Here is a 55,794-nt window from a genome sequence, read left to right as displayed (position 1 = left end):
CGGCCGGTCGGGGCGGTGCGGCGTCCACGTCGCCGGCGTCGAGCGCGGCAGCTGGTCGAGCACGAAATCGGCGGGGGCGGTCAGGGTGTCGTCGAGGGTCAGTTTCGTCATCGGGGCAATATGGGTGCTGGCGGCGGCCGGGACCAGAGCAATGGCTGTGGCGGCGCGGCGTTCCGGACAGGACGGTGTCAGGAGCACGGTGTCAGGAGGGCGGGTCATATGCGATGAGAGCCGGGTAAACCGGCCTTAACCAATCAGGCGCACCGTGATCGGTGAAAGGCAGGTCCGCCATGCAGGTCCCGGAGCTTACCCAGACAACCCTCCTTCTCGTCGACAACAGCCGGCCGGTGAGGGCCGTGCTCAAGACCCTGCTCACCGGCCTCGGTGTCCGACACATCCACGAAGCCTGCCACGGCGATGACGCGCTGGTCTCGGCCCGCCTCGGGCGGCCCGACCTGGCCATTCTCGATCATGATCTCGGGGCCCGCCACGACTACGCCCTGGTGCGCCAGTTCCGCGATCCGGGCCTCAGCCCCGACCCGCACATCCCGCTCATCCTGCTGGCCCCGACCGGGCTGGCCTGGTGTGCCGACGCGGCCCGCGCCGCCGGCGCCGACGCGGTGCTGCCCAAACCGGTGACCGCGAGCACGCTGGGCCGGCGCATCGCCGAGCTGACCGGGCTGGCCGTGCCGGACGCCGACCCGGCCGCCCCGCCGACGCTCTGGGGCGGCAGGGCGTGGGCCCTCGGGGCCTGAGGCCGGTTGCCGTGCGCGGCCTGCCGAGGGGCGACATCCGCATGGCCCGCTTAACCTTCGTTTCAAGCCTTGGCGCTAGGGTGTCCGGAGAGCTGGGGGACGCCGATGGATGACCGCAAAGCACCGCTTGACGGGCTCAACCTGCTGCTGATCGAGGATGTCGAGGCGATCCGCCGCCTGGTGTGCAAGCTGCTGGACAGCCTGGGCTGCGCGCATGTCAGCGAGGCGGCCGATTACGAGGCCGGGCGCGAGGCGCTGGCGGCCTATACCTATGACGCCATCCTGCTCGATTATGATCTGGACGGCACCATCGCGCTGCCCCTGCTGCGCCAGATGCGGCGCGAGGCCGAACACGCCAATTGCCGCACCCCGGTGCTCATGCTGACCGCCAATGCCGATGTCGAGACCGTGCGACGCTGCGTCGAGGCCGGGGCGGACAGCTACCTGGTCAAGCCGGTCATGCCGGCGCGCCTGGGCGAACGCATCCGCAAGGTGCTGGACAAGCGCCCGGATCGCCAGGCGTCGGAAGGTGCGCCGCCGGCGACGGAAGTGAGCTGGACGCGGATCTGAGCGGGGGCAGACGCAGGTCTGACCGGCCGCGTCGACCGGCTGCGCCGCAAAGCGCGGAGATAGCCATTGATCTCTTGCCGGGATGTCGCCTCAGGGAAATTTCCAAGTCAAGGGCCCGCCGTGCCGCTTCGCGGTTTCACCCTTGACTTGGAAATTCCCCTGAGGCCCGCTGGCTGACAAGAGATCAATGTTGCTCTCTGCGCCTGGGCGCGAGCGAATGATTGCCGTTAGGCTTGGCGGTCTATTGCTCCGGCACCGCGTCCGCACTGTCCCACTGCTCCGGGAAGATCAGGCCGTCCGTGTCAAAGCCGCGGGCCTCGAGGTCGGCGAGGCGGGCGTCGATGACGGCCTGGCCGGGCTGGGGCTCGCGGGCGAGCATCCACAGATAGCGGCCCTGGGGTTCCGAGACGATGGCCCAGCTGTAGTCGTCGGCCAGGTCGATGACCCAGTAATCGCCCCAGAACGGGCCGAAGAAGCTCACTTCCAGCTTGGCGTTGTTGCTGCCCTCGACGACCCGGGCGCGGCCCTCGGCGACGTCGCGCTCGCCGTCGAGCCCGCCCTTGAAGCAGGTATTGGTGACCGCGATGATGCCGTCGGCATTGCGCTCATACTCGGCCATGACGCCGTGACAGCCGCTTTCGAAGCCGTGATCGGCGCGGAAGATCTCGAACCAGCGACCGGCATAGCGCTCGAGGTCGACCGAGGGCACGGGGGCCATGGCTGGCGCGTCGTCGGCCAGCCGCGATTGCGGCGCGCAGCCGATCAGGGCGAGCAGAGGGAGGAGGAGGGCGAGGCGCATGGCGGGACTCCGGTGGCGGCGTGGGTGTGCGGGTTGAGAGTAGGGAAATGCGGCGCCGGGGGAAGGGGTTCCGGTCGGCCTTGTCCGGTCGATCTGCAAGATCGGCGCGAGCGCGCGGCGAAGCGGGGCCCTGTCCGGGCTGTCGAACGGCCGCAGAGGAGGCGAAGCAATGGCTCAGGTGACAGGAACGGGCCTGGAGGCGGGTGCGCGACTCGCTCGACGGATGGGCTGGTGCGACTGCTGGGGCACCCGCCGGAGGACGGCTGTGCGGCTGTCTGGCAGGCCGGTTGGGTGAGGTGCTCCGGCCACGCCGGGGGATGACAACGGGTGGGGCAGGGGCGAAGTCGGGGCGGATCGCCGGACCCATGGTCATTTTTTAGTGTACCGGCGCACGGTGCAGCGGTCTGGCCGGGAGCGGGCAGGGGCGCTATGAGGGCGCTGAACCGGTGCGCCGGTATCCGGCCCTGACGGGCCGGTTGCTGTTTCTGCCCCTCCCATTGTCCGCACGTCCCGGTCCCGGCCCTGATCCGAGGGCGGGCACTTGCGGCCCCGCCCTCGATGATTGACCCCTGCCATGCTGACGATTTCCAACCTCGATTACCGGATCGGCGAACGCTCTCTGTTCGAGAACGCCTCGGTGCAGATCTCCGCCGGCTGGAAGGTCGGGCTGGTGGGACGCAACGGGACCGGCAAGTCGACCCTGCTCGGGCTGATCCGCGAGGCCTTCGAACAGCCGTCGGCGGACAGCGCCATCCACCTCAGCAAGGGCGCCCGCATGGGCTGGGTGGCCCAGGAAGTGGCGGCGACCGATGACACCATCCTGGACGTCGTGCTGGCGACCGATACCGAGCGGCATGCGCTGATGCAGGAGTCCGAGACGGCGACCGACCCGGACCGGATCTCCGAGATCTTCATGCGCCTGGCCGATATCGATGCCTGGTCGGCGGAAGCGCGGGCAGCGGAGATCCTCAGCGGCCTGGGCTTCTCCACCGAAGACCAGGGGCGTCCGACCCGGCAATTCTCAGGCGGCTGGCGCATGCGCGCCGCCATTGCCGGGGTGCTGTTCTCCGAGCCCGACCTGCTGCTGCTCGACGAGCCGACCAATTATCTCGATCTCGAGGGCGCGGCCTGGCTGGAGAGCTATCTCAAGAAATACCCCTATACGGTGGTCATCGTGTCGCACGACCGGGCCATGCTGAACCGCTGCGTGACCCACACCCTGGCGCTCGAGCACAAGCAGCTGACCGTGTCGCCGGGCGGTTACGACCAGTGGCTGAAGCTGCGCGCGGCGCGCACGGCGCTGCTGGAAAGCCAGCGGGCCAAGCAGGACGCGGAGAAAGCCCACCTGCAGGCCTTCATCGACCGCTTCAAGGCCAAGGCCTCCAAGGCCAGCCAGGCCCAGTCGCGGGTCAAGATGCTGGAGAAGATGCAGGACATCACCGTGCCGCTGGCCGAGCGCACGACGCCGTTCAATTTTCCGGCCTCCGGCGACAAGCTGTCGCCGCCGCTGCTGCAGATGAGCGGGGCTTCGGTGGGGTATGGCGAGGATGCGGTGATCCTGACGGACCTGGATCTGCGGCTCGACCCGGACGACCGGATCGCCATCATCGGTGCCAACGGCCAGGGCAAGACGACGCTGGTCAAGTCGATCGCCAACCGCCTGCCCCTGCTGGCCGGCGACCGGGTCGCTCCGGGATCGCTGCGCATCGGCTATTTCTCGCAGGACCAGATGGACGAGTTGCGGCCGGGCGAAACCGTGCTCGACCATGTCCGCGACGCGCTGCCGGAAAAGGTGACGGAATCCAAGCGGCGCGCCGTCGCCGCCGCCATGGGCTTCTCGCACGAGAAGGTCGAGACGGTGATCGACAAGCTGTCCGGCGGCGAGAAGGTGCGTCTGCTGATGGGCCTGATGTCGCTCGACAAGCCGCACATCCTGATCCTCGACGAGCCGACCTCGCACCTCGACATCGACAGCCGCGAAGCGCTGATCTACGCGCTCAACGAGTACAGCGGCGCCGTGGTGCTGATCACCCACGACGTTTACCTGGCCGAGGGCACTGCGGACGAGCTCTGGCTGGTCAAGGACGGGCGGGCCTCGCGCTATGGCGGCAGCCTGCAGGATTACCGCAAGCTGGTGCTGCAGGCCGATCGCGGGGCGGCCTGAAACCGGCTGACGCCGGGAATGCCGGGGTCCGGATTGTCCAATTCGTGATTTGCCGCCTCAAGGGGGGCGCGACTAGGCTTTTCCTCCGAGACGATTTCCGGGGGGAAGACATGCCATATCCGCGCGCCTGGCTCTGGTTGCTGGCCATCATTCCGTTCATCATTCCGGCCTTCTGGCGCAATTATTTTGCCGCCCTGGACAGCGTGCCGGTGGCGTTTCACCTGCACACCGTGTCGGCCAGCGCCTGGCTGGTCCTGCTGATTGCCCAGTCCTGGTCGGTGCACCATGGCCGCATCGGCCTGCACCGGATGGCCGGCAAGGCGAGCTTTGTCGTCATTCCGCTTTTCATCGCCGGCGGGCTGATGGTGTTGTCGACCATGGCGCGCGCGGTTTCGCCCTTCTACGACCTCTATGCCAGCTCGCTGGGGTTCTACGATGTCATAGCGGTGGCCGGGTTCGGGGTGCTGACCTGGTCGGCCCTGCGCCACCGCCGCCAGGTCCAGTTGCACAGCCGCTATATGCTGGCGACCGTCTTCCTGCTGCTCGGACCGGTCTATGTGCGCATTCTCAATGCCTATGTCCCGGCGCTGCAGATCCGCGGGCCGGAGGATTTCTGGCTGTTCTACTGGACGCTGATGGCGGTGCAGGGGGTGCTGGTGCTGGCAACCGCATGGCTGGCCGTGAGGTCCGGGCGCTGGGGACGACCCTGGTGGGGGCTGTGCGGACTGCTCGTGGTGCAGGGCGCGGCGTTCGGTTGGCTGGGCCGGCTGCCGGCGTGGCGCGAGATGTTTGCGGCCTATGGCACGGTGCCGACGGGGTTGTTGATCGGGCTCGGCATCGGGGCCGGGGTGGTGCTGGTCTGGCATGCCTGGGCGGCCGGCAAGCGCCGGCCGAAGGCGGCGGCGATGGTGGCGGAGTAGGGCGCGCGCCCTCGACCGTGATGGAGTGCGGGGCCGCACGTACGAACACGGCAAGGCGGCCGGGAGACTCCAACCGGGCGGTCGTCGACCCGGTGGGTCTCCCGGCCCCTGCGTGCAAGACCCTCAGTAGGCGCGGGTGATGCGGTACTGGTCGGCCATGTCGTGCCCCGGCCAGCCGAGGCGGATCCAGTTGCGGTGCAGGTCGATCTGCATGTCCATGTCGCGGCTGTCATCGCGCAGATAGACCGACCACTGGTCGCGATGGGTCTCGCGGAAGCGGTAGGTGCGCTGGCCCTGGCTGTTGATTTCGACCCAGTCGGTATTGCCATCCATGGTGAAGACGCCGCCGTCATGATGGACCTCGACGGCCATCCGGCCATTCACGCGGGCATCGGATTCGGTGATGCGGTAGTGATCGCTCATCGGCTGGCCGGGCCAGGCGAGGCGAACCCAACCAGTATGGAGATCGATCTGCATCTGCATGTTGCGGCTGTCATCACGCAGGTAGACCGACCAGTCGTCGCGGTGGGTCTCGATCCAGGTGAAGCGCGGCGCCGGGTTTCCCTGGCCGAATTCCTGCCAGGTGCGCGGCTGGTTGATGCGCTCGAAGCTGCCGCCATCGAAGCGGATGAAGGTGGCGTTCTCCCCCGTGACCTGGGCCAGGGCGCCGGTTGACCCCGCCACCACGCCGAGCGCAGCCAGTGCGATGACCAGTAATCTGATGAATGAAATCTGCATGTCCGTTTCCCCCCCCGAGGGTGTGCGTCGAGGCACCGGAATGGCGCCGACAGGATAGTGCCTGTCCATACGGGAGGTTGCGTCATGAATGTCAACTGAACGCGGACAATGAGGCTGGCCCGGGCGTGCTCAGCCGCAGCTGTGGACCCACGGGACGCCGACATGCTCGATCGGGGTGTCGGGGTCTTCGCCCTCGGCATCGACGCTGAAACCCTCGGCGGCCACGACCAGATAGCCGTTGAGCGCGTCAAACACCGCGTCCGAGCGGTAGGTCCGGGCTGCGCTGGCAATGCTGGCGCCGGGTGGCAGGCCGCCGGGCAGGATGAAGTCGAAACGGCGGGGTTCGGCGTGGGCGTCGGACGGCGCGTCCGGCACGAAACCGGTCCAGCTGTGGAACACCCGGCCCTCGCCGAAATCCGCGAAGTGGACCGACAGGCCCCGCCAGCCGATGGCGCGCTCCTCGCGGGCTCCGGTACAGCCGCTCTCCCAGCCGGAATCCCAGGCCGGTTGGCCGAGCTGGCCGACGAGCGCGGCGTGGGCATCGTCCGCGGCGCTGCCCAGCGCCACGCCGAGCAGTTCGCCCGGCACGACCGGGATGCGGGTCTGGGCCTGGGCGGGGGGAGCAAGGACGGTGGCGCAGACTAGGCTGGCCAGGGCGGACAGGACGAAGCGGGCAGGCAGGGGCATGGCGGGACTCGGGCGGGTTGGCGGGCCGGTTGCCGACGGTGGCAGGCGCGCTGCGGTTTGGCCAGTGGCGGGGGCGGTCGAGATTCTGGCGCAGAACGGACGCGACAGCGCCCGTACCAGCCCATTGATCTCTTGCCGGGATGTCGCCTCAGGGGGATTTTCAAGTCAAGGGCCCGCCGGGCCGCTTCGCGGTTTCACCCTTGACTTGAAAATCCCCCTGAGGCCCGCTGGCTGACAAGAGATCAAGGGTCCAAACCGCGCTCTAGCGCGATGACGGAACGGATCGGCACCCGCTTCGTGGGACGCCCGACTTGGATGGACCCGAGCCCCGCCCGTCCTGGTCCGGGATGGCGACGACCCGCAAGGCCGGCGGCGTCGCCGGCGCGCGGGTCGGGGGGACCGGGTGCGGCCGCGCGACGCCGCCCCTCCCCGCCCGCAGGCGTGGCATGGGACGCCGGCCTGGCCCGTTCGGGTCAGGCCTCGTCGAACACGTTGGCCTCGAGCACTTCGTCGAGACCGATTTCCAGATAATCGCCCAGCATGGGGGCGCCGAGCAGGTAGTCCGCGGTGGGGCCGGAGCGGCGCGAGCGCGCCTCGTTCACCGCCTTGCGGAATTCCTTGCCCTCGTAATCGCCGCGCCCGATCCAGTAGAGCGCCACCAACTCGGCCTGGGCTTCCTCGTCGAGCGCCGACAGCCAGTCCTCGATCTCGTTGCGGACCGGGTCGCTGTCGCCGGTCAGCAGGATTTCCACGGCATCGGTCTCGTCGCTGTCGGGATCGCGTTCGAAGTCGTCGATCTGTTCCTTGCTGTCATAGGCGCGCGCCCGCAGGATGAGTTTGCGCACGGTCTGCTGGGACAGGTTCATGTCTCGCCCTTTCCTGGTTCGGTACTGGGTCCTGGTTCGGTTCTGGGTCCTGGTTCGGTTCTGGGCCCTGGTTCGGTCGTGATCCGGACCGGCCGGGGCAGGCCGGGCCCGGTCCTGTGACGTCGAGTGGTTCAAGTCCTATGGCTACGCTGTACGAAATGCCGGGGCCGGGCGGGCTGCCGGGGCGGGGCGCAGGGCGCGCGGCGCGTCGGGGCAGGCGGGACCGACCGTCGCAAAATCCTAGCACAGGGCCGGGGCGCTCCGCGATCACAAAGCGTACGATGCGTGATTTTCCGGCGGCAGAGCAGGCAAGGCGAGGACATATCAGACGCTTGGCGCGCGGTCTTGGTGTGCCGGCCCGATGGCGCAATGGTGCCTGTCGACGCGGCGGCGCAATCAAGCTTTGGTTAAGGTCACATCGTCAGTATTGTCGACGAGCTGATTCACCGCCGTTATCGCGAGATTCCATGTCCGGCAGTTTCGACCGCATTCGCGTCCTGATCGTCGAGGACAATGCCCACATGTCGACCATCCTGCGGACCATCCTGCAGGGCTTCGGGGTGCGGACCATTGTCGAGGTGCGCGACGCGGCGGACGCCTTCGAGACAATGCGCGACGTCAATCCGGATTTCGCCCTGGTTGATTACATGCTGGGCGATCTGAACGGGCTGGAGTTCACCCGTCTGGTGCGCACGGCCTCGGACTCGGCCAACAAATACCTGCCGATCATCATGGTGACCGGCCATACCGACCGCTCCAAGGTGCTCGAGGCGATCAATGCCGGGGTCAATGAATACCTGGCCAAGCCTGTGCGCCCGGTTGACCTGTTCCACCGTATCTCGGCCCTGATCGAGCGGCCGCGCCGCTTCATCAAGGCACCGACCTATTTCGGTCCCGACCGTCGCCGCCGCCAGGACCCGCGTTTTACCGGCCCCTGGCGCCGCTCGACGGACGAGGAAGAGGCGGCGAGCTAGGGCGGCTCGTCCTGCCCGGCGTGCGCGCCGACTTCCCGGTATCTCCAGAACACGATGACCGCCTCGCTGGCGCCGGTGGCCTTGCGCTTGGCGATGATGCGGGCGAAGTCGGCATTGTCGACGAGCAGGACGTCGCCGAGCTGGACCAGTTCCTCGGCGCGGATCAGGGCGGTATCGCAGCTGCGCGGGGCGCCGCAGCCGGAGCGGCAGGCAATTGCGTCGGCCGTGTCGCTGAGGCGGGTGAGCCGGATCGCGGCCGGCGGATCGGTGACGAGGATGCGCCCGAAGGCGTCGAAGCGCAGCGTGTCGAGGCGGAACAGCACGCCGTGGCCGGAATTCATGCCGGATATCATGCCCGTCACTCCCTGACCGGCGTCCGCCACAAATCGCACTTAAAGTGTAACGCTTCTATTGATCTACTTCAAGTTGCTATCTGGCCGCTTTCAGCAGGGCGTCAATCTCCTCGCGCCGCGTGCACCAGGCGGTAACAAAACGCGCCGAGCCGTCGGGCCACTGGTAGAAGCCGGCGCCGGCCTGGCGCAGGCGGTCGCCGAGCGCCTCGGGCAGGCGGGCGAAGACCTCATTGCCGTCGACCGGGTGCTGGATCTCGACGCCGTCGAGGGCGGCCAGGCCGTCGGCGAGTTCGCGGGCGCAGGCATTGGCGTGGCCGGCCAGCTGGAGCCAGAGATCATCCTTGAGCCAGGCCTCGAACTGGGCGGCCAGGAAGCGCATCTTGGGGGCCATGTGACCGGCCCGTTTCTGGCGCGCCTGGAGCTCTTCGAAGCGGTCCATGACGGAGGGGAAGAGGATCACCGCCTCGGCCCCGAGGGCGCCGTTCTTGGTGGCGCCAAGGCAGAGCGCGTCGGCGCCGGCCTTCCAGCTCAGCTCTGCCGGGGTGCATCCGAGATGCACCAGGGCATTGGCGAAGCGGGCGCCGTCGAGGTGAAGGAAGGCGGGGCGGTCACCGAGCCGCGCCTTGCGCTCGGTGATTTCGGCGGGGGTATAGGTGGTGCCGCTCTCGGTCAGGTTGGACAGGGAGAGGACGCGGATCGGGGCGGAATGCACGAAGCCTTCCGGGATCTGGGCCACGGCGCGGTCGAGCTCGGCCAGGTCGATGCGCGCATGGGCGCCGCGCAGGGGGACCAGCTTGGCGCCGCCGGTGAAGAATTCCGGTGCCCCGCGCTCGTCGCGGTGGATGTGGGCCTCGTCATGGCACAGCACGACGCCGTGCGGCGGTGTCAGGACCGACAGGGCGAGGGCATTGGCCGCCGTGCCGGAGACCGTGAACAGGACTTTCAGCTCGGTCTCGAAGATCTCCTGCAGCCGGGCCTCGACACGGGCCGAGATGGCGTCATTGCCATAGCTGGGCGCGTAGCCGCCATTGGCCGCGGTGAGCGCCTTGAGGATGTCGGGATGGGCGGGGGCGGTGGTGTCGGAGAGGAAGTTCATGGGCCGCAGTGAAGTGAGGTCCGCGGCCGCCGTCAATCACCAAAACCCGGGTCGGGGTGGAGTGCCGGCAGCGTGTCACGCATCGAGTCGGCGGAAGAGGGTTGGCTGCCGGGCTTGGCAGCGAGGGTCGGCTGGCCGGCCAGGTCGCGCACAGGCAGGCCGCGGCCCTCGAACAGGGCGCGGAGCTGGTCCTCGGTCAAGCCGGCCAGGGCGGCCTCGGCCTTGGCGATGTTTTCCGGACTGGCGAATTGCAGCATGGGAAGACCTTCCGAGCCGTCGCTCGGCGGACAGGCGAGGGCGTCGCGATTGGCGTCGGAGGTGGACAGGCAGAAGGCGGCGCGCACTGTCCCGGGCGTCGCCGAGGCGGGAGCCGGCAGGGGCCGCACCGGGCCAGTCCAGTCGGGCAGGGCTTCCGGTTCCGGGCCGACAGGGGGCTCGTCCCCGGTGTCGGACAAGCCCGGGATGATGGCGGGAGGCGACGCCCTTGCCGGGGCGGCCGGAGGTGGGGGAGGTTGCGAGGCTGTTGCCGGCTCTGGCTCGGGCTCCGGCTCGGGCTCGGGCTCCGGCTCGGGTTCGGGAGGCAGGGTGACGAGCACGACGTCCACCGCGTCCGTCAGTGGCGCCAGCACCTCTGGCCGGGGCGAGCCAAGGAGGGCGGCGATGATGATCGCATTGCCAGCCAGAGCCAGGCCGACGGCCAGCGCGCGGCGGGCAACAGGACGTTCAGGCAGGCGTCGCAGCCTGATCCATCCCCGCAAAATCTCCCGTTGCATGCTCACCCAATACCGCTAGCCGACTTGGGCGGGCCAGACGAGCCCTGCTGGCGTGACAATCCGGTAAGGCGGGACCTGTCAGGGCGCGCGGCGACGCGGTCTCAGGAGCACCCAGGCAAGCACGAAGAAAACCCCGATGCCCAGGCCGGCAGCGAGCTGGGCCAGGCCGGCCGGGCGCGAGGACCGGGTCGGTTCGGCGGGCATGGCGAGCGCGGCAGCGTCTGCCAGCGCGGTTTCGTCTTCCGGTTCCAGACCTGCCGCGGGCGGCAGCGTCGCCTCGGCGACAAAGGCGCCGTCGGCGTAGAAGATGGTGGCCCCGCCTTCGGCGCGGGCCTCGGCCCACAGGAAGAGGCAGACAATGAGCGCGATGATGGCCAGTCCGAGGGCAAACCATGAGGGTCCGCCCGAGGACTGGTTGTCTGGTGATGCCGGCATGTGAAGTCCCTCCCGATGCCGCGCCGCGTCCCCGAACGCTGCGGCATCGCCCTCTCTCCGGCGACAAAGCTGGGCCGGGAAGGGGGAGGTGAGGGGGCCGAAACAGGGCGATTGCGTGGCCAAATGCGGCGAGACTGGGGCGGCGGACCGGGCGCGGCGTGTTGGCAGGGGTGCAGTTAGCCCGGCCGCGCGCTTCCCCGGTCGCGGCAAACCCCTTAAAGGTGTGGACGAAACCGGCCTGATGATGGAGAGACGAGTTTGAGCGACATCCTGTCCAACGCTGTCGGCCGGATTGCGGCCAGCCCGACCCTGGCCCTGGTCAAGCAGACCCAGGAACTCAAGGCGCAGGGCATCGACGTCATTTCGCTGGGAGCCGGCGAGCCGGATTTCGAGACGCCGGAGCATGTCAGCGAGGCCGGCATCGCGGCGATCCGCAATGGTGAGACGAAGTACACCACGGTGGACGGCACGCCGGCGCTCAAGCAGGCCATTGTCGACAAGTTCAAGCGCGACAACGGCCTCGATTACACGGCCGATCAGGTGCACGTGGCACCGGGCGGCAAGCCGGTCATCTTCAACGCCTTCATGGCCAGCCTGAACGCTGGCGACGAGGTCATCATCCCGGCGCCCTACTGGGTGACCTACCCGGAAGTGGTCAAGATGGTCGGCGGGACGCCGGTGACGGTGGAAACCCGACTGGAGGATGGCTACAAGCTGACCGCCGAGGCGCTCGAGGCGGCGATCACCGAGAACACGCGCTGGGTCATCATCAACTCGCCGTCCAACCCCACCGGCATGTGCTACAGCGCCGACGACCTGGCCGCCCTGGCCGAGGTGCTGATGCGGCATCCGCGGGTCTGGGTGATGACCGACGACATGTATGAGCACATTGTCTATGACGGCTTCCGCTTTGCCACCATTGCCGCCGTCGAGCCGCGCCTCAAGGAGCGGACGCTGACCATGAACGGCGTGTCCAAAGCCTATTCGATGACCGGCTGGCGCATCGGCTATGCGGCCGGGCCGGAGACGCTGATCCGGGCCATGCGCAAGGTGATCTCGCAGACCACGTCAAACGCCTGCTCGATCAGCCAGGCCGCAGCCGTGGCGGCGCTCAACGGCTCGCACGACTTTCTCGAGGGCCGCAATGCCGCCTTCAAGCGGCGCCGCGATGCCATGGTCGCCGCGCTCAATGATTGCGACGGACTGGTGGCGCCGACGCCGGAGGGCGCGTTCTACATATTCGTCGACTGCGCGGGCGCGCTTGGCAAGCACACCGCGGTCGGGCGGACGATCGAGACGGACAGCGACTTCTGCGCGGCGCTGCTTGAAGACCAGGCCGTGGCGGCCGTGCCGGGGGTGGCCTTCGGGCTGGAGCCGGGCTTTCGCGTGTCCTATGCGACGGATGACGAGACCCTCGCCGAGGCCGGGCGCCGTATCAAAAAGTTCTGCGCTTCTCTCAAACGCCCATAGTCTCGCTCTATACCACCTCCAGTAAATCCTCATTGGATTTAGGAACGCGGTCGCCCCATATACGTTGACGAACCACGGCATTGCGCCGTCCGCCAACCGAGATGGAGACGATTATGAGCATCAATATGGGTCTGACCGACAGCCAGCGCGAAACCATGGCCGACGCCGTGACCGCCGTGCTGGCCGATACCTACGCCCTGTACTTCAAGACCCACGTCTACCACTGGAACGTGACGGGCCCGCGCTTTCACGACCTGCACGCCCTGTTCGAGGAGCAGTACAACGAGATGTGGGCGGCCACCGACGAGATTGCCGAGCGAATCCGCGCCCTCGATGTCGTGGCGCCGCGCACCTATAGCGAAATGACCAGCGCCGCCTCGATCAAGTCCGGTGGCGAGGCCAAGGATGCCGACGGCATGGTGCGCGACCTGCTGGAAGGTCACCAGGCCGTGGTCAAGACGCTGCGCGAGACGCTCGAGAAAGCCGACGAGCACGGCGACGAGGCGACGGCCGACATCCTAGCGCCGCGCGTCACCGCGCACGAGAAATTTGCCTGGATGCTGCGCTCGACCTTGGGCTGAACCGGCTCATACCCGGACTGAAGCGACAACCCCGGTGCTGCCTGGCACCGGGGTTTTTGTTGAACAGCGGGGTCAGGGGGCATCGGCACTCCAGGTCCAGACCTGACCGCGCCGAACCTCCCGAAATCCGAGCTTCCGCAGGATGGGCTGGCTCTGCGGGCCGGCTTCCACGAAGGCCCACTTCTTTCCCGCCGCTCGCGCTTCGGCCAGGCGGCTGTGCACCAGGGCCCGATAGCCGCCTTCGCCGCGTCGGTCAGGATGGGTGCTGCCGCTTCGCAACAGGACGGCCGGCAGGCCCTCGTGGAGGTCCATCTGACCGGCGGATATCCAGCCGGAGGCATCGCCCCAGAGGTAGCTGCGAGTGCGATCGGTCGCCAGCAGTGCGGCGCGACGGGCCGGGCTCAAGACTGGTGCGCTGCCAAAGGCAGCTTTCAGGATGGCCAAGTAGGCGTCGAGCTGTGCGTCGTCGCGAACGCGTGTCGCGGCGCGGCCGGACAGCCCGTCCAGTCCGGTGAGCTCGCGGACCAGGAGGGTTTCCGGCCCCATCAGGGAGAAACCGGCTTCGGCCAGCATCGAGGCGAGGCCCGCCGGGCTTGTCCTGTCGTAGACATGCCAGATCACCGGCAAGCCGCGCGTCCGGGCTTCTTCGCGCACCGAGGCCACGAGGCCGGTTGGATCGGTCACACCGCCGTCCCAGCTGACGATGAAGAGCCAGTTGCCGGCCCATGCCCTGTAGCCTCGGCCTTCAACCGGTGAACTGAGACTGCTGCCGAGTCCGCCAAGCCGGACACAATCCTGAAAGATATGGAATAAATCTGCGTGTATCATGCTGGCAGATTGGCCCAGTTTCGGCCACCGCGACAAATGACATGTAAAAAAATGCCCCGGCTGAGGTGCAGCCGGGGCAGTCGTGTGTCTGCGGGCAGGGTAGCCCGAAAAGAGTGTGCGCCGGGCCCTAAAGGGGAGGAGAGGGACCCGGCGCCAAGTGCATGCCTCAAGGGGGAGGAGATGGCATGCACGCTCAGAAGGGGGAGTTCTGAGGCGCGGCGTTGCCGCCGCGTCGGGGAGGTATATGGCGCAGGCGGTCAGGCTTCACCAGAGACGAAGTGGCATGTTAGCTATGCATAAAAGGGGCGATGCCACATTTTCGCCATGCATGATTCGCTGGACTTCCAGGGCGTTCAGCTTTGCCAGCGACGGGCCTGTTCGATCAGGAAATCGCGGAAGGCAACGATCCGGCGTGACCCCCGCAACTCGCTGGGATACACGAAGAAAACCTCGAAATCCGGTCCGTCCAGATTGGGCAGGACGGGGACCAGGCGCGGGTTTTCGCGAGCCACGTAGTCGGGCAGGGCGGCGATACCCATGCCGGCCTCGACGGCCTTCATGACGCCATAAATGGTGTTGACCTCGACCACGGCGGGGCGTGGCGGCTGGTCCTTTTCGCGGCCGGCCTTGGCCGCCCAGTCGAGACCGGGGATGGGAGCCAGCTGGGGCGGGCCGTAATAGATGATGGAGTGGTCGTCGAGCTGTTGCGGCGTCGATGGTGTGCCGCGGCGCTCGACATAGTCGTGGCTGGCATACAGGTGCTGGCGCACGCTCATCAGCTTGCGCTGCACCAGATCATTCTGGGTCGACGGCCAGGGGCGGATGCCGACCTCCGCTTCCAGTCCGGCCAGGTCGAGCTCGTGATCGTCGAGCATGAGGCGGATGCGGATCTGCGGGTATTCCTCGTGGAACTCGGCCAGGCGCGGGGCCAGCCAGGTCGCGCCGAGCGCGGTCGGGGCCGTCACCTTGAGTTCGCCCGAGGGCTCGTCGCGGGCATCGTGCACGCGGGCCTCGGCGATGGCGACGCGACCCGCGATCTCCTTGGCGGCCTCGTACAGCAGATTGCCCGGCTCGGTCGGGATCAGGCCACGGGCATGGCGGTGGAACAGGGTGACGCCGAGATCATCCTCGAGCGCGGCGATCTGGCGGCTCACCGCTGATTGCGACAGGCCGAGCAGCTCCGCCGCCTTGGTCAGCGAGCCGGCCTGGGCGGCGGCGTGGAAGGTCTTCAGCTTGTCCCAGTCCATGGCGCGTGCCACCCCGTAAATGCCGGAAATCAGGCCGGCACCTTAACGAGGCGCTGGGCTGCTGCGAAGCCTATTCCTCGCTGTCGCCGGCTTCGCTGGCAGTCGCGGCCGAGCCGGCCGGGGGCAGGCGGATCGGATTGCCGTTTGGATCGGTCGGGATGTCGACGGTGAAGACCTCGCCATAGCGGCCCTGCTGGATGAGTTCGATGCGGCGTTCCTGGACCGCCGACAGGAGGTAGCGGGCATTGGTCGGCAAGGCGCCGCAGGACGACGGGCCCTCGCTGCTCGAATAGACGAGCGCCGCGCCACCGGTGCCGGTGCAGCGCCGGGATCCGTTGATCAGGTCGGCAACCTCCCAGGCCTCGATGTCGGCACGCACGGGGCGGCCGCCGCGCAGCTGGACGGCCGTTTCCTCGTTGGCGAAGGCGCGCAGGTGGCGACGCAGGTCCTCGTCGAACTCGGGAAAGAATTTTTCGGCCTCGGCATAGATGTGCGAGACGCGCAGCTCGCGCTGCGAGACTTCCACGCCGCGCAGGGCATTGACGAATTCGCGCGCATTGCGGTCGAGCTGGGCCCAGATGCGGGGGCCGTCGAAGGCAGTGCGGCTGAGTTCGGGACCACCCACGGACCCATTGAAGAAGCCGTAGATGACGCGCGGATCGTCCCATTGCTGGTAGACGATGCGCAGGCGGATATCATTGAGGCTGAGCGGCACCCCGGCGACGGTGAGGATCTTGGCGTCGAACACCGGTTCGTTGGTGCCATGGGCATCCATCCGGTTGATCCGGGTGACCGGGTAGTTGAGCATGACCTGCTCGAGCATCGCCACATTGTGCAGGTTGAGCCAGTAGGCGAGCTGTTCATTGCTGTTGAGGCGGGAAAGATCGACCTGGTCGGGCAGGGCTTCGAGTTCGGCGCGATAATCGCTCACCGCCTGCTCGTATTCCTCCGACATCAAATGATAGGCGACGCGGTTGGCTTCGTAGCGGTAGCGGGTCTCGTTGGCGGTCGAGATGCGGGTGCCGGTGGAGATCGAGCGGCGACGCTCCGGCTCGCGGTCCATGTTGGGCACGTTGAGCACGAAATCGCGCATCAGATCGCTCCACAGCGTGTAGTCGACGTGGAGACGGCTGTCGGCATCGTATTCGGTGAAGCTGGCGAGCGTCTGGGCACTGGCCGAAGGGGTGGCGGACAGGCCGATGCCGGCCGCGGCCAGTGCAGTCATTCCGATGAAAGCCAGTTTACGCATAGTTGTCCCGCCGTGTCAGAGTTCACAGGCGAGGTATCGCGCCCGTCGTGTCCAGACAAGTTACGGCAATGTAAAACTGGCAAAAGAGGGACCGGCCGGAGCCGGGTCCCGCCTATTCCTGCGCGGCCAGGAAGCGTTCCGCGTCGAGTGCCGCCATGCAGCCCATGCCGGCCGCGGTGACGGCCTGGCGGTAGATGTCGTCGGTGACATCGCCGGCGGCGAAGACGCCCGGGATCGAGGTTTTCGGCGTACCCGGCTCGACGACGAGGTAATTGCCATCCTTGGTTTCCAGCTGGTCCACGAAGAGCTCGGTGGCCGGGGCGTGGCCGATGGCGATGAACACGCCGTGGGCGGCGATCTCCTGGGTCTCGCCGGTCTTGGCATGGGCCAGGCGCACTCCAGTGACACCCATCGGGTCGGTGCCGCCGAGGATCTCGTCGACCACATGGTCCCAGATCACCTCGATCTTGGGATGGTTGAACAGGCGGTCCTGCATGACCTTCTCGGCGCGCAGGCTGTCGCGCCGGTGCACCAGGGTGACCTTGGAGGCGAAATTGGTCAGGAAGAGTGCTTCCTCGACCGCGGTATTGCCGCCGCCGACCACCACGACCTCCTTGTTGCGGTAGAAGAAGCCGTCGCAGGTGGCGCAGGCGGAGACGCCGAAGCCCTGGAATTTCTGCTCGGAGGGCAGGCCGAGCCACTTGGCCTGGGCGCCGGTGGCGATGATGACACTGTCGGCGGTATAGGTGGTGCCGCTGTCGCCGGTGAGCACGAAGGGGCGCTTGGACAGGTCGGCCTTGACGATGATGTCGGAGACCATCTCGGTGCCGACCTTCTCGGCCTGCTCGCGCATCTGCTCCATCAGCCAGGGGCCCTGGATGACGTCGGCAAAGCCCGGGTAATTCTCCACGTCCGTGGTAATGGTCAGCTGGCCGCCCGGCTGCAGGCCGGCAATCAGCATGGGCTCGAGCATGGCGCGCGCGGCATAGATGGCGGCGGTATAGCCGGCGGCACCGGAGCCGATGATGATCAGGCGTGCGTGACGGGTGTCGGACATGGATGGGCCTCGTCGTGTCTGTGGAGCGCAGCGCGCGGCTGCATCGGTCGGGTTCTATATAGGAGGGCGAAGCGCGCCTGCCTCCCGGCAAGTGCAGCCGGTTGGTTGGGCGCGCTCAGCCGGCCAGCGCCTGGACCAGTCCGGGGTCGCGGCCGCCGGGCCAGTTCATGGTGTCGAACGGGTCCTCGGCGCTGTCGGAGCAGCGCTTGAGGTGGGCGGCGTAGATGTGGGCCGAGCGGGTGCCGGAGCGGCAATGCATGACGATCTTGCCGGTCGTGTTGGCGAGCGCGGTTTCCAGCGCATCGGTGACGGCGGGGCTCGGGGCATGGACGCCCCCGAGGGGGAGTTCGATGTAGCGCATGCCGCGCTCGGTCACGGCCTGGCGCAGATCGAAGGGCAGGCCGGCGGTTTCCTCCGGTGTGCGCGAATTGATCACCAGCTCGACGCCGTCGGCGGCCCACTGGTCAAGATGGGCCGGTTCGGGCTGGGGCGCGAAGCCGACGCGGTCATGGCGGCAGACGATGAGATCGTCGGGGGTCGAGGTCATGTCGGGTCTCCTTGGGTCAGGGGCTGGCCGGCCTGGCGGCCGCACCGGCCTGCCAGCGGGCGATCAGCGTGCGGGCGATGCGGCGGGTTTCATCGAGCGGGGCGTAGGACCAGTCCTCGAGCCGGCCGAGATAGGGGCGCAGCGCGTCGCGGCCTTCCAGGGCGGCGTGCAGATGCGCGAACTTGCCCGGCTGGCCGGCCATGGGCAGGGCGTAGACCGGGGTGCCGGTCGCCGCAGCCTCGACGAGCATGTTGGTCGATTCCTCGGTGACGAAAATCCAGTCGGCGGCCGCGAGGAAGGCGAAGTATGGATTGTCCTGTGCCGCGTCGTGCAGCCAGACCCGCGGGTGATCGACAAGCCGTTCGGCGAGCCGGCTGCGCAGGCTCTGCGGCGTGCGGCGGGACACGGTGATCATCAGCGACACGTCCTGGTCGAGCAGGTGCAGGATGCGACGCTCGAGATAGGCGGCGGTATCGGTGTCGAGCTTGAAGCGCTTGGACGGGCCGCCGATCAGCACTGCGGCCCGAGGTCCGGGCAGGGCGTCGAGGCGGTCGGCGAAGCGGGCCTGTTCGGCGGCGAGGCGATCGGCGGTGACGCGATTGGGCGAGCCGAGCATGGTCACGGCGTTCGGCCGTCTCAGGCGGTCATGGTCCGGGGCGATGATGAGGTCGAAATCATCATGGTTTCTGCGCGGGTCCTGGACATAGGCGAAGAAGGCGTCCGGGAAGATGCGGCGATGGCTGGCGGCGAGCGGGATGGCGGCGCGGCCGCAGCCGATCCACAGGTCCGGCCGGCTGTCTCCTGGCAGGGCGACGAAGCCGTCCTTGCGCACGGTGACCCGCTCGATGTGCAGGGGCGTGGCGAGCTCGCGCTGCACGGCCTCGGCCAGGCCCAGCGCCTGGTTCTCGATGCCGCGACGGCCGTCGCTGACCATCCAGCAGATGGCGACGGCGGGGTCCGGTGCGGGGTCGGGCGCAGACGAGGCGGGGCTTGGTGTCATGGCGGGACATTGAAACTGTGGCGCTGCCGGGGTCAAGGCGGGGCCTGCTTGACAGGGGGTGCTACAAATGTAGTATGTGACAAATGTAGCATCAACGTTACGGAGATTTGCGCATGTCGCATTCCGCCCCCAGCCCGGCCGAGCTTTCGGTCCTCAAGCATCTCTGGTCTGCCGGTGCGCAGAGCGCGCGCGAGGTCCACGACGCGCTGGCCAGTGGTCAGGGCTGGTCCTATTCGACGACGCGGACCCTGTTGTCGCGGATGACCGACAAGGCGCTGGTCGAGCGGCGCGACGTGCACGGCCTGTCGGTGTTTTCCGCCAAGGTCGAGAAAGTGGCCCTGATGGGCCGGATGATCCGCGATTTCGCCAGCACCGTGCTTGATCTCGACGGGCCGATCCCGGCCACGGGTTTCGCCAAGAGCGAGCTGTTCAGCGAGGAAGAGGCGAGGGCGCTGACGGCGTTGCTCGAGGCGGAGGATAATGCCGGGGAGGAGCGGTCATGAGCGGCCTGATCGACGCCATTCTCATCGGCGCCGGGCTGAGCGTGGTCGCCGGTACGCTCGCGCTTGTGCTGGCCCGGGTCCTGGAAAGCCGGGTGCGCGGCGCGGAGACGGTCTTGTGGCGCGGCGCACGTGTCGTGGCCGTGCTGCCGGTGCTGGTTGCGCCCCTGGTCTATGCCATTCCCGAGGCCGCTCCGGCCTTGCCGGCACTGGATTTCGGGACCGACGCGGCGGCGGTGGAGGGCGTCGTGGCGCCGCTGGCAGACCTGCCCATCCTGTCCAGTGCACCTGCCCTTCCTGCCCTGCGTGACGTGGCGCTTGCGATCTATGGGATCGGTCTGCTGGCCTGTCTCGGCCTGGCCCTGCGGCGCCATTGGCAACGGGCCGCCGTGATCGCGGCGAGCCGGCCGGCGCGACCGGACGAGACGCTGTTGCTGGCGCGCCAGGCCGAGCTGATCGGCGGGCCGACACCGGAATTGCGCGTCCATGGCGGCACCACATCACCCTTCCTGACCGGCTGGCGCGGGGTCGTGCTGATGCCCGAACACCTGTTTGAAAACCGCCAGATGGCGGGCCATGCCCTGGCCCACGAGCTGTGCCATTGGCGGCGCGGTGACGAGCGCGACCGGCTGGTCGGGGCGGCGCTGCTGGTGGTGGCGTGGTTCCATTGGCCACTGCGCCAGATCGAGCGCCACCTGGAAGCGGCCCGCGAGCTGGCCTGTGACCGCGATTGCCTGGCCGCTCTCGGGCCGGATGCCCGCAAGGGCTATGCGGTCACGCTGATCGAAAGCTTTTCCCTGGGCCTCCCGCCCGCCACCGCCTTCGGGCCTTTGTCACGGAGACATCGCGAAATGCGTATTCAAGCCATTCTCGCCGGCGCGCCGGCAAACACGCTGTCGGCCCGGCTGGTTGCGGCAGGGGTTCTGGCAGCGGTGATCCCCGTCGGCCTTGCGCAAGCCATGGTCACCGACCGGCGGGACGCGGCAGCGGTCCAGGTGGAGCAAGTCCCGGCACGCAGTTTTTCGGATGCGACGGGCGAGGCAGTGCTGCAGGCCCAGCAACTGCAGGACGAGGCGCAATGGCAAGCCTCGATCGACCGGCTCGATGCTGCCCTGGCGGAGCAGGCCTTGTCGCCCTACGAGCAATCGATTGCCCTGCAAATGCGCGGCCGGGCCTATTACGAACTCGACGATATTGAGGCGGCCGTCGCCGACTGGCGTTCCGCAATTGCCACGGGCGGCAATACGGCCGAGGAGGAGCGCCGTTTGCGCATCAATATCGGTCAATTGCTGATCGTCAGCGGGGATGCGGAAGGCGGTGTTGCCGAACTGGAAGCGGCCTATGCCGGCGTTGAGCCGGATGCACGTATCGCACGCGCCCTGGCGCAGGCCTACGCCCAGGCCGGGCAGTTCGACCGGGGGCTGGCGCATGCCCGCGCGGCATACCAGGCCGATCCCCAGGACCGGTCGGCCTGGACGCTGCAGCTCTACTATCTGCAAGAGCTGGGCCTGGCGGCAGAAATGGCCGCCCACCGCGCCGCAGAACCCAGTGCGTCGCCAAGCGCGGACGGCGAGAAATCCAGTAACCGTTCCGCACCACGGCGTCCGGATCCGGCACCTGCAGCTCCGGCAGACCCTGGTCCGGCACCTGCCGCGCCTGCTGCCCTGTCACCGGCGCCGGACTTCAGCCATGCCGTGGCCCCGGCCGCCCGGATTTCCAGTCGCTATGGCGAGCGGCCGGCTCGCCCGGCAGGGGCTCCGCGGGATCATGGTGGCTATGACCTGGCGGCCCCCGAGGGCACTCCGGTGATGGCGCCGGCCGCTGGCGTGGTGACCCAGGCACAGGCCGGTTTTGGCGGCCGTGACAGCTGGGGCAATACGCTGGTGCTCGATCATGGTGGCGGCTGGCAGACCGTGTATGCCCACCTGCAAGGTTTCGACGTACAAGTTGGCGACACGGTCTCGGCCGGGCAGGCAGTGGCGCGCGTCGGATCGACGGGACAGGTCACCGGACCGCATGTCCATGTCGAGGTGCGCTTGAATGGGCACCGCCAGGATCCGGCGGATCATCTTCCCGGCTTGCGCTAGGTCCTCTGTCCCGGACCTGCAGCACACGAGAGGCCCCGGTCGCGACGGGGCCTTTTTCGTGGGGCTGGAGAGGACCCAATAGATAGCTCTTGACTCATTTCGACGTTTAGCGAAATGTAAAAGCATGAGTGATGCCTTCAAAGCCCTGTCCGATCCGACGCGTCGCCGCGTGCTGGAATTGCTGCGCTCCGGTCCGATGTCGGCCGGCGAGCTGGCCGCCGCATTCGACCTGTCCAAGCCGACGCTGTCGGCGCACTTCGCGGTCCTGCGGGAAGCCGGTCTGGTGACCTCGGAGAAACAGGGCAAGTCGGTCGTCTATCATTTGCAGATGTCGGTCCTGGAGGACGCCCTGCTGGGCTTCGCCCGCCTGTTCGGCTGGGGCCCGGACACATCCGCCCCGGACGCATCCGCGCCGGGTTCAACCAAGGAGACGGACAAATGATCACCACGGCCCTCAAGCGGTCCTACCGCAGTTTTGCCATCCAGTTCGGCGTCGGCGTGACGATCGTCCTGGTCCTGGCCTTTTCCGGCGAACTCGGCCTGATTGACCGCGATCTCGCCAGGCGCGGCAGCGGCCTGGGCTTTGCCGTCCTGATGATCCTGGCCGGCAACATGCTGCCGAAAGTCACCGGCGGCCTCTCCGCTGGCGCGATGACGCCCGGTGTGGCGCGTCTGGCCGGATGGAGTTTCGTGCTGGCCGGGCTGACCACCGTGCTGGTCTGGCTGGTGGCGCCCGACGGGGTGGTCAAGCTGGCCGCCGGCGGCGTCGGCCTGGCGGCCTTCGCCGTCAGCCTGGGCGCAGCGGGCTTCGCTCTTGTGGTGTCCGGCCCGCCAGTGGCTGCGGACAAAGGGGAGGAGCCGGACCGGGTATCACGGTCGATGCTGTTCGCCCTGCTTCTGTTGATGCATGCCCTGGTATGGGTGTGCGCCATATTCCTGATCGACGCGCTCTGGGGTGACACCGCAGGGCAGTGGTCGGCGCTCGCCTTCGTCCTCGCCAACGGCGTCCTGGCGATCCGCTTTGCCGGCTTGTTCAAGAGCGCGGCCGACCGCCCGGACGCGTGAGGGCCTGTCGCGGCACCCGACGCCCACGAAAGGCACTCCGCAGACACAAAAAAACCGGCTGGAAACGAGGTTTCCAGCCGGTTCTTATGACCCTGGGGCCGGTCCATCATGCCGGCGTTCGATCACGAACATGTCCATCGGGCGGGGCGCGTGTCAGGCGCTGCTCTTGTGCTTCGTGAGCGCTCGGCGGAGCGGCTCCGGGGTCGGGCGGTTCGCGCTTTGCAGCGGCGGATCGCCCACGATCAAGACCCTATTTCTTGGGCTGAGGCTTGGCGCCAGGTTTCTTGGCCTGTTCGTGTTTGCCCTTGATCGATTCCGCACCCTTCTGTTTTTCGGCAGTCGGGCGTTTCTTCTCGAGTGTCTGTTCTTTCATGCAGCGCCTCCATGGCAGCGCCTGAGACTGTGCCTCCCAGTTGAGGACACGAACAGGATCATACGCCCAAATCGCCTTGCTGCACAGCGGATTCGCCCGTCAGGCGAGGTTCATTTTGCAACCGGTTGAGCCGTCGCGCGCAGGTCCTTGGCGAAATGTGCGAATCCGTTCGCGACGGCGCGCCAAGAAAAACGGCCGGGCAGGGCCGGCCGTCGTTCTGGTTGCAGGGCAGTGCCGAGGATCAGTCGAACTTGACCGCCATGATCTCGTAGGATTTCAGGCCGCCCGGGGCATTGACCTCGATGACGTCGCCGACTTCCTTGTTGATCATCGAGCGGGCGATCGGGGACGTGACGGAAATCTTGCCCGATTTCACGTCCGCCTCGTCCTCGCCGACGATCTGGTAGGTCGACTCCTGCTCGCTGTCCTCGTCGAGCACGGTCACCGTGGCACCGAACTTGACCGTGTCACCGGACATCTTGGAGATGTCGATGATCTGGGCCCGGGCCAGCTTGTCCTCGAGCTCGGTCACCCGGCCCTCGATCCAGCCCTGGCGTTCCTTGGCGGCGTGGTATTCAGCGTTCTCTGAAAGGTCGCCATGCTCGCGCGCTTCCGAGATCGCCGCGATCACTGCCGGGCGTTCTTCGGTTTTGAGACGTTTCAGCTCTTCGTCGAGGGCCTTGTGCCCTTCAACGGTCATCGGGATCTTGTTCATGCGACCACTTATCTTAGGGAGTGGGACACAGGCTAGCTGTCTCCAAGTTGACCATCAAGAGTAGGTCTGCAGAGCGACAGGTTCAAGCGCTCCTTCATCGATGCGACGCAGGGACATGATCACGGCCTTGGCAGCCGACGCCGTGGTGTAGGTCGGGATCTTCATTTCCAGGGCCGAGCGGCGGATGGAGTAGCTGTCGTGATGCGACTGGCGACCCTCGGTGGTGTTGAAGATGAGCTGCACGTCGCCATTCTTCATCTGGTCGACAATGTGCGGCCGGCCCTCGAACACCTTGTTGACCCGGGTCACCGGGATGCCGGCATCCTCAAAGGTCTTGGCCGTGCCGCCGGTGGCCAGGATGGTGAAGCCGAGCATGCGCAGCACGCGCACGGGCTCGATCATGCCGGCCTTGTCGCCGTCGCGCAGCGAGATGAACACGCTGCCCTTGCGCGGCAGCTTGACGCCGGCGCCGAGCTCGGCCTTGGCAAAGGCGCCCTCGAACAGCGTGTCGATCCCCATGACCTCGCCGGTCGAGCGCATTTCCGGGCCGAGCACCGGGTCGACGCCCGGGAAACGCGCCCACGGCATGACCGCTTCCTTGACCGAGATGTGCTTGGGCGCCGGGTCGGCGAGGTTGAGTTCGGACAGCTTGGTGCCGGCCATCACCTTGGCGGCGAGGCGGGCCACCGGCTGGCCGATCGCCTTGGCCACGAAGGGCACGGTGCGCGAGGCGCGCGGATTGACTTCAAGAACGTAGATCTCGCCGTCCTTGACCGCGAACTGGACGTTCATCAGGCCCTTGACGCCGATCGCCTTGGCCATGGCCACGGTTTCCGCCTTGAGCTCGGCGATCATCTCGTCGGACAAATTGTACGGCGGCAGGGAACAGGCGCTGTCACCGGAGTGCACGCCGGCTTCCTCGATGTGCTGCATGACCCCGGCAACCCAGACATCCTCGCCGTCACAGATGGCGTCGACATCGATTTCGTCGGCATCGGTCAGGTAGCGGTCGAGCAGGAGCGGGGACTTGCCGGAGACGTTGACGGCCTCGCGCAGATAGCGCTCGAAACTGTCGATCTCGCGGATGATCTCCATGGCCCGGCCGCCCAGCACGTAGGAGGGACGCAGGACCAGCGGGAAGCCGAGTTTCTCCGCCTCGCGGCGCGCCTCGTCCTCGGTCGAGGCGATGGCGTTGGGCGGCTGCTTGAGGCCGAGACGGTCGAGCAGGTCCTTGAAGCGCCAGCGGTCCTCGGCGAGGTCGATGGCGTCCGGGGCGGTGCCGAGGATCGGCACGCCTTCCGCTTCCAGCTCGGCGGCCAGCTTGAGCGGCGTCTGGCCGCCATACTGGACGACGACGCCCAGCAGTTCGCCCTTTTCGCGCTCGGTCTCGATCAGCTCGAGCGTGTCCTCGATGGTCAACGGCTCGAAATAGAGGCGGTCGGCGGTGTCGTAATCGGTGGAGACGGTTTCCGGATTGCAGTTGACCATGATCGACTCGATGCCGAGATCGGCAAAGGCGAAGGCGGCGTGGCAGCAGCAATAGTCGAACTCGATGCCCTGGCCGATCCGGTTCGGGCCGCCGCCGAGGATGATGGCTTTCTTCGCATCCGAAGGATCGCTCTCGCACTCTGGCTCCTCACCGAAGCCCGGGGCTTCGTAGGAGGAGTACATGTAGGGCGTGGCAGCAAAGAATTCGGCGGCGCAGGTGTCGACGCGCTTGAATACCGGGCGCACGCCAAGGGCGCGGCGGGCCTTGCGGACATCGGCCTCTTCCTGGCGCGTCAGGGCGGCGAGGCGGGCATCGGAGAAGCCCATGGCCTTGAGGGCGCGGAAGTCGTCGGCAGTGTCGGGCAGGCCGAGCGTTGTGACGTCTTCCTCTGTCTGGATCAACTGCTCGATCTGGCGCAGGAACCACGGCTCGTACAGCGAGGCGCGCTCGACTTCTTCCAGGCTGAGGCCTTCGCGGAAGGCCTGCGCGATGACGCGCAGGCGGTCCGGCGTGGCCAGCGCGAGGGCGGCGCGCACGGCGCTTTTGCGCTCTTCATCGCTGGTCGCCTCCTCGACGCCGGCAATCTCGACCTCGTCAAAACCGGACAGCCCCGTCTCCATCGAGCGCAGGGCCTTCTGGACGCTTTCCTGGAAGGTGCGGCCGATGGCCATGGCTTCGCCGACGGATTTCATCGAGGTCGACAGCCGGTTGTCGGCGCCGGGATATTTCTCGAAGGCGAAGCGCGGGATCTTGGTGACGACGTAGTCGATGGTCGGCTCGAAGGCGGCCGGGGTGGCACCGTCGGTGATGTCGTTGGCAATCTCGTCGAGCGTGTAGCCGACGGCGAGCTTGGCGGCGACCTTGGCGATCGGGAAACCGGTCGCCTTGGAGGCCAGCGCCGAGGAGCGCGAGACGCGCGGGTTCATCTCGATGACGACCATGCGGCCGTCGGCCGGGTTGACGGCGAACTGGACGTTGGAGCCGCCGGTCTCGACGCCGATCTCGCGCAGCACGGCGAGCGAGGCCGAGCGCATGATCTGGTATTCCTTGTCGGTCAGCGTCATGGCCGGGGCGACGGTGATCGAGTCGCCGGTGTGCACGCCCATCGGGTCAACATTCTCGATCGAGCAGATGATGATGCAATTGTCCGCCTTGTCGCGGACCACTTCCATCTCGAATTCCTTCCAGCCGACGATCGATTCCTCGACCAGGATCTCGTCGACCGGCGAGGCGTCGAGGCCGGTCTTGCAGATGGCCTCGTACTCTTCGACATTGTAGGCGATGCCGCCGCCGGTGCCGCCCAGCGTGAAGGACGGGCGTATGATGGCCGGCAGGCCGATTTCCGCCATCACTGCTTCGGCTTCCGACATCGAGTGCACGGTGCGCGAGCGCGGGCTTTCCAGACCGATCTTGTCCATCGCCTCGCGGAAGCGCTCGCGGTTCTCCGCCTTGTCGATGACGTCGGCCCGGGCGCCGATCATTTCCACGCCGAACAGGTCGAGCACGCCGCGCTTGTCCAGTTCGAGGGCGCAGTTGAGCGCCGTCTGGCCGCCCATGGTCGGCAGCAGCGCGTCCGGACGTTCCTTCTCGATCACCTTGGCCACCATGTCGGGGGTGATCGGCTCGATATAGGTGGCGTCGGCCAGTTCCGGGTCGGTCATGATGGTGGCCGGGTTGGAATTGACCAGGATGACCCGGTAGCCCTCGGCCTTGAGGGCCTTCACGGCCTGCACGCCGGAATAGTCGAACTCGCAGGCCTGGCCGATGACGATGGGGCCGGCGCCGATGATCAGGATGGACTGGATGTCGGTACGTTTGGGCATGGGCGGTCGGCCTTCATCACGGGTGCGCGCGGGCTCGCCGCGGCAGGCCGGGCGGCCTGTCGTGCGAGCTATTCGGTTTTGGTGCTGAAGCGGGTTCCTATCGCGGAATCGCGGCCATGGCGAGGGGTAAACTGCGCGCTTTCATGTTTTATGTGCGGGCGACTGAAAAGCCGCACTCATTCGGCACCGCCGGGCGCACGATCCAGCAGAGATGCGAGTTCCCATTGCATGTTGTGCCGCGCCTGGTCGCCAAGTTCGGCCTCGAAGTCAGGGGTCAGGAAAACGCGTTCCCGAGCCAGGATCCTCTGAAGGAAGTCGCTGCGCCCGATCTGGAAATCGCTGTCACTTGCCCAGCCATATTCTGCGCGGATGGCGTCAGCATAGGCCCGATAGCGGGCGGGCGAAGCGCCGAGGATCGAAATATCGATGTCGAGAAACAGGTTGTCATGTTCATCCTTGCCGCCGCCCTGATGGTCGGCGGTCGCGCGGATCAGCGCAGCCACCTCGGCGGCGAAGCTCGGCTCGGCGCCCGCCTCGGTGAGCGCGTTCCGGGCCCAGACTGCGCTTTGCTCCTCATTGTCCGAGGCGCGCGTGTCGTAGACGGCATCATGGAACCAGGCGGCCATGCGCAGACGGTGGATGGGCGTGTCAGTGCTGGCCCGCGCCTCGATCATGTCCAGCATGTCCGCAATGTGCTCGAGCGTGTGATAGCAGCGATGAGGTTCGCCATAGGCTTGGACCAGGGCGGTGCCGATCGCTGGGGCGGGGGTCAGGCCGGCGGCCCGGACATGCTCTGCCCAGCGGGTCGTCATGCGGGCGTCGAGGCGGGATTGCATGGCAGTCTCCGAACGTGCGAGCGCTGCCGGGCGCTCCCGGTCTAGGGGCGGATATCCGACAGTGCGAGGTTGCGCCAGAGCATGGGCTGGATGCCGGGCATTGTCCCGCGCACCCGGTCGCCGACCAGCCAGTGGGCGCGCTCGTGCAGGAGCGGGATGACGGCTTGTTCGTCGAGCAGGCGTGCTTCCGCGGCGCGATAGAGCCGGGCCCGGCGCTCCGGCTCGTCCTCGGCCCGGGCGGCGCCCATGAGCTCGGCAAACCGATCATCGGACCAGTTGAAATTGGCGGCAAACCCACCCGGCGCGAACGGGTCCAGCATGAAGAAGGGATCGGCCTTGAGGCCGCGGTTGAAGCTGGCGATGGCGATATCGAACTGGCCGGCCTCGACGGCCTGGTAGAGATCGGTCGGATAGGTCACCAGGAGCTCGCACTCCAGCCCGATGCGACGCCAGTCATCGGCGATGGCCAGGGCGATGCGCTCGCTTTCGCCGGTGGTGCACCGCAGCTCGAGCGGGCGGTCGAGGGTGAGATTGCCGCCTTCCGGGTCGTGATGGCTGCCGGGCAGGATGGCGGTCGCGGGATTGGCGGTGCCGGAAAAGAACTCGCGGGCAATGAAGGCGCGGTCCACCGCTGCGGACAGGGCGCGGCGCACGCGCAGCGAGGTCAGCGGTTCGCGGGCATGATTGACCTTGAGGTAGCGCAGGATCGGCGCGTCGAAACTCTGGAAGCGGCTCCCGAGACGGTCGCGCAGGAAACCGATCTGGTTGGCCGGCGGGTTGTCGGCGAGATCGTAATCCCCGGCCCGGAACAGGCGTACGCGGGTGGAGTCGTCGCGCACGGCGTCGAGGCGCGCGGCATCAATGACCACGCGGAAGGCGTCGTGGTAATGCGGGTTCTTGCGCAGGCCGAGGGAGATCTGGCTGACGTCGCTGACGGTGTAGGCGCCGGCCGTGACGATGTTCTCCGGGCGCACCCAGTCCAGGCCGTGTCGCTCGATGACATGGCGCGGGAAGGGGTAGAATTCGCGCATCAGCACCGGCAGGAGGCCCAGAGGCTCGGTGAGCCGGACATGCACGGTGCGCTCATCCGCCGCCGCAATGCCCAGCGTCTCCGGGGCGGCTTCGCCGGCGAGCACGGCGCGCGCATTGGCCAGGGCGTAGAAGTCGCCGAGATTGGCAAAGGACTGGGCCGGGTCGACGAGGCGGCGGGCCGACCAGACGACATCCTCGGCGGTCAGGGCATGGCCGTCCGACCAGGTCAGCCCGTCGCGCAGGCGGAATACCCAGTTGAGCCCGCTCTCATCGCTTTCCCACAATTCAGCCAGGCCGGGCATGACACCGCCGTCCGGAGCGTACTCGGTGAGGCCGGCATGGATCTGTTTGTAGGCCAGGGCCGCTGCTGCGAACTCGCCGCGTGCCGGATCGAGACTGTCGGGCAGGTTGGCGGTGGCCACGCGCAGCAGGCCGATCGGCGCTTCGCCGCGACCGCAGGCGGCCAGGCCGCTGGCGGTGCCGGCTGCGAGCAGGGTGCGGCGGTTCAGCATGACCGCAGGATGAGCTGATTTGGCGGAGGCGGGGAAGGGGGCTTCGGAAACGCCCTGGCGTCAGCCGCCGGCGGCGCGCCGCGGCGCGTCCTTGATGGCGGCGCTGGCCTCCTGTTGGGTGGCCAGCAGGTTCGGGATCTCAGCGGGGCGAATGGGTTGGCCCCACAAAAAGCCCTGAGCCAGCGGCGCGCCCATGGCGCGCAGCCGCTCGAGTTGCTCGGGTGTTTCAACGCCTTCCACGAGGCAGGACAGGTTGAGCGAGCGGGCCAGCCCGATCAGGCTGGCGACAATGCGGCTGGCGCGGTCGTCCTCGATCAGGCGGGTGACGAAGGAGCGGTCGAGCTTGATATGGTCGATGTCGAGTTCGTGCAGATAGCTGAAATTGGAGTAGCCGACGCCGAAATCGTCAATCGCGATGCTGGCGCCGGTGGCGGTCAGCTGGGCGATGTGGTGACGGCCGGATTCGAACTCGGTGACCATGTCGGTCTCGGTGATCTCGAAGATGAGACGGTCCGGCGCGACGCCGCTTTTCTCGACCAGTGACAGAATGGCGGCGATGGCGCCCTCGCGCATCAGGTCCTGGACCGACAGGTTGAAGGACAGCTTGATGTGGTCCGGCCAGCGCGCGGCTTCGGCCAGCGCCTTGCGCAACAGGGTCTGGGTGATCGGGCGCATCAGGAAGGCGCGCTCGGCGGCCGGGATGAACACCGATGCGGGCACGTCGCCGAGGCCGGGGGCTGACCAGCGGGCCAGCGCCTCGAAGCCGAAGATGGCACCGGTCGCCGTGTCGTATTGAGGCTGGTAGACCAGTCGAAGCTCGGCCTCGAGGTCGGCGGTGCGCAGGGCCTTTTCGATCTGCTGGGCACCGGCCAGCCGATACGACAAGCGCGGCGTGCACACCATGCACTTGCCGCGCTTGTTCTGCTTGGCCTGGTAGAGCGCAAAGTCGGTCTTCTCATACAGGCTGGCAGCGCTGTCCTGCTGGCCCGGTTGCCACAGGGAAATGCCACCGGAACCGGTGATGTGTGCGGTGTTTTCCTCGCTGCGGCCGCCCGGGACATGCAGGTTGTAGGGCTCGCTCAGGCGGCGGCACACGGTGGCACCAATAATGCCGGCGACCTCCTCGCCATGGAGATCGGGCAGGACAACCGCGAACTCGTCGCCTCCGAGGCGGGCGGCAAGCGCCTCGCGGGGTTTGACCTGCTGAAGGCGGCGGGCGGCCTCCCGGAGCACTTCGTCGCCGGCCGCGTGGCCATAGGTGTCGTTGACCGGCTTGAAGCCGTCCAGGTCGATCATCAGGAGGCCGAACGGTGTGTCCCCGGCGACGCGGCGCTCCAGTTCGGCCATGAAGCTGCGCCGGTTGGGCAGTCCGGTCAGGGCGTCGTGCCCGGCCAGCGTCTCGGCTTCCGCGCGCGCCTTCTCGGCCCGGGTCTGCGCCTTGGCCGCGCGCGTCACGGCACCCCTGAAAAGCAGCATGAGCGCGGTCGCGCCAAACAGGCCCGCCGCCAGGATGGAGAGATATTCCCCCATCAGCGAAGGCTCATAGAACAGGATGAAATAGACGAAACTGCCAGCGCTTCCGAGCACGGCGATGGCGGCGGCGCGGATGGTCGAATTGAGCGCGGCGAACAGGGGCATCAGGAGCAGGTAGTAGTGAAGGTCCTCCTGTTCGAATGCCCGAGCCATGTCGAGATTGATATTGATGATCAGGATGCCGCACAAAGTCAGGGCGGAAAGCTCGAGTCGCAGAGCGGATATCTGGCGTCGCGTGCGGATGGTCAGGGCGGCGGCGGCCAGCGAGGCAATCATCGAAGCGATGATCAGGACCCATCCGCCGGCCCCGAAGGTGATGACACGGTCGAGGGTGTTGAGACCCATATAGATGGCCGTGCCGAGAGCCGCACCGCTGACAATGGGCTGGTAGGTGGCGTGCAGGCTGGAGGACGGCCTGAGGATCTGGCGCACGGTTCGGCGCCAGATGGATGTCACTCGGTCATTGAACATAATGGTGTCGCGTCCGCCTCTCACGCACGCGAGTCTGCCCGCCGGAATCTTTACCCCGCCTTTCGCGAGGCAACCGGATGCGGGTCGAAAGCAGTAATATTATATGCGCGTGACTTACGCGTCGGCCTTGCGGAGCTGGGCGACGAAGCGGTCGAAGACGCCGAAGCTGTCCTGCGGGCCGGGCGAGGCTTCAGGGTGGTGCTGCACCGCCCAGACCGGCTTGTCGGTCAGGCGGAAGCCGGAATTCGAACCGTCGAACAGGGAGACATGGGTCTCCTCCGCATTGGCCGGCAGGCTCTTGCCGTCGACGGCAAAGCCATGATTCATCGACACGATTTCGACCTGGCCGGTTTCGTGATTTTTCACCGGGTGGTTGGCGCCGTGATGTCCCTGGGCCATTTTCTCGGTGCGAGCGCCGATGGCCAGGGCGAGCATCTGGTGTCCGAGGCAGATGCCCAGGGTCGGTACGCCCTTGTCGAGCACGGCCTTCAGGGTCGGCAGGGCGTACTTGCCGGTCTCGGCCGGGTCGCCCGGTCCGTTGGAGACGACGATGCCGTCCGGGTTCAGCTTGAAGATGTCCTCGGCCGGTGTGTTGCCGGGCAGCACGGCAACACGGGCGCCGGCGCTGACCAGGAGGCGCAGGATGTTGGCCTTGACGCCATAGTCGAGGACGACGACGCGGGGGCCGTCTTCCGGGCCCTTCACATAGCCTTCACCCCAGGCCCAGGCGCTGTCCGACCACTCGGAAACCTCCTTCGAGGTGACCGCGGAGGCCAGTTCCTTGCCTTCCATGCTGGGCGCGTCGGCGGCGGCGGACTTGAGCGCCTCGATGTCCAGATTGCCGGACGGGTCATGGGCCAGTGCGCACATTGCCATGCCGTGCTCGCGGATGTGGCGGGTCAGGGCGCGCGTGTCGATGCCGGTCAGGGCGACGATGCCGCGGGCGCACAGCCATTCCGGGAAGGATTGTTCGGCGCGGTAATTCGCCGGCGGGGTGATGGCGGCGCGACTGACCATGCCCACGGCGGCCTTGCGGGCCGGCTCGCTGGCCGCTTCCTCGTCTTCCGAGTTGGCGCCGACATTGCCGACATGGGGGAAGGTGAAGCACACGACCTGGCCGGCATAGGACGGGTCGGCGAGGATTTCCTGGTGGCCGGTCATCGCCGTGTTGAAACAGATCTCGCCGACCACCTGGCCGCTGGCACCGGTGCCGTGGCCGAGAAAGACGCGGCCGTCGGCGAGCGCCAGGGCGGCAGTGGCACCCTTGAGATCGGTAGCGGTCTTGGAAGCGGTCATGGCGATGTCTCCAGCGGGCGACGGCGGACGGGGCGGGGGCGCGGCGGGAATCGGCGCGTGCCAAGGTCCGGGTAAACGGGCGCTTCGCTAATGCCTCGAAGCGGTCCGGTCAATCCCAATTGCCCGGAAGCGGTGATCGGTTGCGGGCGGGCGGACGGCGTCGCCAGATCCAGTCATAGATTGATACTTGATTTCGCCGCAACAAGGGCATATTCCCGCCCACCTTGTTGCAGTCGCGCCCCCGCAGAGAGCCGGGCGGAGCGAGGAAAGACCCGGCCCGGAGCCGGCACAACCAGGAAACTGACGCGGGTTTGACGCGTTGTTTGACAAGGCAGCACCCACTTCTCACATCATCCCTGTTGAGCGTTTGTGTGCGCCAGAAACGGTAAGTTTGATCCATGTCCCTTCGTGACCGCATTTCTGAAGATCTAAAGGCCGCCCTCAAGGCCCAGGACAAGGCGCGCCTGTCGACGCTGCGCCTGATCTCGGCCGCCATCAAGGACCGCGATATCGCCGCCCGGGCCGAGGACCGCTGTTCGGGCTGCGACGATCCGGAAATCATGGCGATCCTGCAGAAGCTGGCCAAGCAGCGCGAGGAAAGCGCCGAGACCTACGAAAAGGCCGGACGCCTCGACCTCGCCGAAGCCGAGCGCGCGGAAGCCGAAGTGGTGCGCGAATTCCTGCCCAAGCCGATGGATGAAAGCGAGATCGAGGAAGCCGCGGAGACCGTGGTCAACGAGCTCGACGCCACCGGGCTGAAGGATATGGGCCGCTGCATGGGCGAGCTGAAATCGCGCTATGCCGGCCGCATGGATTTCTCCAAGGCGGGCGCCAAGATCAAGGACCTGCTGACGGTGCGGGTGGCGTAAAGCCCACGATCTGCAGTTTTGCGCTGATCCGGAGGTGACGAATGCCGCCTCGGGGCGCATCATGTCCGGCTTCGAGAGCGTGCCCGGAAAGCTGGGCCATGGGGGCTGAACCACACGATGCGTCTGGGTGAGGATTTCATTGATGAGATCAAGGCGCGCATCAAGCCGTCCGAGCTGATCGGGCGGACCGTGAACCTGAAGCGGCAGGGGCGCGAATTCGCCGGCCTGTCGCCGTTCAAGAAAGAGCGCACACCCTCGTTTTTCGTCAATGACGACAAGCGCTTCTACCACTGCTTCGCGTCCGGCAAGCATGGCGACATATTCACCTGGCTGGAAGAGATGGAAGGCTTGTCCTTCATGGAGGCGGCCGAGCGGCTGGCTGGCGAGGCCGGCCTGCGCCTGCCAGACCCGGACCCGGAGGCACAGCAAAAGAGCCAGCGCCGCAAATCCCTGATCGAGTGGATGGAGGCGGCCCAGGCCTTCTACCTGCGCGCCCTGCGCAGCCCGGCGGCGGAAGGCGCGCGCGCCTATCTCAAGTCGCGCGGGCTGACCGGCGAGGACTGCGTGCGCTTCGGCATCGGTTTTGCCCCGGACAATCGTACCGCTCTCAAGGACGAGCTGGTCACCGCCGGGGCGCCGGTCGAGGACCTGGTGGCCTGCGGGCTGCTGATCGAGCCGGACAGCGGCTCGCCCTATGACCGCTTCCGCGACCGCATCATGTTCCCGATCCACGACCCGCGCGGGCGGCTGGTGGCGTTCGGCGGGCGGGCGCTGTCGAAGGAGGCGCGGGCGAAGTATCTCAACTCGCCCGAGACGCCGATCTTCCACAAGGGCTCGGTGCTGTACCGCTTCCCCGAGGCACGCAAGGCAGCAGCCGACCCCAAGCAGTCGATCCGCGGCCTGATCGTCGCCGAGGGCTATCTCGATGTCATCGCCCTGGCCCGGGCCGGGCTGGAGCATGGCGTGGCCCCCCTGGGCACCGCGATCACCGAGGAGCAACTCCAGCTCCTGTGGCGGGCCGGGCCGGAGCCGGTGATGTGTCTCGACGGCGACCGGGCCGGGCGCGCCGCGGCGTTCAAGGCCGCAGACCGGGCGCTGCCCCTGCTGGGGCCGGGCAAGACGCTGCGTTTCGCCTTCATGCCCGACGGCAAGGACCCCGATGACGTATTGCGCGAAGAGGGCAGCCACGCCCTGCGCGCCGTGTTCACCGAGACCCAGTCGCTGGCCGATCTGGTCTGGGAGCGTGAAGTGCATGCCGAACCGCTCGACGGGCCGGACCGGCGAGCCGGTTTCCGGCGCCGCATCCGCACCCTGGTCTCGCAGATCGGCGACAGCGATATCCGCGAGGAGTACAAGCGCGAATTCGACCAGCGCATGGAGGCCCTGTTCGGCACCAAGCCGCGCTTCCAGCCGTCGCGACGCTATGACGACCGGCGGCGCGCGCCGCGGCTCGGGGCGACCCCGGCACTGCGCAAGGCGGCGCGGCCGCAACCGGGTGCGGCGACGGGGCGAATCCTGTTGCTGGCAGCCATTGAGGACCCCGAACTCGCCGTCGATCAGCTCGAGACCCTGGCGGTTTTGCATTTCGGATCGCTTGACTCACTCCGCGACGCCGTTCTAGACGCGTGCTCTTCTGGGCAGTCTGTGCAAACCGACACGCTACGGGCCAAATTGGTCGAGGCCGGATACGCGGCCGAATTGAAGCGTCTGGACGGAGAGCGGGGGCCCATGCGGGCGGCTATAGGCGGAAACGAAGCGTCACCGAAATTACGGGTCGAGGCTTGGACGCGCCTGGCGGCTGCCTATATGGAACGGAGCGAGGCACAGGATCGGCGCGAGGAAATGCTCGCCCGGTTGGCGGAAGAAATAGACAGGGACGATTCAGAAAGCGTGCGGAGGCTGGCGGAAGTCAAGCTCCGGGACAGCTCGCGTTCTGAAACGCCCTGACCTGTCGGATTCGAATGGCGCGCACTGCAGGCGCGACAAGGGACGAATAAATGAGCAAAACGGCCGAAGCCAACGACGCATCGGAAAACCAGGACGGACCGCTTCTCGACCTGACCGACCAGTCGGTCAAGAACATGGTCAAGACGGCCAAGAAGCGCGGCTATGTCACCCATGACGAGCTGAACGCCGTGCTGCCGAGCGAGGAATTTTCCTCCGAGCAGATCGAAGACGTGCTGGCGCAGCTGTCCGAGATGGGCATCAATGTTGTCGACAATGACAGCGATGCCGAAAGCGACGATGACGGTGACGCCCCAGCCAAGACCGGCAAGGCGGCCGCCTCGGACGATGACGGCGATGATGACGAGGCCGAGGAGAGCTCCAGCAAGGCTGTCGGCGCCACCGCCAAGACCGCCGCTGCCGGCCTCAACACGCCCGCCTCTGCCGACCGCACCGATGACCCGGTGCGCATGTATCTGCGCGAGATGGGCTCGGTCGAGCTGCTGTCGCGCGAAGGCGAGATCGCCATCGCCAAGCGCATCGAGGCCGGCCGCAATGCGATGATCCGCGGCCTGTGCGAAAGCCCGCTGACCTTCGAAGCGATCATGGTGTGGCGCGACGAGCTGCAGGAAGGCGAAGTCCTGCTGCGCGACATCATCGATCTTGACGCCACCTATGGCGGCCAGCAGGCCGAGGCGGCGGAAGAGGGCGATGAGGACGAGAATGACGAGGACGCTGAAGGCACCACGCCGACACCGTCCGGCCCGTCCGCCGATGGCGAGGAGAAATCCGCCAAGTCCGACGATGATGACGAGGACGGCGAGAAGTCCAAGTCGGAAGGCGAGGACGGCGAGGAGTCCAGCGACGACGACGATGATGATGACGACGAGGGTGTCTCGCTGTCGCTGTCGGCCATGGAAGCGGAACTGCGCGAGGGGGTCATGGAGACCCTGGACTCGATCGCGGCCGACTTCACCGCCTTCCGCAAGCTGCAGGACAAGCTGGTCGCAGCCCGCATCGAGGGCAAGGACCTGACCAAGCAGAGCCGCGAGAAGTATGAAGGCCTGCAGAACGCCATCGTCACCAACCTCAACACCATGCATCTCAACAATGCGCGGATCGAGGCCCTGGTCGAACAGCTCTATGCGATCAACAAGGAACGCATGGCGCTGGAGGGCAAGCTCTTGCGCATGGCCGATGCCCACGGCGTGGCGCGGGCCCAGTTCATGGATAGTTACTTCGGTAACGAACTAAGCCCGGACTGGCCGGGTTCGATGGCCGGTACCTCCAAGGCCTGGGACCGCTTCATCGAGCGTGAGGGCGAGGATGCGAGCAAGATCCGTGATGATCTGGCCGACCTGACCCAGCGTGCCGGCGTGCCGATTGAAGACCTGCGCCGCATCGTGCGGACGGTCCAGAAGGGCGAGCGCGAGGCCCGGGTGGCCAAGAAGGAGATGGTCGAGGCCAATCTCCGCCTGGTTATTTCGATTGCGAAGAAATACACCAATCGCGGCCTGCAATTCCTCGACCTGATCCAGGAAGGCAATATCGGCCTGATGAAGGCGGTCGACAAATTCGAGTATCGCCGCGGTTACAAGTTCTCCACCTATGCGACGTGGTGGATCCGCCAGGCGATCACCCGTTCGATCGCCGACCAGGCCCGCACCATCCGTATCCCGGTGCACATGATCGAGACGATCAACAAGATCGTCCGCACCTCGCGCCAGATGCTGCACGAGATCGGCCGCGAGCCGACCCCGGAAGAACTGGCCGAGAAGCTCGCCATGCCGCTGGAAAAAGTGCGCAAGGTGATGAAGATCGCCAAGGAACCGATTTCCCTGGAAACGCCGATCGGCGACGAGGAAGACAGCCATCTCGGCGACTTCATCGAGGACAAGAATGCCGTCCTGCCGATCGATGCCGCCATCCAGGCCAATCTGCGTGAGACCACGACCCGGGTTCTGGCCAGCCTGACCCCGCGCGAGGAGCGCGTGCTGCGCATGCGCTTCGGCATCGGCATGAATACCGACCACACGCTGGAAGAAGTCGGCCAGCAATTCTCAGTCACCCGCGAACGCATCCGCCAGATCGAGGCCAAGGCCCTGCGCAAGCTCAAGCACCCGAGCCGCAGCCGCAAACTGCGCAGCTTCCTGGACAACTGATCGCCTGGGGCTCGCTCCGCGCCAGTAACAGACGGGCCGCTCCCAGCCGGGGGCGGCCCGATTTGCTTTGGACTCTGTCGTGACGCCCGCCTGTCGGTCCGGTGAAATCCTTGTCAGGAATCCGGATTGCGATGGTCGGTCGGGCGCTGGCGAGGTTAGCCTCCCCTCGCAGTTGGCCAGGGAGGGAGACATGGCAGGACGAATGTTGGCGGCTGGCCTTGCGGCTTGGCTGGGCGCAGCGTCGCCGGCGCTGGCGGCGCAGCCGCTGCCGCTGGACTATGACCGCGACGGGCGGCCGCTCGTGGCGGTCGAACTGACGGGCGGGGAGGCTTACGACTTCGTGCTCGATACGGCGGCCCAGCACACGGTGCTGGGTGAGGGGTTGGTGACTGACTTGGCGCTCAGCCCCGATCCGGACAGCCGGGCCCGTATGCAGGGCGCGTCGGGTGTGATCGAGGTGCCAATGTACCGTCTCCAACGGCTTGCGGTTGGCGAGAAGGTGATCGAGGACGGGCTCTACCTGTCCGTGCCGCCGACGGCGCACGCGGACGGACCGCCGCATGACGGCATTCTCGGCCAGGACGTGTTCGCGCACGGCCGGCTGGCCTTCGACTTCGAGGCCGGTACAGTGGATCTGGACGCCCCAGATGGCGATGCGGAGGCGCTGAGCCTCGAGGCGCGGCGGATGCTGGGCGGGTTTTTCCTCGTCGACGTGACGGTGGATGGCGTCGCCACGTCGGCGCTGGTCGATACCGGGGCGTCGGAAAGCTTCGCTAATGACGCCCTGCGCGATGCCCTGGAACCCTTTGATACACCGCTAACCGCCGCCACCGAGCGGCGCGGCATCAGCCAGCATCCGATGACGTTGTGGCAGGGGCATGCCGCGGTCGTTGACCTCGGCGGGGTGAGCGTGCCGGCAACTGCGATCGATTTCACCGCCAGCCCGGTGTTCGCGACCTTTAGCTTGTCTGACCGGCCGGCCCTCGTGCTTGGCATGGATGTGCTGCGCCAGCTGGGCGGGCTGGTGATCGATTACGAGGCCGGGACAGTGAGTGTTCGTGGCGCCGGCGGCTAGGTCGCCGCGGGCTGGCGGGCCGGCCACCGCAGCCAGCCGAAGCAGGTGACGAAACCCAGGGTCAGGACGGCATAGCCGATGACGTTGAACCAGTGCGTCCCGAAATAGAGGATGGCGCTGCCGGCAAGCACGAGCAGGACGCCGCGACGCGCCTCCCGCCACCAGGACAGGCTGGCCAGGACGAGGCCGATATTCATCAGGTAATTGGCGCCGATGGTGATGAAGGGGTCCCAGATCACCGGAGTGGCAATCAGGCGGCGGGCCAGTTCGTACTCGAACTCATCGTCGGGCAGGGCCCAGAAGATGAAGTCGATCACGCACATGCCAATGACGAAGCTGATCCCGGCGATGAGGACCGGCATGGTCACCAAGTGCAGGCCTCGCTTGGGCAGGTTGGCGGCGAAGGGGAGCATCAGGCAGACGCCGAGATAGAGCGACCAGTGGGCGAAATCGACCGGCTGAAGGCTGGACACGAAATCATTGCCCGGGCGCAGCAGGGCCTGGCCGATGATGTAACTGACAAGGCCGGCCACCAGGAGGAGGCGGTCAGCGCGGTCGGGGAAGCGGGCCTGGTCGGACTGAATGATCATGCGGCGGGGCTCCTGTTGTGCAGGCGGGTGACGGAAACTCTGGCCCGAGGGCTCGCCTTGCGGCAGAAAACAGACAAGATGGAAGGCGTGAACCGACTGCAGGACGTCGTCGAATGCACCGAGAAACCTGTTCGCGTGACGTGAAATGACCGCATGTTGAGCCCTCGACGTCTGCTTCCCGTGCTCAAGGTCGGCCTGGTGTCCGCCGGGCTCGGCACGCTGCTCGCTTTCTGGGCGCCCTATGGCTCGGACTATCTGCCCTGGCCGGGACGCTGGCTGTACTGGACCGGCATGAATGCGGCCGGCTGGGCGGCGGGCCTGACGGTCGAGGTCGCAGCCCGTCGGCGCTTGGCCGGGCGACCGGTGGCCTGGGTGTACGGCCTGGCTGGGCTGGCCGCCACGGCGGCGGTAATGACGGCGACAGCGCTGTTTTTCCGGCTGCGCGGGGCCGTCTGGGAACTGGAAAACTACGTCACGGCCGGGTTGCAGGTGGCGGTGCTGGTGGCGGTGATCACGGCGGTCTACGCACTGGTGCGGGAGCGAGGAACGGCCGCGGCGACCGCCGACGAGGCCGCGCCCGCCGGCGAAGTCGGGGAGGCCCTGCTGGACCGCCTGCCAGCCGGGTTCCGCGGCCGCCCGATCGATGCGCTGAGCGCCGAGGACCATTATCTGCGCGTGTTCAGCTGCGGCGACAGCACGCTGATCCGCATGCGCCTGCGCGACGCCCTGCTGGCGGTCAGCGCCATCGACGGGGCCCAGACCCACCGCTCCTGGTGGGTGGCGCGGGAGGCGGTCGAGGCGGTGCGGCGCGACAGCGGCAAGCCGGAACTCGTCCTCAAGGGGGGCACAGTCGCGCCGGTCAGTCGCACCTATGCCCCGAGATTGCGCCAGGCCGGCTGGCTGTAGGGGCAGGCTGACCGGGCGCTTCTACCGGTTCGCGATCCGCCAGGTGCGCTGCGTCTGGCATCGCGGAGCTGTAACGGCGGCGACAATCGGGAGGCGGCATTCCCGCTCGTCCCGGTAATCGAGTAACCACTTGTGATTTGCAAAGTCACTCCATCAACCTCAAGGTGATGTTCTCTTGGGGCTGCTCCAGTGGGCGGTCCGGGGCCAATTCATCGCCAGCCGATCCGCTGGAATGTCGGCTGGAACGGGAGGACAAGATGGCGGAACCCAAAGGCAAGCCGGACTCCGCGATGTTGCAGGCCGTGTCCGAATTCGGTGACGCGCTGACACGGTATGCCGACAATGTCGTCGAGAGCCTGACCCTGGCCGAAGAGCCGGACGAGGTCGAGGTTGCCAACGGTCTGCGCGACGCGCTCCGCGCCCAGTCGCGAACCTTGGTGAGCAGTACGCGTGAATTGATGGAAGGCATTGGTGAAGACGCCGCGGCGATGCTCGATACGCGGGCGCGGGAAAGCGGTCTGGCCAGTCTGACTGCGTCAGCGAAGGGCTTTGCCACCCAGACCCGGACGGCCCGCATCGGTATCGTGGCGCTGATCGAGCCGATCAAGAAACTGCTGCGCCAGATCCTCGACGCACTCGGGTTGAGCCTGCCCAGCTGGATCAACAAGATCCTGGACTTCATCAACAATCTGATCCGGGTGCTGTCCGGTCTCCTCGGCAAGGCCGAAGGACGGCGGGCGGAACGGACCCAGGCCACCATGTATCGCCACCTGCGCGACATCTACATGACCGATGCGGCCCAGCTGGCATTCGCCCAGGCCGGCCAGGCCGTGAACAGCGACGACGAGATCTGACGGCCGGCGGGACTGTGCGGCCCCGGCGCGGTGCAACGTCCCTGCGGTGATGCACAGACCTCCGCGTCTCTAGGCCGAGAAGTCGGATGCGTGGCCCGTACGGGCCGTGCGCCCGGCGCGCGCGATTGCGCAGGGTGAGCCGCGCGTGCCTGCTGATGTGCACTCGGCGCATGTCCTGAGGATGCAGAGACAGGGCCGGTCCTGCGGACGGGCGGCGTGCGCTTGACCTGCGAATGCCTAATCGGCGCGTGCTTTGCCGATGGAGAGGAGATGCCTGCCTGGGGACTGCGCAGCGGGCACCTGTCCTGCGCATGCGCATGGGGCGCCTGTGGTGCCGATTCACGGTGCCGGTTCACCGGTGGCGGTTCACCGGTGACGGCGTGGCGCGCGTGGGCGGTATCGGCGGCCGCGGGGCTACGGTTCACGGCGTGGTCCCGGGCGAGCTGGCCAACCGGCCCCGGGCCGGCGTCCCGTCACTCTCCCGACGCGGATTCCCCGCCCGGGTGGGTGACTCCCGTCGCGGCCGAGTTGCCGAATGCCGCGAGATCGGCTTGGGTGGTGAACCAGGCGGGGGACAGGCACATGTGGGTTACGGCAGGGATCGCGGGACTGAGCCTGGTCGTGGGGCAGCCACAGATACAGATGGAGATAGCCAAGGGCCGCGCTTGCCGGGCATTGACGGCCAGGTCGAGCAACTGATGGCCGAGGGACATTTCCCGGGCGCAGCGGTGGCGGTCATACGGGACGGCGCTCCCATCCACGTGGGAACCTATGGCATGGCCAGTCTGGAGCACGCCGTTCCGGTACATACCGGGACCGTGTTTGAACTGGCCTCGCTGACCAAGGCGATGACGGCGCTGGCAGTGTTGTCGCTGGCGGAGGCCGGCGAGCTGTCGCTGGATGACCCCGTTGTCGACTACTTGCCGCGTCATGCGCCGGATTGGGCCGAGATCACGATCGATCACCTGCTGGCCAACACCGGGGGCCTCGAGCACCGCTTCGAACACACGGTTGAAGGTGTGCTGCTGACTGACTACTCGACGGAAGCGATGCTCGACAGTGCCATTGCCACGCCGGTGCGCAGTGCGGCGGGTGAGGACTGGCACTATTCCGACCAGGGTTATTTCCTGCTCGGCCTGGTTATCGAGGCAGTGACTGGCGAGCGCTGGGCCGATCACATGCAGGTCACCTATTTCCAACCGCTGGGCATGGCGCAGACACGGCGGCTCGAACAGTCCGCTGTGATTGCGCACCGGGCCGAAGGGTATGACTGGGTCGAGGGCGAGACGGTGCGCAATCGCCGGGTCTGGCAATTCGGGCTGATGTCGCACTTCGGCATCATGTCCTCCCTGGAGGACATGATGCGCTGGGAGGCGGAGCTGACCAGCCCGGAGACGGTCTCTGCGTCGGCGCTGGCCGGCACCGCTGAGATCCGCCGGCCATTCACCACAGGGGCGTCCTGCGAGACCTGGGGCTATGCGCGCGGCTGGATGGCCCACCACGCCGGGGGCAGCCGGATCCTGGTGCACGGTGGTTATGCCGGTACGGCCTATCTGCGCGACCTGGACCGCGGCCTTTCGGTCATTGTCCTCACCAACCGCCAGGACGGTCCGCATGCGGTCTCGCCAACCGACATCGCCTGGGCTGTCGCCCACCGGGTCGAGCCGGACCTGCCGGCGGGCGGATTATCCTGCTGGGAATAGGCGGATATACCTGTTCATCAGGGCCATCGGGCGCTAGGGTTTTGGGCCTGGGGAGGCCGGCCAACAGGGAGTGATGCATGTCCGATGTGACCATTCGCGCGGCGCGACCCAGGGATGCTGCGGCGATCGCGCGCCTGTCGTGCGAGCTCAACGAGGTCGTCCAGGATTCCACCGAGCACTGCACGCCGGAGAATATCAAGGCGACGCTGTTCTATCACGATACCAGCTTCCACGTTCTGGTCGCCGAGAAGGACGGTGAGGCCATCGGCTATGCGGTCTGGCATGCCTTTTACGACAGCGGCCATGGCGGAGCCGGAGCCTGGCTGGCCGAGGTCTGTGTCGGAAAGCATGGACGTGGCGAGGGGGCCGGACGGGCCCTGTTCGAGGCGGTGGTCGAGGACGTCCGGGACAGCCCGGCCACGTTCATGATGTGGACGAGTTCGGAAACCGATGCGGCCGAAGGCCTGTATGAAAGCTCCGGGGGCTCGGCGAAACCGGTCAGGCGCTGGGAGCTCAACGGGCTGACCTAGGGGTTCTGCATTCTGACGTCACTGCCCGGCTTGCCCCGGGCGCGGGCGGCAGTTTAGCTGATGTCATGTCTCTTCAACGCCTCACCATCGAAACCACCGGACCCGGCCTGTATGAATTCACCCGGGCCTGCCAGCGCTTCGTCGAGGGGTGCGGCGAGGGCCTGCTGACGGTGTTCGTGCGCCACACTTCGTGCTCGCTGGTGATCCAGGAGAATGCCGATCCGGACGTGCAGGCCGATCTGGCCGAGTTCTACCGGCGCCTGGTGCCGGCCGGTGACGATGCGTCGATGCGCTGGCTGCGCCACACGGCGGAGGGGCCGGACGACATGCCGGCTCACATCAAGGCGGCGCTGAGCCAGGTTTCGCTGGGCATTCCGGTGACCGACGGGGCACTGCTGCTGGGCACCTGGCAGGGCGTCTACCTGTTCGAACACCGCGATCGGGCGCACCGGCGCGAGGTGGTGCTGCATTACGCGGCCACGGCCGGCTAGATCGAAGCGCGACGACTGCGGCGGATGTCGTGCTGTTGCAGCAGGCGGGTCATGGTGGCTTCCAGTACGTCGGGACGCAGCGGTTTCTCGACATGGGCGTCGAAGCCGAGCTGGCGATAACGCGAGACGTGGTCGACCATGACATTGGCGGTGAGGGCAACGACCGGGGTGCGCAGGCGCTTTTCCCGGCGTTCGATGTCACGCATCGCGCTGATCGCTTCCTCGCCGTTGAGTTCAGGCATCTGGATGTCGAGCAGGATCAGATCATAGCTGTTGGCGCGGAAATGCTCGACTGCCTCGCGCCCGTCCTCGACCATGTCGACCTCGACGTCGAGCCGTGCCAGATAGGCATCGAGAACGAGGCGGTTGGTGGCATTGTCCTCGGCGGCGAGGATGCGCGGCGTGGCGGACCGGTCGATGCGGGCAGCCGCCGGGGAGGCCGTCTCCTCGGCGGCTTCCTCTGTCAGGGCCTCGACACGCGGGGCCGGGATGCGCAGGGTGAAGGTGGAGCCCTCACCGGGCGTGCCGGTGGCCACGATGGTGCCGCCCATGGCGTCGGCGAGGCCGCGGCAGATCGCGAGGCCCAGCCCGGTGCCGCCGAAGCGCCGCGAGGTCGAAGCGTCGGCCTGCACGAATTTGTCGAACACAGCTTCGGCCTGGGCCTCGGTGAGGCCGATACCGGTATCGCGCACGGTGAGTTGCAGCTCGTCCTCGGTCTTGCGACCGACGGGTGAGCCGAGACGCACGCTGATGCGGCCCTGGGCGGTGAATTTGAGGGCGTTGGAAAGCAGGTTGTTGGCAATCTGGCGCAGGCGGAGCGGGTCGCCGAGGCGCAGCTGCCCCGGCGGATCGGTCACCTCGATGTCCAGCTCAAGACCGCGATTGGCAGCTGCCGGGCCATAAAGGGCTTGCAGCTTCTCGGCCGTTTCCTCGAGCGTGAATGGCATTTCCTCAAGCGCGAACTGCCCGGATTCGATCTTCGACAGGTCGAGGATGTCGTCGAGCAGGTGGGTCAGGGCGTCACCGGACGAGACGATGACGTCGAGCTTGTCGGCGATGTGGGATGGCAAATCCTCTTCCTTGAGGATGCGGGCCATGCCGAGAATGCCGTTCATGGGCGTGCGGATTTCGTGGCTCATATTGGCCAGGAATTGCGACTTGGCGAGGTTCGAGCTGTCGGCCCGTTCCCGCGCCTCCACGAGTTCCGTGATGTCGCTCATGGTCCCGGCCATGCGCACCGGCGTGCCATTGACCCGGTGAGCCAGGCCGCGCAGGCGAAACCAGCCGTAACTGCCGTCGGCTCGGCGCAGCCGGGCCTGGACATCGTAATCGCCGGTGCCGGCGAGATGGGCTTCCAGTTTGGCAAACAGGGGCGCGCGGTCCTCGGGATGCAGGAGGTCGGCAAATTCGGCACGGTTGAAGCGGGAGCTCGGGTGTTCATGGCCGAGCATGGCGAGCAGGCGTTCCGAGGCCTGTCCGGAATTGCTCCGCAGGTCCCAGTCCCAGAAGCCGTCGGCCGAGCCCTTGACGGCGAGGGCGACGCGTTCGCGGGATTCCTGGAGCTCCTGCAGAGCCTCCTCGCGCTCGGCAGCCAGTTCGCGCTGGCGGCGGCGGCCCTGGTCGAGAGCGGCTACGGCCAGTCCGACGGCGATGCCGAAGACCAGGCCGAGCAGGATCAGCACCACCGGGAAGACCGACAATTCCTGGGCGTACAGGGTCGGGCTGGGGCGCAGGGTGACGGTCCACAGCGCGCCGGGCAGATGGACCCGGCTGTCGGCGACCAGGGTTTCGCTGGCCGCGGTGCCACGCACGAAGATGAGCTCGCCGCCCTCGCGCACTTCCAGCTGTACCAGGGCTTCCGAACTGGCCGGCATGACAGTGCGGATCAGGGTCTCGACATCGAAGACGCCGACGATCAGGCCCTGGAAGGTATCGTCGTCATGCAGCGGGTAATAGGTGAGGAAGCCGACGCCACCCTGGACGAAATGGATGGCATCGCTGGACTGCGGGGTGCGGGTCTCGACGGCCTGCATGACGGTCCGCGCCCGGTTGGGTTCGAACAGGATGTCCAGCCCGACCACCGCTTCATTGCCTTCCAGCGGCTCGACCCACTCCAGGCGAAAATCCGGATTGGCCCACTGCACGGCAATCAATTCGGGCATGTCGCGGGCATAGGCGCGCGCATCGGCACGCCAGATCGCCTCCTCGCGACCATCGCCGCGCTGCCAGCGATGGGCCATGCGTTGCAGGGCGGCGATGTCCATGTCGACGCGACTGGCCATGTCCTGTTCGAAATGGTGGGCGATCTGTTCAAGATGCAGGCGCACGGCGTGGCGCTCGGCGGCCCGCACAAAGCCGGCAAAGGTCGTGAACACCGCCAAGCACGCCAGAGCGGCTGAAACGGGCAGGAAAAGCGGATTGCGTAGCATGGACCGACCTGACTGCGTAGGCGACAGAATGCACTCCTATGGTTACCGCGAAGTTGCCAGCGCTGACGGGCGCCGCGATGCTGTCAGGGCATCCCTGTGCGCCGTGCTCACAGCGTCACTACCCGGGCCGGGGCAGCGCCACGGGTGACGGTTCGGTGCGGTGCGGGGCGGCTGCGGCAGGTGCGCCAGTGAGCGGACCGGGCAGATATGCGGCAGCGCACCGTTGAAATGCCCGCCCGCAGCACGTATGTGCACCGCAACATGTCGTGTTTTTGGAGGAGCGCCATGCGCCTCACCATGATGAAATGCAAGCTGCACCGGGCCGTGGTTACCCAGGCCGACCTTCATTATGAGGGCTCGATCTCGATCGACCGCGATTACCTGGAAGCGGCTGGCATCCTGCCGCACGAACAGGTCGACGTGCTCAACATCAACAATGGCGAGCGCTTCACAACCTATGCCATCGAGGCGCCGCGCGGCAGCCGCACTTTCGGCATCAATGGCGCCGCCGCCCGGCTGGCCCAGCCCGGCGATCGCATCATCGTCGTCGCCTATGCGGAAATGGAAGCGGCCGAGGCGGAAGCCCATGACCCGGTCGTGGTCCTGCTCGACGAGCACAACAAGGTCGTGAAGCCGTCGCAGGCGGCGTAATCACTCTGATCCCACGTCAATCCGCTTTCTCGGGCGCCTCCCACGGGGTGGCCTAACCGATCGGTGCGTGGCCGTGTTCGCCGACCGATTTCCTGAACTCACGCTAATGCGCTGGGCTGTCGCCTCTTTTGCCTGCGGGAAATTCGGCGGCTCCCAATCCCTCCTGCTGGCGCTCTTGGCGGGGTCGGTTGGCGGCCTATGTCCCGCTCACAGGCTGGTTTCGGCCTGCAACCGCATGGGCTGAAGGAGGAGTTTATGATGCGGAGTTTGATGCTGGGAGTCGCGGGACTTGCGCTGGCCGGAGCGGCCGGGGCGCAGGACTGGAGCTATGAAGGCGCGAACGGACCGGATAACTGGTCCGGCCAGTGTGCCGCCGGAACGCAGCAGTCACCGGTCGATCTGAGCGGTGCTATCGAAGCGGATGTCATGATGCCGGCCCTGGACTGGAGCGTGGCCGATACGGTCACCCTGTCCAGCGACGGGCTGAATTTCAAGGCCGACACGGATGCCGGCAGCCTGGTCCTGAACGGCGTGCGCTACGACCTGCTGCAGTTTCATTTCCATGCCATGAGTGAACACACGGTGGATGGTGAAGCCTATCCGCTGGAAGTGCATTTCGTGCATGCCTCGGAAGACGGCGCGCTGGCCGTCGTCGGCGTGCTCTACGAGGAAGGCGAGGCCAATGCGGCGCTGGCCGACCTGTGGGCCGCGATCCCGGCCCAGGGCGAGACCGGCACGGTGTCGGACCTCGACCTGCGTGTCTTCCTGCCGGGCTCGATGGACGGGTTCCGCTATGCCGGCTCCCTGACCACGCCGCCCTGTTCGGAAATCGTCGCGTGGACGGTGCTGTCCGAGCCGCTCGAGGCATCGGCGGAGCAGATCGCGGCCTATCGCGGCCTTTACGGCGACACGGCGCGTCCGGTCCAGCCGCACAACCGTCGCTTCATCCTCGAAGCCGACTGATCAAGCGCGCGCCCGGCCGCCCTGTTCGGGCGGCCGGGTCGATGGCGCCGGCCTACTGGGTGATGCAGAAGTCGGCCGACACGTTGGCGGTCAGGGTGAGCCGGCCCGGCGCGACGCTGGTGTCGTCGCTCTCCATCATGGCTGCGCGGGCATACATGACCGGCGGCTGGCCGCCATGGCTGGACTCGCTCATGCGACGGATGCCGCACAGCTCGAAACCGGCCGCCTCGGCGAAGAAGTCGGCCTTGCGCAGGAGGGCCGCGATGGCCTCGCGACGGGCCTCGTCGAGCGCCGCTTCGGTATCGTCGGCAGCAAAGCTGATGCCGTCGATATTATTGGCTCCGGCCGCCACCATGGCATCAATGGCCTGGCCGACCCGGCCAGTATCGCGGATCTGGGCGGTCACCGTGTTGCGGGCCTCGTAGGCGATGATGCGGTGCTCGCTGTCGCCCAGCTCGCGTCGGTCGCCATACACCGGCGACACGGAAAGCTGCGATGTCTGGATGTCCTCAGCGGCAATGCCGGCCTCGCGCAAGGCCTCGAATACCCGGTTCATCCGGGCCGTATTGTCGGCCATGGCCTGGCGCGCACTGGCGGCGCGGCTGACCACGCCGGAGCGCACCGAGGCGTATTCGGGGGCCAACTGGACGTCGGCACTCGCCGACAGGCTCAGGGTCGGCTCGCTGACCTCCTGGGCAAGACCGGGCGAGGCGGCACCGGCCATCAGGGCGGTGGATGCGAGTAGGGCACGGAACATGTTGAAACTCCTGGCAGTGATCCCAAGTCGTCGGGGTAACGCGGGGCAGCGCCCGCGTGTTCCTCCGGCCAGCAGTGGGCCATGTCGGGCATGGCTGCAAGCTGAATGCATTGCGGCCATTGCAAGGCCATTGCACCCCAGCAGCGCCCGCGACTTGGCGACACGCTCCGGTCAGGCTAACACGTCTGCCGGGTGGGGCCTGTAGCTCAATTGGTTAGAGCCGGCGGCTCATAACCGCTTGGTTGGGGGTTCGAGTCCCTCCGGGCCCACCATTTTTTTCGCGTTGCCATGGAGTGGCAGGTCCGGCGCGCGGTCGCGCTTGCGGCGGTTCCGGTTGGGGCATGCGAGGCCCTCTGCATACTTTATGCTGTGGTTGATTGGTGTCTGTTTACAACTGACTGCCTTATTGTCCCGGGAGGGGGCCGGTCCGGACGGATGCGGGTTCCACGGATGACCGGAGCGGGTTCCGGTGGTTTTATGCAGGCGGTCGAATGGACGCGGACAATCTGGACAGACGGCCGGCCCAGCGGGCCCTGCCGCAGCCGCGCACCATGGTGCCGGTTCTGGTCGCCGCCGTGCTGGTCTTCTATGCCGGGGTCGGTCTGAGCGTGTGGTTTGCCAGCCAGGCGTCCAATGAGCGGGCTTCGGCGTTGAGCGAGGCGACGCGGGCGCGGGCCGAGAGTGTGGCCACCCATTTCGAAAACCAGTTCATGCAGGACCTGCTGTCGCTCGATCGCATGGGGCAGCGCTTTGGCATGCGGGCAGGCGGTACGCCGGAGGATGAATGGCGGCGCGATGCCGGTGCCTATGTCGAGCACAAGCCCTGGCTGCGGGCGATCGCGTGGACCGATGAGAGCCTTGAGATCCAGCGCATCGAGCCGGTGGCGGGAAACCGCGCCGCGCTCGGTCTGAACCTGCGCCAGAGATCCGCCCATATCGCCGAGATCGACGCCGCGATGGCGCGCCAGGCCCTGCTGGTGACCGGCTCCAGCGACCTGGTCCAGGGTGGCCGCGGAGTAATGGCCTATATCCCGGTCGTCGAGCGTAGCGGCCGCCGCTCCCTGCTGATCGCGGTATTCGACCTGGAGCGCTTCGCCACCCACCTGATGGCGCGCGAAAGCCTGGACACGTATGCCATCTCGCTGATCGAGAACGACAAGCCGGTCTGGTCCTCCGGCTCGGGGGCGCCTGACGATGCCGGTTTCGGCGCCGAAGCGCGGGTCAATGTGATGGGGCAGACCTGGGTCATCCGGGCCGAGCCGACCGCGGCGCTGGTGTCGGAATATCGCGACGCCTTCGTCAATGTGAACCTGGTCATCGGGGTGATCATCAGCCTGTGTGCCGCGGCCGCGGCTGCGGCGATCCTGCTGGCCCATGGTCGCAGTCGCGAGCTGGGCGGCGTGGTCAAGGTGCTGCGTACGCGCGAGACCGAGCTGGACACGGCGCGCCGCGAGGCGGAATCGGCCAATGACACGAAATCCAACTTCCTGGCCACGATGAGCCACGAGATCCGAACCCCGATGAATGGCGTTCTGGGAATGCTGCAGGCGCTGCGCCAAACGCCGCTGGACGAGCGTCAGTCGATGATGGTGGAGACCATCCAGTCCTCCGGTACGTCGCTCATGACCATCCTGAATGAAATCCTCGACCTGTCGAAGATCGAGGCCGGACTGATGCAGATCGAGACGGTCGAGTTCTCGATCGAGGATGTGTGCCGGTCGGTGGTCCGCATGCATGCGGACTCGGCGGAGGAAAGAGGGTTGCAGCTGGTTCTCGACGTGCGTCCGGCCGCCGCTGGCACGCTGTCCGGTGATCCGCAGCGCATCCGCCAGGTGCTGCACAATCTGGTCAGCAATGGCATCAAGTTCACGCACCGGGGCTCGGTAACGATCAGTGCTGACCTGGTGGCGCCGGACGAGGCGGAAGCGGCCGAGCTGGTGCTCACAGTGGCCGACACCGGGATCGGCATCGATGCCGCGGTGCAGGACCGGTTGTTCTCGCCTTTCACCCAGGCCGACGGTTCGACGGCTCGCAAGTTCGGCGGCAGTGGCCTCGGCCTCGCCATTTGCCGGCAATTGTGCGAGCTGATGGGCGGCACCATTACCCTGCATAGCACGCCGGGGCAGGGCTCGGCCTTCCGGGTCAGCCTGCCGGTAGGGCGCGTGTCCGGGACGGTCCCGGCGGTGGCGGCGCGGACCACAGATCGCAGCGGCCTTACCGACAGCGGGCGGTCGCGCCTGGCGCCGCTGCGGGTACTCGCGGCGGAGGATGTGGCCACCAACCAGCTGGTCCTGCGCAGCCTGCTCGGGCCGGTGGTGGCCGAGCTGGAGATCGTCGACAATGGCGCGCTTGCAGTCGAGGCGTTCAGGACTGGCTTGTATGATGTCATCCTGATGGACATGCACATGCCGGTGATGGACGGCTGGGAGGCCATCCGGACAATGCGCGAGATCGAGGCGCAGCGCGACACAGCCGCGACGCCGATCATCGCGCTGACCGCGGATACCATGCCCCAGAAGGTGGAGTCCTATCTGCGCCTTGGCGCTGACCAGGCCGTAGCCAAGCCCTTCACCCTGGCCCATCTGGCCGATGCGATCATCGCTGAGGTGGAGCGGGCCCGGCGCAGTGATCCGACCGTGTCCATGCGTGAATCCGCAGGTGGGCGCACCTGATTACGGCCCGTCCGCTGAGCGGACCAAGTTCGCTAGAGGTGTCGGTCAGCCGGGACGCGATTGCCGGAGAATACCGGTGCGGCGCCCGCGGGCGGGTTCGGGGGGAAGATGACGCACGTCGAGGCGGCGCTTGCGGCTGCCAGGCTGGTCGCTCTGGCGGGCCAGCCAATCGCGGGCCTGCTGCTTGCCGGAGAAGTGCCGGACGCGGGCCCCCTTGGTCCGCATGTTCATGGTCAGCCGCTCGACCAGGTCGGTCTGGTCAGACAGCCCGATGAGGGCGCAGGCAAAGGGAGCAAGCAGTTCGGCCAGACGGTCAGCGAGAGCGGCCAGTTCAGTCTCTTCGAGAATGAAGGAGGCGAGGCGCAGGTCGAACAGGACATGCTGGAACGGGGTGCGACGGGAGAGCGTGTCGATGGCGCGGAAGAGGGGCGATTCCGGGTCGTGGAAGAATTCCCCGGAGGCATAGATCTCCAGGGTCCCCCCGATCGGGCGCAATTCAAATCCGTCTTCCGTATACACTTGGGCCGCCTTGGCTTTTTCTCTAACCAAACACTGTCGTGACAGCCTTGCCCGCGAGTAAATGCGCGGTCATGGATTATGCATGGTTGCAGCACGCCTCTGTGGCGGGCGAAGACGGCCGCTGGTGCTCTTGCCATTTGTTAACCTGCCTTGGGGTAAAAGAACGTGACTGCGAGGGATGGCAAGCATGTTCTGGACACGCATCGACCGGCTCACGGGGGCCAACCCCCTGGTGGACCTTGATCACGCGATCAAGTCTCGCCTGGCGGTTGCCTACACGGCCGTGTTCACGCTGATGGGCACGGTCAACGCCCTCATCCTGACCTTTATTGTCGATGCCCGGCCCGGCCTTGCCGAACTGGCCATCGGCTCAGGCGTGTTTGCCGGCGTAGTGGGCAGTATCGGCCTGTGGATGCGCAAGCCCAATTTGACCATTGCCGCCATGCTGGTGATGGCTGCGCTGACGCTGTTCAGTGCGGCAATCGGCAATCACGGCTCCTTCCCGCCGTCGAGCATCTATCTGCCGGGTATCGTGCTGGGCGCCTATATCGCCTGGGGTGCCCGCGCCGCCCTGATGTCGATCATTCCGGTATTCGCCTATTTCGGCTTCATCCTGTCGATGGCCGGCGAGGCCAAGGGCAGTTTGAGCGAATTTACCCCGGAGGAAATGCTCAATGTGCTGGTTATCGCCTCCGGCTTGTCCTGTGTCTGGATCATCCTGTTCGGTTCGAGCTTCCGTTCGGCTACCAATGATGCCCGCGAAGCCATGGCGCAGAACAATCGCAAGCTGGAAGAGGCGCTGATAACCGCCGAACAGGCCAACCGGGCCAAGTCGGATTTCATTTCCAACATGGGCCACGAAGTGCGCACCCCGCTCAATGGTGTGCTCGGCATGACCTCGATCCTGCAGCAGGACGACCGCCTGACCGAAGACCAGAAGCGTCATATCGCGCTCATCGAGGCGTCCGGTCGCGCCCTGCACGGCCTGCTCAATGAAGTGCTCGACCTGTCCAAGATCGAAGCCGATGCTATCGAGCTGGAGCACCAGACCTTTGACCTCGTCGAGCTGGTCCAGCAGGCGACCGACCATTGGCGGCCGCAAGCAGAGAGCAAGGGGATCGTGCTGGAATGCGGGCGCCCGGGCCTCGCCAAGGCGGAAGTCACCGGCGACGCGCTGCGCGTCAAGCAGGTCGTCAACAGCCTGCTGTCGAATGCCGTCAAGTTCACTCATGGCGGCCGGATCACGGTCAGCCTCGGGATCGACACAGTGAATGACGGAGACGATTTCGACGTCAGCCTGACCATCAAGGACACCGGTATCGGCATCCCCTTCGACAAGCAGAACGAGATCTTCGAACCGTTCAACCAGGTCGACAGCTCGACCACCCGCAAATACGGCGGGACCGGGCTCGGCCTCGCGATCTCGCACCGGCTGGTGCACAAGATGGGCGGCGAAATCAGTTGCCTGAGCACGCCGGGTCGCGGCTCGACCTTTACCCTCGACCTGCGCTTGCCGCGCGCCGACGGCGCGGCTCCGCTGGTGCAGGAACCGGTCTATGAGCGCACCGAGCTGCCCGATGCCCAGATTCTCATTGTCGATGACGTGCAGACCAATCTGCAGGTCATGCAGGCCATGGTGCAGCAGGCTTATGCCGGCCAGGAGGTCAGCATTGATTGTGCCGTGTCTGGCCGCGAGGCAGTCAACCGAGCTTCGGCCCGGCCGTATGACATCATCCTGATGGACATCCAGATGCCGGAAATGGACGGCATTTCGACCATGCACTGCATCCGGGAGACGCGGAAATCTCGCGACGCCAAGATCATCGCCGTGACCGCGCTGGCTTCGGATGACAATCGCAAGCGCTTCCTGGCCGAGGGTTTCGATGCCTACCTGCCCAAGCCGATCGATATCGGTACGCTGACCCGCATGCTGGACACCGTCTCGCGCACTCCGCGCAGCGCTGAAGTCCTGCCGCTGCGCAGCCAGGCTTCCTGACCGCTTTCAGATCTCTGCCACGATGAGCTGTGGCCCGCCCGCCGCCAGTGCCGCGGCGAGGGCGCTGTCGAATTCGCCAGCCGTGGTGGCGCGCCGCCCGGACACACCGAAGCCTTCGGCCAGTTTGACCCAGTCCATGCGCGGGTCCTCCAGGGACAGCATCTGGCGCGCCGCCTCGCCGGGATCGCCGGCACCGACGCGCGCCAGTTCGACATTGAGCACCAGGTAGGAATGATTGGCGAAGACGACATTGACGATGTCGAGTTTTTCGCGGGCCTGGGTCCACAGGGCCTGCAATGTGTAGGCGGCCGCGCCATCGCCGCACAGCGCGAAAACCTGGCGCTGCGGGCAAGCCAGGGCGGCGCCGATGGCCTGCGGCATGCCGGATCCGATCGCGCCGCCGGTCAGGCAGAGCCAGTCGTGCCGAGGACCCTGGGTGAGCCACGGAAACACCCCCATGCCGGATGTTGTAGCGTCGTCGCAGATCACCGAATTTTCCGGCATGTGCCGCAGCAGCGAGATGCCGACATAGCCGGGGTTGAGCGGCGTGTCGGGGTCAAGCGGTGGCGCCTTCGAGGCTGCGGGCAGCTCCGGGTTTTCTGATGCGTCGAGCATGTCCGCCAGGGCTTCGAGGGCCTGTCCGGCGGTTTGGTCCGGTCCGGCCAGGGTTTCGACAGGCATGCCATCGGGCACCAGGCTGCCGGGGCGGTCGGGATAGGCGAAGAAGCTGACCGGCGGCGTCGTGCCGGCAATCAGCAGCAGGTCGTGGCCGTCGAGGGCGGCGAGGGCCTCCTCGGCGAAATAGGGCAGGCGCTGGGGCGCGAAACGGCCATGGCCGCGGGCGATGCGGGTGACAAAGGTGTCCATGAACACGCTGCCGCCGGTCGCCTTGGCGAGGCGCGCCGCGGCCAGAAGGCCCTGATCGAGGCAGGCGTGGTGGCCCAGCAGGAAGGCCGGCTTGCGGGCAGCCTTCAGGCGTTTGGTGGCCGTGCTGATGACAGGTGGTGCGACCGGTTCGAGGCCGGGCGGGTCGAGGGCGGCGGGGATTTCCGGTTCGCATGTCGCCCAGGCACAATCGGCGGGCAGGACGAGGCTGGCGACGGCCGGCCCGGGGCCGAAGGACTGGCGCACCGCGGTGGCGGCCAGGGTGGCGATGTCCTCGGGGCGCTCGACCTCGCCGACCCAGCGCGACATCGGTTGGCACAGGCCGACAATATCGCTGGTCAGGGGCGCGTCGAGCGCACGGTGGTGGCGAGCATGGTCGCCGACAATATTGACCACAGGGACCCGGGCGCGCCGGGCATTGTGCAGGTTGGCCAGCCCGTTGGCGAGACCGGGTCCGAGATGTAGCAGCGTGCAGGCCGGTCGACCGGCCATGCGCGCAAAGCCGTCCGCCGCGCCCGTTGCCACGCCCTCGAACAGGCACAAGACAGAGCGCATGCCCTCGGTCCGGTCGAGGGCCGCAACCATGTGCATCTCGGAAGTGCCGGGATTGGTGAAACAGGTGTCCACGCCGTGGGCGATCAGGGTGCGGACCAGGCTTTCGGCGGCAAACATTGGGCTCTCCGGAGCGGCTGGCCGCCCAGCCTTGGGCGTCAGCCGCGCTCGGTCAAGCGTTCTCCGGAGGGCGCCGGATGCCGAAGAACAGGGCGTAGATCACCGGCACTGCAATCATGGTCAGCACCGTGGCGAAGGCGAGGCCGCCGATGATCGTCACTGCCATGCCCTGGAAGAAGGCGTCTCCGAGCAGCGGCGTCATGCCGAGAATGGTGGTGGCCGCGGCCAGCACGACAGGTCGCAGGCGGCTGACCGAACCGTCGCGCACGGCGGCGAAGCGCTCGG

At 66.9% G+C, this 55,794-nt stretch carries 52 protein-coding genes and 1 tRNA gene (2 of these 53 running past the window's edge); 25 read left to right on the top strand and 28 right to left on the bottom strand.

Annotation, left to right across the window (positions count from 1 at the left end; genetic code table 11):
• Positions 1-111, bottom strand: the beginning of a protein-coding gene (gene uvrB, locus ACXYMR_RS01790) for an excinuclease ABC subunit UvrB (protein WP_458941911.1). Its footprint begins 2,049 nt before the window's first position; the window shows 111 of its 2,160 coding nt (coding positions 1-111); the start codon lies at positions 109-111; its stop codon lies off the left edge, out of view.
• A 179-nt stretch (positions 112-290) separates the two neighbouring features.
• On the opposite strand from uvrB, the gene ACXYMR_RS01785 reads away from it, so the two are divergent.
• Positions 291-755 carry a response regulator gene (locus ACXYMR_RS01785; RefSeq protein ID WP_458941034.1) on the top strand — a complete coding sequence of 155 codons (465 nt, stop codon included), beginning with the start codon at positions 291-293 and terminating at the stop codon, positions 753-755.
• A 105-nt stretch (positions 756-860) separates the two neighbouring features.
• Entirely contained in the window at positions 861-1,325 is a 465-nt protein-coding gene (locus ACXYMR_RS01780) for a response regulator (RefSeq protein ID WP_458941033.1), read from the top strand.
• Between the two features lie 241 nt (positions 1,326-1,566).
• On the opposite strand, the gene ACXYMR_RS01775 is transcribed toward ACXYMR_RS01780, so the two are convergent.
• Complete coding sequence (locus ACXYMR_RS01775) at positions 1,567-2,124, bottom strand: lipocalin family protein (RefSeq protein WP_458941032.1); 558 nt, start codon at positions 2,122-2,124, stop codon at positions 1,567-1,569.
• 574 nt (positions 2,125-2,698) lie between these two features.
• Here ACXYMR_RS01775 and ACXYMR_RS01770 point away from each other — a divergent pair.
• Together ACXYMR_RS01770 and ACXYMR_RS01765 are read left to right on the top strand one after the other, a co-directional pair.
• Positions 2,699-4,288 carry an ABC-F family ATP-binding cassette domain-containing protein gene (locus ACXYMR_RS01770; protein WP_458941031.1) on the top strand — a complete coding sequence of 530 codons (1,590 nt, stop codon included), beginning with the start codon at positions 2,699-2,701 and terminating at the stop codon, positions 4,286-4,288.
• A 110-nt stretch (positions 4,289-4,398) separates the two neighbouring features.
• Positions 4,399-5,208 carry a hypothetical protein gene (locus ACXYMR_RS01765; protein WP_458941030.1) on the top strand — a complete coding sequence of 270 codons (810 nt, stop codon included), beginning with the start codon at positions 4,399-4,401 and terminating at the stop codon, positions 5,206-5,208.
• A gap of 123 nt (positions 5,209-5,331) precedes the next feature.
• Here the strand turns inward: ACXYMR_RS01765 and ACXYMR_RS01760 are convergent, their stop codons facing one another.
• The 3 genes from ACXYMR_RS01760 to ACXYMR_RS01750 form a co-directional block, all read right to left on the bottom strand.
• On the bottom strand, positions 5,332-5,946 hold the full coding sequence (locus ACXYMR_RS01760; RefSeq protein WP_458941029.1) for a hypothetical protein: 615 nt from the start codon (positions 5,944-5,946) through the stop codon (positions 5,332-5,334).
• Between the two features lie 129 nt (positions 5,947-6,075).
• A complete protein-coding gene (locus ACXYMR_RS01755) occupies positions 6,076-6,633 on the bottom strand; it encodes a hypothetical protein (protein ID WP_458941028.1) in 558 nt (185 codons plus the stop codon).
• 473 nt (positions 6,634-7,106) lie between these two features.
• Complete coding sequence (locus tag ACXYMR_RS01750; RefSeq protein ID WP_458941027.1) at positions 7,107-7,499, bottom strand: DUF3775 domain-containing protein; 393 nt, start codon at positions 7,497-7,499, stop codon at positions 7,107-7,109.
• 467 nt (positions 7,500-7,966) lie between these two features.
• Between ACXYMR_RS01750 and ACXYMR_RS01745 the strand changes: the two genes are divergently transcribed.
• On the top strand, positions 7,967-8,473 hold the full coding sequence (locus tag ACXYMR_RS01745; protein WP_458941026.1) for a response regulator: 507 nt from the start codon (positions 7,967-7,969) through the stop codon (positions 8,471-8,473).
• On the opposite strand, the gene ACXYMR_RS01740 is transcribed toward ACXYMR_RS01745, so the two are convergent.
• From ACXYMR_RS01740 to ACXYMR_RS01725, 4 genes are all read right to left on the bottom strand, one after another.
• A complete protein-coding gene (locus ACXYMR_RS01740) occupies positions 8,470-8,826 on the bottom strand; it encodes a hypothetical protein (RefSeq protein ID WP_458941025.1) in 357 nt (118 codons plus the stop codon). The two genes, ACXYMR_RS01745 and ACXYMR_RS01740, sit on opposite strands and share 4 nt — an antisense overlap.
• Before the next feature lie 76 nt (positions 8,827-8,902).
• Entirely contained in the window at positions 8,903-9,958 is a 1,056-nt protein-coding gene (locus ACXYMR_RS01735) for a threonine aldolase family protein (protein WP_458941024.1), read from the bottom strand.
• Positions 9,955-10,695 (bottom strand): hypothetical protein, encoded by a 741-nt coding sequence (locus tag ACXYMR_RS01730; RefSeq protein WP_458941023.1) that lies wholly within the window; start codon positions 10,693-10,695, stop codon positions 9,955-9,957. Before ACXYMR_RS01730 ends, ACXYMR_RS01735 begins: the two co-directional genes overlap by 4 nt.
• A gap of 78 nt (positions 10,696-10,773) precedes the next feature.
• Positions 10,774-11,130 carry a hypothetical protein gene (locus ACXYMR_RS01725; RefSeq protein WP_458941022.1) on the bottom strand — a complete coding sequence of 119 codons (357 nt, stop codon included), beginning with the start codon at positions 11,128-11,130 and terminating at the stop codon, positions 10,774-10,776.
• A gap of 258 nt (positions 11,131-11,388) precedes the next feature.
• On the opposite strand from ACXYMR_RS01725, the gene ACXYMR_RS01720 reads away from it, so the two are divergent.
• Positions 11,389-12,600 (top strand): pyridoxal phosphate-dependent aminotransferase, encoded by a 1,212-nt coding sequence (locus ACXYMR_RS01720; protein ID WP_458941021.1) that lies wholly within the window; start codon positions 11,389-11,391, stop codon positions 12,598-12,600.
• Positions 12,601-12,713: 113 nt separating this feature from the next.
• On the top strand, positions 12,714-13,181 hold the full coding sequence (locus ACXYMR_RS01715; RefSeq protein WP_458941020.1) for a Dps family protein: 468 nt from the start codon (positions 12,714-12,716) through the stop codon (positions 13,179-13,181).
• Positions 13,182-13,253: 72 nt separating this feature from the next.
• On the opposite strand, the gene ACXYMR_RS01710 is transcribed toward ACXYMR_RS01715, so the two are convergent.
• The 6 genes from ACXYMR_RS01710 to ACXYMR_RS01685 form a co-directional block, all read right to left on the bottom strand.
• Positions 13,254-13,865, bottom strand: coding sequence for a GNAT family N-acetyltransferase (locus ACXYMR_RS01710; RefSeq protein WP_458941019.1), 612 nt, complete (start codon positions 13,863-13,865; stop codon positions 13,254-13,256).
• Between the two features lie 497 nt (positions 13,866-14,362).
• Positions 14,363-15,256: a LysR family transcriptional regulator gene (locus ACXYMR_RS01705; protein WP_458941018.1), complete on the bottom strand. Its 894-nt coding sequence runs from the start codon at positions 15,254-15,256 to the stop codon at positions 14,363-14,365.
• Positions 15,257-15,326: 70 nt separating this feature from the next.
• Positions 15,327-16,505 carry a DUF547 domain-containing protein gene (locus tag ACXYMR_RS01700; protein WP_458941017.1) on the bottom strand — a complete coding sequence of 393 codons (1,179 nt, stop codon included), beginning with the start codon at positions 16,503-16,505 and terminating at the stop codon, positions 15,327-15,329.
• Between the two features lie 112 nt (positions 16,506-16,617).
• Positions 16,618-17,562 (bottom strand): thioredoxin-disulfide reductase, encoded by a 945-nt coding sequence (trxB, locus tag ACXYMR_RS01695; RefSeq protein WP_458941016.1) that lies wholly within the window; start codon positions 17,560-17,562, stop codon positions 16,618-16,620.
• Positions 17,563-17,677: 115 nt separating this feature from the next.
• The gene (locus ACXYMR_RS01690; protein ID WP_458941015.1) at positions 17,678-18,109 is read right to left on the bottom strand and encodes a protein tyrosine phosphatase family protein; all 432 of its coding nucleotides are present in this window, start codon (positions 18,107-18,109) and stop codon (positions 17,678-17,680) included.
• A gap of 16 nt (positions 18,110-18,125) precedes the next feature.
• Positions 18,126-19,109: a mitochondrial fission ELM1 family protein gene (locus ACXYMR_RS01685; RefSeq protein ID WP_458941014.1), complete on the bottom strand. Its 984-nt coding sequence runs from the start codon at positions 19,107-19,109 to the stop codon at positions 18,126-18,128.
• A gap of 113 nt (positions 19,110-19,222) precedes the next feature.
• Between ACXYMR_RS01685 and ACXYMR_RS01680 the strand changes: the two genes are divergently transcribed.
• From ACXYMR_RS01680 to ACXYMR_RS01665, 4 genes are all read left to right on the top strand, one after another.
• The gene (locus tag ACXYMR_RS01680) at positions 19,223-19,612 is read left to right on the top strand and encodes a BlaI/MecI/CopY family transcriptional regulator (protein ID WP_458941013.1); all 390 of its coding nucleotides are present in this window, start codon (positions 19,223-19,225) and stop codon (positions 19,610-19,612) included.
• Positions 19,609-21,696 carry a peptidoglycan DD-metalloendopeptidase family protein gene (locus tag ACXYMR_RS01675; RefSeq protein WP_458941012.1) on the top strand — a complete coding sequence of 696 codons (2,088 nt, stop codon included), beginning with the start codon at positions 19,609-19,611 and terminating at the stop codon, positions 21,694-21,696. The genes ACXYMR_RS01680 and ACXYMR_RS01675 overlap by 4 nt, the downstream gene beginning before the upstream one ends.
• 124 nt (positions 21,697-21,820) lie before the next feature.
• On the top strand, positions 21,821-22,138 hold the full coding sequence (locus tag ACXYMR_RS01670; protein ID WP_458941011.1) for an autorepressor SdpR family transcription factor: 318 nt from the start codon (positions 21,821-21,823) through the stop codon (positions 22,136-22,138).
• Positions 22,135-22,761, top strand: a complete 627-nt coding sequence (locus ACXYMR_RS01665; RefSeq protein ID WP_458941010.1) for a hypothetical protein — start codon at positions 22,135-22,137, stop codon at positions 22,759-22,761. The genes ACXYMR_RS01670 and ACXYMR_RS01665 overlap by 4 nt, the downstream gene beginning before the upstream one ends.
• A 250-nt stretch (positions 22,762-23,011) precedes the next feature.
• Here ACXYMR_RS01665 and ACXYMR_RS01660 read toward each other — a convergent pair whose 3' ends face one another.
• From ACXYMR_RS01660 to carA, 7 genes are all read right to left on the bottom strand, one after another.
• A complete protein-coding gene (locus ACXYMR_RS01660; RefSeq protein WP_458941009.1) occupies positions 23,012-23,134 on the bottom strand; it encodes a hypothetical protein in 123 nt (40 codons plus the stop codon).
• A 241-nt stretch (positions 23,135-23,375) separates the two neighbouring features.
• On the bottom strand, positions 23,376-23,849 hold the full coding sequence (greA, locus tag ACXYMR_RS01655; RefSeq protein ID WP_458941008.1) for a transcription elongation factor GreA: 474 nt from the start codon (positions 23,847-23,849) through the stop codon (positions 23,376-23,378).
• A gap of 54 nt (positions 23,850-23,903) precedes the next feature.
• Positions 23,904-27,161: a carbamoyl-phosphate synthase large subunit gene (carB, locus tag ACXYMR_RS01650; protein ID WP_458941007.1), complete on the bottom strand. Its 3,258-nt coding sequence runs from the start codon at positions 27,159-27,161 to the stop codon at positions 23,904-23,906.
• A gap of 176 nt (positions 27,162-27,337) precedes the next feature.
• Entirely contained in the window at positions 27,338-27,997 is a 660-nt protein-coding gene (locus tag ACXYMR_RS01645; protein ID WP_458941006.1) for an HD domain-containing protein, read from the bottom strand.
• Positions 27,998-28,038: 41 nt separating this feature from the next.
• Entirely contained in the window at positions 28,039-29,541 is a 1,503-nt protein-coding gene (locus tag ACXYMR_RS01640; protein WP_458941005.1) for a peptide ABC transporter substrate-binding protein, read from the bottom strand.
• 60 nt (positions 29,542-29,601) lie between these two features.
• Positions 29,602-31,545, bottom strand: a complete 1,944-nt coding sequence (locus ACXYMR_RS01635) for a putative bifunctional diguanylate cyclase/phosphodiesterase (RefSeq protein WP_458941004.1) — start codon at positions 31,543-31,545, stop codon at positions 29,602-29,604.
• Between the two features lie 114 nt (positions 31,546-31,659).
• Positions 31,660-32,841: a glutamine-hydrolyzing carbamoyl-phosphate synthase small subunit gene (carA, locus tag ACXYMR_RS01630; RefSeq protein WP_458941003.1), complete on the bottom strand. Its 1,182-nt coding sequence runs from the start codon at positions 32,839-32,841 to the stop codon at positions 31,660-31,662.
• A 398-nt stretch (positions 32,842-33,239) separates the two neighbouring features.
• On the opposite strand from carA, the gene ACXYMR_RS01625 reads away from it, so the two are divergent.
• The 4 genes from ACXYMR_RS01625 to ACXYMR_RS01610 all read left to right on the top strand — a co-directional run bounded on the left by ACXYMR_RS01625 (position 33,240) and on the right by ACXYMR_RS01610 (position 38,891).
• Positions 33,240-33,710, top strand: coding sequence for a GatB/YqeY domain-containing protein (locus tag ACXYMR_RS01625; protein ID WP_458941002.1), 471 nt, complete (start codon positions 33,240-33,242; stop codon positions 33,708-33,710).
• Between the two features lie 117 nt (positions 33,711-33,827).
• The gene (dnaG, locus tag ACXYMR_RS01620) at positions 33,828-35,657 is read left to right on the top strand and encodes a DNA primase (RefSeq protein WP_458941001.1); all 1,830 of its coding nucleotides are present in this window, start codon (positions 33,828-33,830) and stop codon (positions 35,655-35,657) included.
• Positions 35,658-35,707: 50 nt separating this feature from the next.
• Positions 35,708-37,816, top strand: a complete 2,109-nt coding sequence (gene rpoD / locus ACXYMR_RS01615) for an RNA polymerase sigma factor RpoD (RefSeq protein ID WP_458941000.1) — start codon at positions 35,708-35,710, stop codon at positions 37,814-37,816.
• A 190-nt stretch (positions 37,817-38,006) separates the two neighbouring features.
• Positions 38,007-38,891 (top strand): aspartyl protease family protein, encoded by an 885-nt coding sequence (locus tag ACXYMR_RS01610; RefSeq protein ID WP_458940999.1) that lies wholly within the window; start codon positions 38,007-38,009, stop codon positions 38,889-38,891.
• Here ACXYMR_RS01610 and ACXYMR_RS01605 read toward each other — a convergent pair.
• Complete coding sequence (locus ACXYMR_RS01605) at positions 38,888-39,481, bottom strand: hypothetical protein (protein ID WP_458940997.1); 594 nt, start codon at positions 39,479-39,481, stop codon at positions 38,888-38,890. The two genes, ACXYMR_RS01610 and ACXYMR_RS01605, sit on opposite strands and share 4 nt — an antisense overlap.
• Before the next feature lie 153 nt (positions 39,482-39,634).
• Here ACXYMR_RS01605 and ACXYMR_RS01600 point away from each other — a divergent pair, with 153 nt between their 5' ends.
• From ACXYMR_RS01600 to ACXYMR_RS01580, 5 genes are all read left to right on the top strand, one after another.
• Positions 39,635-40,387: a LytTR family DNA-binding domain-containing protein gene (locus tag ACXYMR_RS01600; protein ID WP_458940996.1), complete on the top strand. Its 753-nt coding sequence runs from the start codon at positions 39,635-39,637 to the stop codon at positions 40,385-40,387.
• A gap of 257 nt (positions 40,388-40,644) precedes the next feature.
• The gene (locus tag ACXYMR_RS01595; protein WP_458940995.1) at positions 40,645-41,241 is read left to right on the top strand and encodes a hypothetical protein; all 597 of its coding nucleotides are present in this window, start codon (positions 40,645-40,647) and stop codon (positions 41,239-41,241) included.
• A 665-nt stretch (positions 41,242-41,906) separates the two neighbouring features.
• The gene (locus ACXYMR_RS01590; protein ID WP_458940994.1) at positions 41,907-42,944 is read left to right on the top strand and encodes a serine hydrolase domain-containing protein; all 1,038 of its coding nucleotides are present in this window, start codon (positions 41,907-41,909) and stop codon (positions 42,942-42,944) included.
• A gap of 77 nt (positions 42,945-43,021) precedes the next feature.
• Positions 43,022-43,474 carry a GNAT family N-acetyltransferase gene (locus ACXYMR_RS01585; RefSeq protein ID WP_458940993.1) on the top strand — a complete coding sequence of 151 codons (453 nt, stop codon included), beginning with the start codon at positions 43,022-43,024 and terminating at the stop codon, positions 43,472-43,474.
• A 65-nt stretch (positions 43,475-43,539) separates the two neighbouring features.
• Complete coding sequence (locus ACXYMR_RS01580; RefSeq protein WP_458940992.1) at positions 43,540-43,965, top strand: secondary thiamine-phosphate synthase enzyme YjbQ; 426 nt, start codon at positions 43,540-43,542, stop codon at positions 43,963-43,965.
• On the opposite strand, the gene ACXYMR_RS01575 is transcribed toward ACXYMR_RS01580, so the two are convergent.
• Entirely contained in the window at positions 43,962-46,394 is a 2,433-nt protein-coding gene (locus ACXYMR_RS01575; RefSeq protein ID WP_458940991.1) for an ATP-binding protein, read from the bottom strand. The two genes, ACXYMR_RS01580 and ACXYMR_RS01575, sit on opposite strands and share 4 nt — an antisense overlap.
• Before the next feature lie 285 nt (positions 46,395-46,679).
• On the opposite strand from ACXYMR_RS01575, the gene panD reads away from it, so the two are divergent.
• Entirely contained in the window at positions 46,680-47,045 is a 366-nt protein-coding gene (gene panD / locus ACXYMR_RS01570; protein WP_458940990.1) for an aspartate 1-decarboxylase, read from the top strand.
• Positions 47,046-47,300: 255 nt separating this feature from the next.
• Positions 47,301-48,008, top strand: coding sequence for a carbonic anhydrase (locus tag ACXYMR_RS01565; protein ID WP_458940989.1), 708 nt, complete (start codon positions 47,301-47,303; stop codon positions 48,006-48,008).
• Positions 48,009-48,060: 52 nt separating this feature from the next.
• Here ACXYMR_RS01565 and ACXYMR_RS01560 read toward each other — a convergent pair whose 3' ends face one another.
• The gene (locus tag ACXYMR_RS01560) at positions 48,061-48,765 is read right to left on the bottom strand and encodes an SIMPL domain-containing protein (protein WP_458940988.1); all 705 of its coding nucleotides are present in this window, start codon (positions 48,763-48,765) and stop codon (positions 48,061-48,063) included.
• Between the two features lie 195 nt (positions 48,766-48,960).
• Here ACXYMR_RS01560 and ACXYMR_RS01555 point away from each other — a divergent pair.
• Positions 48,961-49,037: transfer RNA gene (locus tag ACXYMR_RS01555), tRNA-Ile, on the top strand.
• Positions 49,038-49,256: 219 nt separating this feature from the next.
• Positions 49,257-51,437, top strand: a complete 2,181-nt coding sequence (locus tag ACXYMR_RS01550; protein ID WP_458940987.1) for an ATP-binding protein — start codon at positions 49,257-49,259, stop codon at positions 51,435-51,437.
• 45 nt (positions 51,438-51,482) lie between these two features.
• Here the strand turns inward: ACXYMR_RS01550 and ACXYMR_RS01545 are convergent, their stop codons facing one another.
• Entirely contained in the window at positions 51,483-51,956 is a 474-nt protein-coding gene (locus tag ACXYMR_RS01545; protein WP_458940986.1) for a hypothetical protein, read from the bottom strand.
• Positions 51,957-52,143: 187 nt separating this feature from the next.
• Here ACXYMR_RS01545 and ACXYMR_RS01540 point away from each other — a divergent pair, with 187 nt between their 5' ends.
• Positions 52,144-53,952 (top strand): ATP-binding protein, encoded by a 1,809-nt coding sequence (locus ACXYMR_RS01540; protein WP_458940985.1) that lies wholly within the window; start codon positions 52,144-52,146, stop codon positions 53,950-53,952.
• A gap of 6 nt (positions 53,953-53,958) precedes the next feature.
• On the opposite strand, the gene ACXYMR_RS01535 is transcribed toward ACXYMR_RS01540, so the two are convergent.
• On the bottom strand, positions 53,959-55,509 hold the full coding sequence (locus ACXYMR_RS01535) for an acetolactate synthase large subunit (protein ID WP_458940984.1): 1,551 nt from the start codon (positions 55,507-55,509) through the stop codon (positions 53,959-53,961).
• A 52-nt stretch (positions 55,510-55,561) separates the two neighbouring features.
• A protein-coding gene (locus ACXYMR_RS01530; RefSeq protein WP_458940983.1) for an efflux RND transporter permease subunit crosses the window boundary here: on the bottom strand, positions 55,562-55,794 show its end. 2,869 nt of this gene lie beyond the right edge of the window; 233 of the gene's 3,102 nt are visible here — the last part of the coding sequence; the start codon falls outside the window, past its right edge; it ends in the stop codon at positions 55,562-55,564.

The organism is Maricaulis sp. CAU 1757 (assembly GCF_054482675.1).
The sequence above is the reverse complement of the archived record's forward strand: the minus strand, read 5'-3'. Positions and strand labels throughout refer to the sequence as shown.

Excerpts from the sequence above, each read along its gene's own strand:
- ACXYMR_RS01785 (WP_458941034.1), top strand. The coding sequence starts at position 291 with ATGCAGGTCCCGGAGCTTACCCAGACAACCCTCCTTCTCGTCGACAAC.
- ACXYMR_RS01780 (WP_458941033.1), top strand. The coding sequence starts at position 861 with ATGGATGACCGCAAAGCACCGCTTGACGGGCTCAACCTGCTGCTGATC.
- ACXYMR_RS01775 (WP_458941032.1), bottom strand. The coding sequence starts at position 2,124 with ATGCGCCTCGCCCTCCTCCTCCCTCTGCTCGCCCTGATCGGCTGCGCG.
- ACXYMR_RS01770 (WP_458941031.1), top strand. The coding sequence starts at position 2,699 with ATGCTGACGATTTCCAACCTCGATTACCGGATCGGCGAACGCTCTCTG.
- ACXYMR_RS01765 (WP_458941030.1), top strand. The coding sequence starts at position 4,399 with ATGCCATATCCGCGCGCCTGGCTCTGGTTGCTGGCCATCATTCCGTTC.
- ACXYMR_RS01760 (WP_458941029.1), bottom strand. The coding sequence starts at position 5,946 with ATGCAGATTTCATTCATCAGATTACTGGTCATCGCACTGGCTGCGCTC.
- ACXYMR_RS01755 (WP_458941028.1), bottom strand. The coding sequence starts at position 6,633 with ATGCCCCTGCCTGCCCGCTTCGTCCTGTCCGCCCTGGCCAGCCTAGTC.
- ACXYMR_RS01750 (WP_458941027.1), bottom strand. The coding sequence starts at position 7,499 with ATGAACCTGTCCCAGCAGACCGTGCGCAAACTCATCCTGCGGGCGCGC.
- ACXYMR_RS01745 (WP_458941026.1), top strand. The coding sequence starts at position 7,967 with ATGTCCGGCAGTTTCGACCGCATTCGCGTCCTGATCGTCGAGGACAAT.
- ACXYMR_RS01740 (WP_458941025.1), bottom strand. The coding sequence starts at position 8,826 with ATGATATCCGGCATGAATTCCGGCCACGGCGTGCTGTTCCGCCTCGAC.
- ACXYMR_RS01730 (WP_458941023.1), bottom strand. The coding sequence starts at position 10,695 with ATGCAACGGGAGATTTTGCGGGGATGGATCAGGCTGCGACGCCTGCCT.
- ACXYMR_RS01725 (WP_458941022.1), bottom strand. The coding sequence starts at position 11,130 with ATGCCGGCATCACCAGACAACCAGTCCTCGGGCGGACCCTCATGGTTT.
- ACXYMR_RS01715 (WP_458941020.1), top strand. The coding sequence starts at position 12,714 with ATGAGCATCAATATGGGTCTGACCGACAGCCAGCGCGAAACCATGGCC.
- ACXYMR_RS01705 (WP_458941018.1), bottom strand. The coding sequence starts at position 15,256 with ATGGACTGGGACAAGCTGAAGACCTTCCACGCCGCCGCCCAGGCCGGC.
- ACXYMR_RS01700 (WP_458941017.1), bottom strand. The coding sequence starts at position 16,505 with ATGCGTAAACTGGCTTTCATCGGAATGACTGCACTGGCCGCGGCCGGC.
- trxB (WP_458941016.1), bottom strand. The coding sequence starts at position 17,562 with ATGTCCGACACCCGTCACGCACGCCTGATCATCATCGGCTCCGGTGCC.
- ACXYMR_RS01690 (WP_458941015.1), bottom strand. The coding sequence starts at position 18,109 with ATGACCTCGACCCCCGACGATCTCATCGTCTGCCGCCATGACCGCGTC.
- ACXYMR_RS01685 (WP_458941014.1), bottom strand. The coding sequence starts at position 19,109 with ATGACACCAAGCCCCGCCTCGTCTGCGCCCGACCCCGCACCGGACCCC.
- ACXYMR_RS01680 (WP_458941013.1), top strand. The coding sequence starts at position 19,223 with ATGTCGCATTCCGCCCCCAGCCCGGCCGAGCTTTCGGTCCTCAAGCAT.
- ACXYMR_RS01675 (WP_458941012.1), top strand. The coding sequence starts at position 19,609 with ATGAGCGGCCTGATCGACGCCATTCTCATCGGCGCCGGGCTGAGCGTG.
- ACXYMR_RS01670 (WP_458941011.1), top strand. The coding sequence starts at position 21,821 with ATGAGTGATGCCTTCAAAGCCCTGTCCGATCCGACGCGTCGCCGCGTG.
- ACXYMR_RS01665 (WP_458941010.1), top strand. The coding sequence starts at position 22,135 with ATGATCACCACGGCCCTCAAGCGGTCCTACCGCAGTTTTGCCATCCAG.
- ACXYMR_RS01660 (WP_458941009.1), bottom strand. The coding sequence starts at position 23,134 with ATGAAAGAACAGACACTCGAGAAGAAACGCCCGACTGCCGAAAAACAG.
- greA (WP_458941008.1), bottom strand. The coding sequence starts at position 23,849 with ATGAACAAGATCCCGATGACCGTTGAAGGGCACAAGGCCCTCGACGAA.
- carB (WP_458941007.1), bottom strand. The coding sequence starts at position 27,161 with ATGCCCAAACGTACCGACATCCAGTCCATCCTGATCATCGGCGCCGGC.
- ACXYMR_RS01645 (WP_458941006.1), bottom strand. The coding sequence starts at position 27,997 with ATGCAATCCCGCCTCGACGCCCGCATGACGACCCGCTGGGCAGAGCAT.
- ACXYMR_RS01640 (WP_458941005.1), bottom strand. The coding sequence starts at position 29,541 with ATGCTGAACCGCCGCACCCTGCTCGCAGCCGGCACCGCCAGCGGCCTG.
- ACXYMR_RS01635 (WP_458941004.1), bottom strand. The coding sequence starts at position 31,545 with ATGTTCAATGACCGAGTGACATCCATCTGGCGCCGAACCGTGCGCCAG.
- carA (WP_458941003.1), bottom strand. The coding sequence starts at position 32,841 with ATGACCGCTTCCAAGACCGCTACCGATCTCAAGGGTGCCACTGCCGCC.
- ACXYMR_RS01625 (WP_458941002.1), top strand. The coding sequence starts at position 33,240 with ATGTCCCTTCGTGACCGCATTTCTGAAGATCTAAAGGCCGCCCTCAAG.
- dnaG (WP_458941001.1), top strand. The coding sequence starts at position 33,828 with ATGCGTCTGGGTGAGGATTTCATTGATGAGATCAAGGCGCGCATCAAG.
- rpoD (WP_458941000.1), top strand. The coding sequence starts at position 35,708 with ATGAGCAAAACGGCCGAAGCCAACGACGCATCGGAAAACCAGGACGGA.
- ACXYMR_RS01610 (WP_458940999.1), top strand. The coding sequence starts at position 38,007 with ATGGCAGGACGAATGTTGGCGGCTGGCCTTGCGGCTTGGCTGGGCGCA.
- ACXYMR_RS01605 (WP_458940997.1), bottom strand. The coding sequence starts at position 39,481 with ATGATCATTCAGTCCGACCAGGCCCGCTTCCCCGACCGCGCTGACCGC.
- ACXYMR_RS01600 (WP_458940996.1), top strand. The coding sequence starts at position 39,635 with ATGTTGAGCCCTCGACGTCTGCTTCCCGTGCTCAAGGTCGGCCTGGTG.
- ACXYMR_RS01595 (WP_458940995.1), top strand. The coding sequence starts at position 40,645 with ATGGCGGAACCCAAAGGCAAGCCGGACTCCGCGATGTTGCAGGCCGTG.
- ACXYMR_RS01585 (WP_458940993.1), top strand. The coding sequence starts at position 43,022 with ATGTCCGATGTGACCATTCGCGCGGCGCGACCCAGGGATGCTGCGGCG.
- ACXYMR_RS01580 (WP_458940992.1), top strand. The coding sequence starts at position 43,540 with ATGTCTCTTCAACGCCTCACCATCGAAACCACCGGACCCGGCCTGTAT.
- ACXYMR_RS01575 (WP_458940991.1), bottom strand. The coding sequence starts at position 46,394 with ATGCTACGCAATCCGCTTTTCCTGCCCGTTTCAGCCGCTCTGGCGTGC.
- panD (WP_458940990.1), top strand. The coding sequence starts at position 46,680 with ATGCGCCTCACCATGATGAAATGCAAGCTGCACCGGGCCGTGGTTACC.
- ACXYMR_RS01565 (WP_458940989.1), top strand. The coding sequence starts at position 47,301 with ATGATGCGGAGTTTGATGCTGGGAGTCGCGGGACTTGCGCTGGCCGGA.
- ACXYMR_RS01560 (WP_458940988.1), bottom strand. The coding sequence starts at position 48,765 with ATGTTCCGTGCCCTACTCGCATCCACCGCCCTGATGGCCGGTGCCGCC.
- ACXYMR_RS01550 (WP_458940987.1), top strand. The coding sequence starts at position 49,257 with ATGGACGCGGACAATCTGGACAGACGGCCGGCCCAGCGGGCCCTGCCG.
- ACXYMR_RS01540 (WP_458940985.1), top strand. The coding sequence starts at position 52,144 with ATGTTCTGGACACGCATCGACCGGCTCACGGGGGCCAACCCCCTGGTG.
- ACXYMR_RS01535 (WP_458940984.1), bottom strand. The coding sequence starts at position 55,509 with ATGTTTGCCGCCGAAAGCCTGGTCCGCACCCTGATCGCCCACGGCGTG.